A 55,099-nucleotide genomic window follows, 5' to 3' on the forward strand; every position below is an offset into this window, starting at 1 on the left:
CCCGTCGGCGACACCGCCGACACCAACCAGGAGGTGACCACGACCAACGACATCCCGGCGCTCAGCGCCTGACCCAGACCGAAGATCACGCGGTCGCCGTCACACACCACGCCGTCGGGCTTGACCCATGCCCAGGTCGAACGCCGGCCCGTAGTGCGCCTCGTGGATGTCGGCGAACGGCGGCAGCCGGAACGGCAGCGGCGACGGCTCGAGCAGCGGGTTGGCGTCCGGATGGACTCCCGGGGTGGTGGCCGGGTCAGCGGGCACAGGGTCTCCGTCAAGGTCAAGGTCAAGGTCAAGGTCAAGGTCAAGGTCAAGGTCAAGGTCAAGGTCGAGGTCGAGGGTCCGGTCCGGCCCCGACGCGGACGGCGGTCACCGGTCTCGCCGACCGTACGCGGTGGGTCCGACGACCGGCGGGGGAACACCGACGGGCCGGACGTGGTTCGCACCCAGCGAGGCGCCTGACGTCCGTCGGCCCACGAGCGCAGGGGAGCGGCCATGAAGATCCCGGGACCGAGCCACCCGATCACCATCGATCCGACCGTCGGAAGGGTGACGGTGCGCAGCGGCGACGACGTGATCGCCGAGACCGGCCGGGCGCTGACGCTGCAGGAGAGCGACTACCCGCCGGTGCTGTACGTGCCGCTCGAGGACGTGCGACCGGACCGGCTGCGACCCTCGAGCTCGACCTCGCACTGCCCGTACAAGGGTGACGCGTCGTACTACGACCTGGTCACCGTCGACGGGGTGGTGAGCGACGCGGTCTGGAGCTACCGGGAGCCCTACCCGGCCGTGGCCGAGATCGCCGGGCGGGTGGCCTTCTACCCGGAGCACGTCACCATCGCCGTCGGCGACTGAGCGCACGACCGGCGGCGGACCACCGGCGGCGGAGCACGGACGACGACGGCAGGACCCGGAGCGGCCGGATCCTGCCGTCGTCGGACGGAACGGACGTCAGGCGTCGGCCTGGGCCGGCGGCACCTGCATCTCGGTGGGTTCGCTCGGCACGGCGAGCGGGGCACCGGTGGCGGCCACGACCTCGTCGGCGGTGACGCCCGGCGCCACCTCACGCAACACCAGCCCGTCCGGGGTGACGTCGATGACGGCCAGGTCGGTGATGATCCTGCCGACCACGCCTCGCCCCGTGTAGGGCAGCGTGCACTCCTCGAGGATCTTCGGGGAGCCGTCGCGGGTGGTGTGCTCCATGGCCACGATGACCCGCTTGGCCCCGTTGACCAGGTCCATCGCGCCGCCCATGCCCTTGACCATCTTGCCCGGGATCATCCAGTTGGACAGGTCGCCCTTGGCCGAGACCTGCATGGCGCCCAGGATCGCGGCGTCGATGTGGCCGCCGCGGATCATCCCGAAGGACGTGGCCGAGTCGAAGGTCGCGGCGCCGGTCTGCATCGTCACGGACTCCTTGCCGGCGTTGACCAGGTCGGGGTCCTCCTCGCCCTCGTACGGGTAGGGGCCGAGGCCGAGGATGCCGTTCTCGGACTGCAGGGTGACCTGCACCCCCTCGGGCAGGAAGTTCGGCACCAGCACCGGTACGCCGATGCCCAGGTTGACGAACTCGCCGTCCTCGAGTTCCATCGCCGCGCGGGCAGCGACCTGTTCGCGGGTGAGCGCCATCAGCTTCCGACCTCCTGGGGTGTTCCGGTGATCACTCGGTGGTCCCGTCGGCGCCGGCCGCGCTGGTCGGCACCGCGCCGACGTCCACGGCCGGACGCGGCCGGACCATGCGACGTTCGAGGCGCTTGAGCGCGATCTGCTCCGGGGTCAGCGCGACGACGCGCTGCACGAAGATGCCGGCCAGGTGGATCTGGGCCGGCGGGATCGCCCCGACCTCGACGATCTCCTCCGCCTCGACGATGGTGGTCCTCCCGGCCATCGCACACAGCGGATTGAAGTTCTGGGTGGTCAGGTCGAAGACACAGTTGCCGAGGCGGTCGGCCCTGGACGCCCGGACGAGCGCGAAGTCGGCGGTGATCGCCTCCTCCAGCACGTACTGCCGGCCGTTGAACTCACGCACCTCCTTGGGCGGCGAGGCCACCGCGACCGAACCGTCCGGGGCGTAGCGCCACGGCAGGCCGCCGTCCGAGACCTGGGTGCCGACGCCGGTCGGGGTGAAGAACGCGGCCAGGCCCACACCACCGGCCCGGAGCCGCTCGGCCAGCGTGCCCTGCGGTGTCAGCTCGACCTCGAGCTCACCGGAGAGGAACTGGCGCTCGAACTCCTTGTTGTCCCCGACGTACGAGCTGGTCATCCGGGAGATCCGGTGCGCCCCCAGCAGGATGCCGAGCCCGAAGTCGTCCACGCCGCAGTTGTTCGACGCGACGCGCAGGTCGCGGGCCCCGTTGTCCAGCACCGCCTGGATGAGCGCGCTGGGGATGCCGCAGAGTCCGAACCCACCCACCGCGAGGGACGCCCCATCGGTGATGTCCGCGACTGCGTCGTTGACGTCGGGTACCAGCTTGTCCATCGGGGTTCCCTCTCCTGAGATCGGCTGCGGACACTCGACCGGAGCGGGACGTCTCCGGAGCCGAGCGGGTCGGCGGCAGGGCACCGCCATCCGGAACGGCGTCAGGGGGCGGTTGCGACGTCCGATCCGGTGGCGACCACGGTGTCCCTGTCCCGCCCCCGGGGGCGCTTCGGGATGATCCAGGCCACGAACACCGCACCGACCATAGCGACCGTGCAGAAGGTGAAGGAAATGGTGTAGCCGGTCGCGTCCGGGAACCCGCCCGGCGGCGTGTGCACGGCCAGCAGCGCGACGACCGCCTGGCCACCGATGGTGCCGCCCACCGTGCGGGTCACCGTGTTGACGCCGGTGGCCTGGCCGGTGCGGTTCTGCGGCACGCTGGACATGACCAGGTTGGCCATCGCGGCGAAGGCCAGGGCCATGCCGACGCCCGAGAGTCCCGACCAGAGCAGCAGTTCCCAGGGTTTCGCGCGGGCCAGGGTGAGGCCCAGGAACGACACGGTGACGATGGAGCAGCCGACCAGCAGGCTCCGGCGGGCGCCGAGGAGCCGGTCGAAGACGCCGGAGAGTTGACCGAGCGCGACCAGGGCCACGGTCTGCGGTACCAGGTACAGGCCCGCGGTGGCCAGGCTGACGCCGTAGCCGTCCGCGCCGGTGCCGGGCTGCTGCACGAAGCGCGGCAGTAGCAGGAACGAGGCGTACATGCCCAGGCCGAGCATGAACGCCGCGACGTTGGTGGTCCACAACGCCCGCCGGCTCAGCAGCCGGACGTCCACCAGCGGAGCGGACGACCGCAGGTCTGACAGGACCCAGCCGCCCAGCAGCAGCACCGCCGCGACGAGCAGGCCGATGCTGCCCGCGGACAGCGGGCCCCAGCTGTTGACCAGGCTGATCAGCAGCAGCAGTGACACCAGCCCGCCGGCGAGCAGGGCGGCCGACACGAAGTTGACCCGGCCCGGCTGCAGCACGGGGGAGCGCGGGATGATCCAGACCATCGCCGCAGTGACGAGGAACATGACGACCAGCGGGATCCAGAACAGCCACGGCGTGCCCAGACCGTCACTGATCGGGCCGGCCAGCACCAGCCCGGCACCGCCGCCGATGCCGAACAGCGACGACATGAGCCCGACCGCGTGCGGGCGGCGATCCGGCGGGAACTCGTCGCGGATGATGCCGAAGGCGACCGGGAAGATGCCGGCGCCGCAGCCCTGCAGGACCCGGGCGACGATCATCGGCAGGAACGCGGTGGTCGACAGGGCCGCCACCACGGTGCCGATGATGAGCAGGCCCATCACCACGAAGAGCACGCGGTCCTTGCCGAACATGTCGCCGAGCCGGCCGAGGATCGGCGTGGCCACGGCACCGGCGAGCAGGTTGGCCGTCAGCAACCAGCTGGCCGCCTCGGCCGAGACCCCGAGCGAGTCCTGGAAGACCGGGAGCGCCGGGACCACCATCGACTGCAGGAGGGCGAAGCAGGTACCCCCGAGGATGAGGACGGTCAGGATGGCGGCGTGGGGAGCACGCCGACGGGTCCCGCCCGGCTGGTGTGCCGAACGGGACCCGTGTGCGGTGTGGCCCTCCGCGAGGGAGGGCCGGGAACTCTGCATCAGCCGGTGAACTGCCCGCCGGCCGGGTGCAGCATCTGACCGGTCATGAACGACGACGCCTTCTCGTCGGCCAGGAACAGACACGCCTGGGCCTGCTCCTCCGGGGTGCCGTTGCGGCCCATCGGAGTGATGCTCATGGCGACCTGGCCGGCCGGGCTGTCCTCGTCCACGTCCCACATCGGGGTCCGGGTGTAGCCCGGGCCCACCGCGTTGACCCGGATGCCGCGGGTGGCCAGCTCGACCGCCAGCACCTTGCTGAGCATGTGCACGCCGGCCTTGGACACGCAGTACGGCGCCGCGCCGGCCAGCGGGATCTTGCCCGCGGTCGAGGCGATGTTGATGATCGAGCCGCCGGTGCCCTGCTTGAGCATCTGCCGGATGGCGGCCTGGTCGGTGAGCATCACGCCGGTGACGTTGATGTCGATGACCCGGGTGAACTTCTCCACGTCCAGGTTCTCGACCAGGTTCGAGGCCGGGTCCTCGCTGCGGTTCACCGAGGCCACACCCGCGGAGGCGACGACGACGTCCAGGTGACCGAAGGTCTCGACGGCCAGATCGACCGCGGCCTGGTTGTCCTCGGCCTTGGTGGTGTCGGTCTTGATGGCGACGGCCTTGCGGCCCTCTGCCTCGACCAGGGAGATGGTCTTGCTGCCGTCGGACAGATCGGCGACGACGATGTCGGCGCCCTCCTTGGCGAACAGCACGGCGCAGGCCTGGCCGATGCCGCTGGCGCCGCCCGTGATCAGGGCGACCTTGCCGGCGAGGCGGCCGGTCGTGGTCGGGGCAGTCATACGGTGTTCCCTCCGTTGGGTTCGGGTTCGTGCCCTTGCAGGCGACGGGCCGACCGCGCAGTGGGCGGTCGGCCCGTCGACGAGGCGCCGGTCAGACCGGCTCTCGAGTGTTGGAGACGGATTCGTCCTTCTTGGCGACGACGCCCATCTCGCCCTCATCCTCCCGTTTCGGATCCTCGACCAGACCGGCGGGGGCCCGGGTCTTGATGCGACCGGACCAGACCGAGATGCCGACGGCGATGATCAGCGCCACGCCGTTGAACATGCTGGAGACCCACGGCTGGGCACCCAGGAAGGTCAGGCCGGAGACGGTGAATGCGAGGAAGTAGACGGCGATCAGCGTACCCACCACGTTGAAGCGACCCGGTGCGATGGTGGTCGCACCGAGCAGCGCGGCGGCCAGGGCCGGCAGCAGGTAGGACGGACCCACCGACGGGTTCGCCGAACCGGACACCGCCAACAGCAGCACGCCACCGACACCGGCCAGCGCACCACCCATGACGAAGCTCTGGATGGTGAGCCGATCGGCCGGGAGACCGACGATCTCGGCCGCCCTGGGGTTGGCGCCCACGCCCTGCAGGGCGCGACCCCACGGGGTGTGCTGCAGCAGGTACCAGGAGACCAGCGACACGGCGGCGAGGAAGTAGAGCGGGCACGGGATCCCGAACCACTCGCCGGTGCCGAGGTCCGTCAGCGCGGGGCTGATCCGCTCGATGATCGAGTTGCCGCCGGTGTACCAGGTGACCAGCGCCGCGATGATGCTGGTCATACCCAGGGTGGTGACGATCGAGCTGACCTTCAGCTTGGTGGTGGCCAGGCCGTTGATCAGGCCGATGAGGCAGCCGGCGAGCAGCGCGACGATGATGGCCAGCCACAGCGGCAGGCCGAAGTCGGACATCGCGGCGGCACACACGATCGAGGTCATGCCCATCAACGGCCCGAGCGACAGGTCGAACTGTCCGCCGACCAGCGGGAAGATGCTGGCCATCGCGATGATGCCGGTGAGCGACTCGTTGGAGAGCACCGACTTGATGTTGGCCACCGAGGAGAACTGCGGAGTGGCCGGGCTGAGGGTGAAGAACACGAGAACAATGACGAGCAGCAGCGCCAGGCCGTACTTCTCGACCAGCGACATCGTGCTGATCCGCTTCATGCGGCCACCTCCTTCGTTCCGATGGTGACTTCCAGGATTTCGTGGGCCTCGAGCGGCTGCCGCATCTCGGTGACGATGCGGCCCTTGGACAGCACGGCGACGCGGCCGCAGATGCGGGCCAGTTCCTCGAACTCGGAGCTGACCACGACCACGGCGCAGCCCTGGTCGGCAGCCAGCGCGATCAGCTTGTAGATCTCATCGCGGGCACCGACGTCGACACCTTGGGTGGGCTCGTCCAGCAGGAGCAGCTTGGGGTTCTGCCGCAGCCACCGGGCCACGATGACCTTCTGCTGGTTCCCGCCGGACAGGCTCTCGATGTACGCCGAAGTGCTGGCCGTCCGGATGCCGAACCGCTTGACGTCGTCGCGGGCGTCGGCGCGCTCCTTGCGGTCTCGCAGCCAGCCGCCCTTGAAGTACTTGTGCTCGTGGCCGGCCACCATGTTCTCCAGCACGCTGGAGGCGGGGAAGACGGCCTCGGCACCCCGGTCCTCCGGGACGAAGGCCATGCCGGTGCGGGTCGACTCGGCCGGCTTGTGACCGGCGAGCTGCTTGCCCTGGTAGGTGATGGTCCCGCTGGTGGGTGGGAACAGCCCGTAGATCATCTGCAGCAGCTCGGTACGACCGGAGCCGAGGAGGCCGGCGATGCCGACCACCTCGCCTGCCCGCACCGTGAGATCGATGCCCTGCAGTGGGCCGCCGACCAGGTTCTTCACGTCCAGGGTGATCTCGCCGTCCGAGGGACCCTCGGTGACGCTGGCCGCGGACTCGAGTCGGCGACCCAGGATCAGTTCGACGAGCGCACCCTCGGTGAGGTTCTCGCCGCTGATGGTGTTGATGTACTCGCCGTCTCGGAAGGCGGTGACCCGGTCGGCCACCTGCTTCACCTCGTCGAGCCGGTGGGTGACGATCAAGATGGCGTGACCCTGCGCGGCCAGCCGCCGGATGGACTCCAGCAGCAGATGCACCTCGGTGGCCGGCAGCGCCGCGGTCGGCTCGTCCAGGACGAGCACGCCGCCCTCCTGGTCGTCCAGGTCCTGCAGGGCCCGGGCGATGGCCAGCATCGCCCGCTGCGGCACCGACAGGGTGGCCGCCAGCTGCTTGGGGTCACCCTTGATGTCGAAGCGATCCAGCACCTGCTGCGCCTTGCGGTGGTTGGCCTTCCAGTCGATGCGGCCGGCCGAGCGGATGAAACCGGTTCCGAGGAACAGGTTCTCGGTGAGCGACATGGTCGGGAAGATGCCCGGATCCTGGTGTACGAAGCGCAGGCCGGCGGCCCGCGCTCCCTCCGGGGTCTGGGCGGTCAGGTCGATCTCCTGGCCGCGGATGACCGCGGTGCCGGAGTCGGCCTGGTGCACGCCGGCCAGGCACTTGATGAGGGTGGACTTCCCGCATCCGTTGCCGCCGATCAGCGCGTGCACCTCGCCCGCGTCGATCTGCAGCTTCACACCCTTGAGCGCCTTGGTGGCGCCGAAGGTCTTCACCACGCCCTGCGCGTCCAGGGCCGACCGCCGCGTGCTCGCGGCGGTCGGCACCTCGGACGCGCTCAGGAGCGAGTCATCGACGGCCGGAGCCGCCGGGTCGTGCTCGGCCGGGTGACTCACTGACCCGTCCAGGACTTCGTGTACACCTCGCGGAAGTCGTCGCTGCCCTGGTAGAGCTCACCGGACGGCGGCATGTCCTCCGGGTTGGTGTTGTCGATGATCTGCCAGCCCAGGCCCTGGTCCCGCGGCTCCTCGCCCTTGACGTAGGAGTTGATGGAGTCCATGGCGGCCCAGCCGATCCACTCCTGCGGCCACGCCGTGGTCGCCTGCAGGCCCTTGCTCTCCCGGATCAGGTTGAACTCGTCCGGCAGACCCAGCCCGGCGATGACCTGCATCTCCTTGGCCTTGGCGCCCAAGCCCAGGATGGCCTGGTTGTAGCCCGAGGTGACGGTGGAGCCGAACATCGAGGAGTTGATCTCCGGGTTCTTCAGCACCGCGGACTTCATCAGCTGTGCGATGGCGGCCGGGGTGCCGGAGGTGATGACGTCCCATGGCACGTCGATGACGGTGCAGGTCTTGCACTCCGCCATCCGCTCCTCGAAGCCCTTCTGGTAGCTGATGAGCACGGCGATCTGCTCGTTCTTCAGCACCATCGGGTGGGCCTTGCCGCCGGTCGCGGAGATGATCCACGCGGCGGTGTCCGAACCCCACTGCTCCCAGGCGTCGAGCAGGCTCGCGTACCGGTCGCCGAAGGACAGGTCCGCCGAGAACAAACTCTCGGAGCCGGGGTTCGTGTCGTCGCAGTCGAAGGCGTAGACCTCGGTGACCGCGATGTTCTTGGCCTTGGCGTCCTTCAGCTGGTTCGTCACGTACGAGCAGTCGATGGCGACCAGGACGAGGCCGGTGGCTCCGTTGGCGATCGCGTTGCTGATGCCCTTGGTGTAGTTGCCCGGGTCACCCTTGGCGTCGTACAGGGTGACGTCCCAGCCGAGCACCTTGCCGGCCTCCGCGGCCGCGTTGGCCGGGATGGCCACCGACGGGCCGGCGGCCGAGGACTGGATGATCCACACGTTCTGCTTGGGAGCAGCCGGGCTCGGGTCGCTCGGCGGCTCGGTCTGCCGACCCTTCCGGGCCACGACCAGCTGTTCGTCGGCCGCCGCCACGGCGGCCTGAGCGTCGGCATCGGATCCGCCACCACTTCCGGCACTGCCGCTGCTGTCCCCGCCGTTGGCGGGCGGGCTGCACGCTGCGACCAGGATCCCCAGCGCCGCCACTGCGGCGATGATGCCGCTCCGGCGGCGGCCTCGGCCGACCGCCGATCGAACTGACTTCACATCGATCTCCTTTGATCGCGCGAATGAACGGTAGTGAGTGTGAGCCTCGACCCTGCCCAGGTCAATGAACTGAGGCCGCCGATCCATCAGCGCAGCAACGACTCCGCCCGCCCGGGCGGGCGTTGCTAACAGGTATTAGTCTTCCGGGTGGCGGGGACAGCGCATCGACTCGTCGGTCGCGGTCTGCCCGTGTCGCCCACCTGATTCATCGTCGAGGAGGTCTCCAGTGCCGAAGGCAGTCGTCAACGGGGTCGAACTGAACTACGAGGAAGCCGGTGAAGGTCCGCCGCTGCTCCTCATCTCGGGCCTGGGAGCGAACCGCAACGCCTGGGCCACCGTCGTGCCGGTGCTCAGCCAGCAGTACCGGGTCATCACCTTCGACAACCGGGGCACCGGTCAGTCGGAGGTCCCGCCCGGGCCGTACTCGATGAGCGACCTGGCCGCCGACACCGCCGCGCTGATCGACCACCTGGGCATCGGCCCGGTCCCCGTCGTGGGCTGGTCGATGGGTGGCGTCATCCTGCAGGCGCTCATGGTCGAGCATCCCGGCAAGGTGAGCCGGGCCGTGCTGCTGAGTACGTTCCCGTCCTACACCTACGTGCAGCACGCCTGGCTGGACGGGCTGCTGGCGCTGCGTGAGCAGAAGGTGTCACCGCAGGTACTGGCCACCGCCAGCCTGCCGTGGGGCTTCACCGGGTTCGCGCTGTCCAACCACGACGCGGTCAAGGTCATGCTCGACATGGGTGCGCAGGATCCGGAGCCGACCTCGGCCGAGGGCTTCGCCGCCCAGGCCCACGGCATCCGCCGGTTCGACATCGTCGACCAGCTGCCGACCATCAAGAACGTCCCGACCCTGGTGCTGGTCGGGGCCGAGGACATCCTCACCCCGCCGGCCCAGGCGATCCAGATGGCCCAGGGCATCGAAGGTGCCGAGCTGGTCGTCCTGCCCCGCGGCAGCCACGGCATGGTCATCGAGTTCGGCGGTGCGGTCGTCCCGGTCATCCAGGAGTTCCTCGCCCGCTGACGGGCGGACGCGCGACTGACGTGGCGGGTGGGTGGTCCGGAGATCCGGTCCACCCACCACGCTGATCACGACAGCACGACCGGGGTCGCGAACTCCTCGAGCATGTGGCCCAGCTTGGTGCGCTTGGTGGAGAGGTACCGGACGTTGTCCGGGTGCGGGGTGGTCTGCACGGTCAGCCGCTCGGTGACCAGGACGCCCCGATCCTCGAGACCGAGCCGCTTCTCCACGTTGTTCGTCAGCAGCCGGACCTGGGTCATGCCCAGGTCCTTGAGGATCTCGGCGCCGACACCGTAATCGCGCGCATCGACCGGGTGCCCCAGAGCGAGGTTGGCCTCGACCGTGTCCAGGCCCTGCTCCTGCAGCTGGTACGCCCGCAACTTCTCGCCGAGGCCGATGCCGCGGCCCTCGTGGCCGCGCAGGTAGATCAACGCCCCGTACTCCTCGGACGCGATGCGCCGCAGGGATTGGTCGAGCTGCTCGCCACAGTCGCACCGGCGCGAGCCCATGATGTCACCGGTCAGGCATTCGGAGTGGACGCGGACCAGCGGCACGACGCCCGGCCGCGGGGTGCCGTGCACGAGCGCGAGGTGCTCGATGCCGGTGTCGGCGTCCCGGTACGCGGTGGCGCAGAAGGTGCCGACCCCGAGCGGCAGCGATGCGTTCCCGGTCCGGAGGACGCTGGACGGGACCAGCTGCCCCCGGCGGTAGCGGATCAGGTCGGAGATACAGATCAACGGCAATCCGTGCCGCTGCGCGAACTCGCGGAGTGACGGCAGCCGCGCCATCTCACCGTCCTCGTCGGCGATCTCGCAGATCACGCCGGCGGGGGCGAGGCCGGCCAGTTCGGCCAGATCGACCGAGGCCTCGGTGTGACCGGCGCGCTTGAGCACACCGCCGTCCTTCGCCGCCAGTGGGAAGGTGTGCCCGGGCTGGCTGAAGTCGTCGGGCCGGGCGCGCGGGTCCACCAGTGCCTTGATCGTCTCCGACCGGTCGGTGGCCGAGATCCCGGTGGTGGTGCGCGTGCGGTGATCGACGGTCACATGGAACGCCGTCCGCAACGGATCGGTCACCCGGGTGACCATCGGCGGGATCTCCAGGTCGCGGAGACGCGCCTCAGTCAGCGACACGCAGACGAGGCCGCGCCCGTGCGTCGCCATGAAGTTGATGTGGTCCGGATTGACCCGGGCGGCGGCCATGACCAGGTCGCCCTCGTTCTCCCGATCAGGAGAATCCACGACCACGACCATGCCCCCGGCGCGGATGGCCGCGACCGCGTCGTCCACCGACGAGAAACCCGGGGACGGATCGGTGTGGAGCTGTGGACGACTCCCGCGCTGCCTGTCGGAGGAGGCGGTCGGTCGACTCTGACTGTTCATCGCACCTCGATTACTGATCCGGTGGTTCAGTATTGCACCGGTCACAGTCGAGTGCCAAGGCTTGGGACGCTACCAATCGACCAGATGGCCGGCCACCCGAAGTCGAGGACGTGCGTGGCCCGGCGGTGCGGTGCGGCACGGGCGCGTGCGGCCGGTGACGGACGGCCAGCAGGTCGAGACTGGCGACGCCCAGCCGGGGGTCGACCGAAGACCGAGCCGGCGTCAGGCGGACGGACTGAGCAGCGCGAGCAGGTAGGTGAGCAGCGTCTGCCGGAAGTGGCCGCTCACCGAACCGTGCGGCGTCTCCAGGATGGCTTCGGTGTACACCCCGCCGGCCAGCATGCGAGCCAGGACCGAGGCGTCGGCGTCCGGCCGGGCGGTGCCGTTGCCCTGGTGGAACCGGATCAGTCGTTCGGGGATCTCGTGCGCCGTGTCGATGATGTTCGCCTTGTACCAGGACCACATCTCCTGGTCGACGCGGCTGGTCGTGGATGCCTGGTAGTAGGTGGCCAGGCCGGTCTCGGTGGCGAACAGGCCGGCGAAGAAGTCGATCATCGACGCCAGGTCGACCTCGAGCTCACCCGTCGGGAGGGGCGGCTCGTGCCCGTCCTCGCCGGACATGAGTGCGGCCCGCATGAGGTCCTCACGCCTCGGCCACCGCAGGTAGACGGTGTTCTTGGCGACGCCGGCGCGGCGGGCCACGGACACCAGGCTGAAGCCGGTCAGTCCGGCATCGGCGATCTCGTCCAGCGCGCAGCGCATGATCCGGGCGTCCACGGCTGCGGCGCGTGGACGTCCCGGTGAACGCCGGACGTCGTCGTCGCTCCGGACGGGGGCGGCTGCCATGGGTCGACGCTACCTGCTTCCGCAGTCGGGAGGGGATGGTTCGCGCGGGCGACCGGGTCAGGGCCGGAGCCGCCGTACCCGGTGGATGAATCGGGTTTCCAAGTGGCCCGGGGAAGATAGACTTTACCCATGTCGGCGCCACTGCAGGAAGATCCTTCGCCTGGGAACGAGCGGTCCACCCGCACGGGTCCCGGTCGGTTCCAGGACGTGGTGGAAGCGGCGCTGACCCTGTTCGCCGAGCGCGGATATCTCGGGACCAGCATGAAGGACATCGCCGGCCTGCTGGGGTTGCGAGCGCCCAGTCTGTACAACCACGTCGACTCCAAGCAGGAGCTGCTCCGAGAGATCATGGTCCGCACCATGAACGAGCTGCTGAATTCTCACCGCGCGGTCATCGCGACCAGCGCGGACGTGGTGGAGCAGTTGCGCCGGGCGATGGAGACGCACGTGATCTACCACGCGAACAATCCGCGGGACGTCCGGATCGGCAACGCTGAGATCCAGAACCTGGAAGAACCCGTCCACGGGGAGATCCTCCGCATGCGCGATGAATACAGCGCCTCCTGGCAATCGATCATCGAGCGGGGTGTCCGGGAGGGACGATTCGATTCTCCGTCGCCCCGGTTGTCGAGTTTCGCGATGCTGGAAATGGGCATCGGAGTTTCGATGTGGTTCCGTCCGGGCGGCCCGCTCACCGTGGCGCAGCTGGGCTATTACTACGGGGACATGGCGCTGCGATTGGTGAACGCGGCGCCCGCGGCGGTGGGTCGCGCCGGTGCCGCGATGGCCGGTGTGGTGATTCCGGCCCAGGTGGACGTCCATCGCAGTTGATCCGACGATCAGACGGAGCGGGCCCGGTCCGACGTCCCCTCGGGGATGCGGACCGGGCCCGTCGTCGTGGTGGGGCAGCTGATCAGCCGCCTCCACCGGTGGTCATGCTGCCGCCGTCGACCCGGTAGGTCTCACCGGTGATGAAGGCGGATTCGTCGGAGGCCAGGAACAGCACCATGTTGGCGATGTCGTCCGGCACACCCACGCGCGGAGTGGCCACGCCGGCCAGGGCGGCCGCCGGCATGTCCGGCACCGCGGCGAGCAGCTGCTCGGTCTGGATGACGCCCGGGGCGATCGCGTTGCAGCGGACGCCCTCCTTGCCGTGCTGGGCGGCGATGTTGCGGGTCAGCCCGATCACGGCCGCCTTGGTGGTGCCGTAGGCGGTCAACGCGGCGCCACCGATGAGGCCGCCGATGGAGGCCATGTTGATGATCGAGCCGCCGCCCCCGGCCACCATGTGCGGCAGGGCGAACTTGGAGGCCAGGAAGATGCTGCGGACATTGGTGGCGAACGACCGGTCCCACAGCTCGACGCTGGTGGACAGCACGGTGCCGTCCTCGAACCACGCGGTCGGACCGACCAGCGCGGCGTTGTTGTGCAGGATGTCGATGCGGCCGTGCCGCTCCATCGTGGTGTTGATCAGGTTCTCGATGGTGTCGCCCTGCACGGCGTCGAAGTACACCGCGCTGACGTTGTCACCGATGCTCTCGGCCACCTTGACGGCGTTGTCGTACTGCAGGTCGCCGATGACGACCTTGGCGCCCTCGGCCGCCAGCTTCCGCACCGTCGCGGCGCCGATGCCGGAACCACCACCCGTGACGATGGCAACTTTGCCTTCGACCCGTCCCATTGATCATTCCTCTCGGATTGCTTCGAAGTGCCGACACCTGCCGGCGCCGGCTGCACACCATTCCGGGTCGCGTCCACCGGGATCCGGCGGACGCGACCCGGAAGTCCTGCTGGTCGGGCCGCCGGAGCCCGGCGGCCGCGCATCACTTGGCCAGGAAGTTCTTGACCACGGTCAGGAACTGCTCCGGCTGCTCGAACATCGGGTAGTGGCCTGCGCCGTCGATGATCTCCAGCTCGGCGGTCGGCACCAGGCGGGCGATCTCCTCCGCCTGCGCCACCGGCACGACGCCGTCCTTGGCGCCGTTGACCACCAGGGTCGGGGCGTCCACGTAGGGCAGACGACGGGCCAGGCCGCGGTCGGCGATCGGCCACAGGAACTTGGTGGCCGTGCCCAGGTTCTGGGCCTGGAAGAACATCGCGCCGAACGGATCGTTGGGATCCTCGACGAAGATCGTCGGCTCCGGGTCCGGCTTGGCCGACGGATCGGCCCACAGCGCGGCCTGGACGTCCTTCGGGGCGCCGAACGGATCCTGCGGCGCCGGCTGGTCGTCGATCCAGACGCCGAACGAGTCGACCAAGACGAGCTTCTTCACCAGATGCGGGAAGAACGCGGCGATCTCGCCGGCGATCATGCCACCCGAGGAGTGCCCGACCAGAACCACCGGACCACCCAGGGTCTCGATGAACTTCCGGTAGAAGAGCACGAGATCGTAGATGTCGGTGAGGTTCTCGAAGCCCTCAGAGGTGCCGTAACCCGGCTGCTCCGGAGCGACGACGGAGTAGCTCTTCCCCAGCTCGGTCAGGAAGGCGGCTTCGCCCGGGTGCCGCTCGTAGCCGTGCAGGAAGACCAATGGGTCTCCACTGCCGGTGGTGACGACGTTCACGGTGAACGTTCCGACGTTCGGGACGTCGACGGTGCTCATGCTGTTCCTTTCGATCAGTCGATCACCGCTGGTGCGGTGGCCGGGGGAGCGGGCGGACCCGCCAGGGTTCAGGCGGATGTCGGGGACAGATCGGCCCTCGGTGCGTGGGCGGCGACCCGCTGCTGGCTGACCTGCGGCGTCCACCGGTCCTCGTACTCCGACCAGACGTCCCGGAGATGGGGGGCGACCTGGGTGCCGAACAGGTGGTTGTTCTCGGCGGCGACCTCCTCGGGGAGGTTGCCGATGTGCATGCAGGTGATGAGCTGGCCCACCCGCAGTTCGACGGCGAGATCGCGGACCCGCTGCCGCACCTTCTCCGGCGTACCGGCGATGATGAAGCCGAGATCGTCGTAGTCCCAGAAACTCAGCTCGCCCCGGGCGAGCTTGGCACGGACCTCCGGGCTGACACCCTTGGCGCGCCGGAGCTGCTCGCGCTGGGTGGCGATGCTGGTGTACCCCGGCGGTGTGCCGAAGTGCGGCTGGCCCTTCTGCATCGTGAAGAAGTAGTTGACCGCCTCGGCGTACTTGGCCTCGGCCTCCGCGTCGCTGTCCGCCACGCAGATCAGCTGGGTGAAGGCCATCCGGTTCGGATTGGCCTCGGCGCCGAGCTCGTCGACCCGGTCCCAGAAACCCTTGACGATCGGACGGGCGTTGTCGAGCCCCAGGAAGGACAGGTAGCCGTAGCAGTAGTCCTCCTGCAGCACCAGGTCCCAGGTCTCGACGCTGCCGGTGCCCGGCACCCAGATCGGCGGCCGGCCCTGGATCGGACGCGGCACCGCGTTCACGTAGCGGAGCTTGTTGTACTTGCCGTTGAACGCGAACGGCTCCGGCTCCGTCCACGCCCGGGTGATGAGCTGGCGGGCCTCGTGGAACCGGTCGCGGATCTCGGCCGGCGGGATCCCGTAGGCGAATGCGGTGTCCGGCGGCGTCCCGAAGACGAAGCCGGCGATGACCCGGCCCTCGGACACGCAGTCGATGTAGGCCATCTCTTCGGCCACCCGGATCGGTGGGTTGTAGAGGGCCAGCGAGTCGCCGATGATCAGGATCGCGGCGTTCTGCGTGGTGTCCGCCAGCGTGGCCGCCAGCAGGTTCGGTGACGGGGTCATGGCGAACGCCGTCTGGTGGTGCTCGTTGACGGCCAGGCCGTCCCACCCGAGGGCGTCCGCCTGCTGCATGAGCCGGGTGAACATCTTGTAGTGCTGTCCGACCGTGTACGGATCCAGGACGTCCCGGGGGATGTCCACGCTGACCGATGACACATCCTTCGGCAGATCGCCGTAGGTGGCCTCGGCGAACCAGTGGAACTTCATCGTTGAATGCTCCAGTTCTCGCGCGTCGGGACGGTGGACGGGACGATCAGAAGTCGGGGCCGAGGCCACTGATCGGCGGCATGCCGGAGTGGGCGTGCAGACCACCGTCGACGGTGACGTAGGTCCCGGTCATGAAGCCGGCGTCGTCCGAAGCCAGGAAGGCCACGGTCGCGGCGATCTCCTCGGGCTTGCCGTAGCGACCCATGGGGATGGCGTTCTTGATGCTGTCGTAGATCTCCGGCGCGCCGTCCTTGAGGGCGGACTCGATCGGCGGCGTGCCGATCGGGCCGGGGCAGACCGCGTTGACGCGGACCCCCTTGCGGGCGTACTCGATCCCGGCCGCCTTGGTCATGCCCAGGATGCCCGCCTTGAGCATGTTGTAGACACCCAGGCCGTAGTCGCCGGCCAGGCCGGACACCGACGAGGTGCTGACGATGGCGCCCTTGCCCTGCGCGACCATCGGCACGAGGGCCAGTTTGACCGCGTACCAGTACGCGACCAGGCTGATGTCCAGGGACCGCCGCACGCCTTCCAGCGTCACGTCGCCCATCCGGCCGCTCTCGAACCAGACGTGGTTGTTGTGCAGGATGTCGAGCCGGCCGTGCTTGTCCAGCACGTTCTGCACGGCCGCTTCGATCGCCTCGGGGGTGCCGGCGTCGGCCTGCTGGTAGTCGACCTCCGCGCCGGTCTCCTTGATGGACTCGGCGACGCCCTTGACGGCGTCCTCGCGCAGGTCCAGCAGCAGCAGCTTGGCGCCCTCGGCGGCCAGCCGGCGGGCGGAGGCCTCGCCGATGCCGGAGCCGGCGCCGGTGACGATCGCGATGCGGTCCTGGAGGCGGTTCTGAAGGTTCAGCGCCATTGCTTCTCCTCGTGCCAGTGGGTCAGTGAGTGGATCGGGGTGTTGCCGGTGGTGGGACGGGACGAGATCAGGCGGAGACGCCGTGCTCGGCCGGGAGCTCGACCTTGGGAGCGGCGACACCGGCGGTGCTGCCGCCGTCCACGGTGATCACCTGGCCGTTGATGTACTCGCCCTCCTTGGAGGACAGGAACGCGACCACGTTGCCCATGTCCTTGCCAACTCCGCCGCGGATCCATGGAAGGGTGGAGAGCACGCCCTCCTCGACGCCAGGGACGTTGGCCAGGACCTGTTCGGTGAGGACCGCGCCTGGGGCGATGCAGTTGGTGCGGACGTTGTTGCGGCCGTACTGGACGGCCATGTACTTGGTCAGGGCGGCCACGCCGGCCTTGGAGATGCCGTAGGCGATCAGCGTCGGCGACCCGGAGAACGCCGCGATCGAGGCCATGTTCACGATGGACCCACCCCCGCGCCGGATCATGTGCGGCACAGCCAATTTCGACAGCACGAAGGTGCTGCGCAGGTTGACCGCCATGGTGCGGTCGTACCAGTCGATCTCGGTGTCCAGCAGTGTGGTGTCGCGGCTCCAGGCCGCAGCCGTGATGGCGGCGTTGTTGTGCAGGATGTCGAGGCCGCCGTGCTGCTCGACGACGGCGTCGACCAGGCTCGTGATGGAGTCGACGTCCGAGGCGTCGTACGCCACGGCCGAGACGTTCGATCCGAGTCGTTCGGCGGTGGCCTGGGCCGCCTCCGCCTGGATGTCCCCGATGACCACCTTGGCGCCGTACCCGGCGAGCACTTCGGCGGTGGCGGCGCCGATGCCGCCTGCCGCACCCGTGACCAGGGCCACCTTCCCGGACAGATCCGTCATGCAACTCCTCCTTTGGAGTTCGCGGCACCCCGGAGCTCCGGTGGACCCCGATCCTGCTGTCTGGCAGCATTTCTGGGGATTCCATCGGGCGTCGGGTGGTGTACGGTGAGGAGACTAACGAGTAGTCGTTCGGTGGGCAACCGCCGGAGGTCACCCCCGGCGCCTCACCGGTCGTCCTGTCCAATGGTGGAGAAGGAGTGACATGATCAAGCTGACGGTGCTCTACCAGGAGCCGGCCGATCCTGAGGCGTTCCGGGAGCACTACCTGAACGTGCATTCGCCGCTCGTGCGGGCACTGCCGGGTCTCGACAAGTTCGAGGTCGCTTTCGCCGCCCCGGGTCCGGACGGTTCGAAGCCGCCGTTCCACCTGGTGTCGGAGCTGTGGTTCCCGGACGCCGCCACCTTCGGTGCGGCCATGCAGACGCCCGAGGGTGCCGCCCTCGCCGCCGACACCCCGAACGTGGCCAGCACGCCGTCGACCTCGGTGATCACCGAGATCGTCTGATCCGACCCCGTCCGTTCCGGTTCACCCGAGGAGACCATCGGTGCAGATCCACGTCGACCCGTCCGCGTCGGACGACGCCGTCAGACTGGTCGGACCGGACGACTTCAAGTCCTTCGCAGTGATCAGCCCGGGCGGCCTCGACGCCGCCAGGGCTCCGCTGCAGGCGGCGGGCGTCGCCGTCGAGGACGAGCACGCCTGGATCCCGGTCGATCTGCTCCGCCGGCTCGCCGGCCCCGCAGCGGACGCCGACTGGGAGACCGGCCTGGCGGGCATGCTGAAGTACGCCCAGTCCAAGGGCTGGTACCGGGACTCCGACAGCAGCATCCGCGCTCACGTCGAGTCGGCCGGCTGACCGGACGTTCCACCGGCTCGGTCCGCCCCGACCCCGTCTCGCGGCGAGACCGGACCCACCGCTGTTGCACCTGCATCCCCGGCCCACGCGGGCTGGCATCTCGCAGAAAGGCTGGACCGATGAAGTTCCACTGGTTCGCGCAGTACTACTACACCAAGCTCGCCGAGAACTACGGCGACACCGTCCACAGCTCCTGGGTGGACGCCCCGATCTCCGCTGCCGATCCGGAGCAGATCGGTGAGGACTACCGGATGTACCTCCGGCTCATGCAGCGTGCCGACAGGGAGGGCTGGGACTCGTTGCTGCTGAACGAGCACCACCAGACCTCCCTGGCCATGACGCCGTCGCCGAACCTGTTCGCCTCGGTGCTGGCCGCGACCACGGAGAACGCCGCCATCACCCTGTGCGGCAACTCGCTGGCCCTGTACAACCCGCCGGTCCGCGTGGCCGAGGAGATGGCCACCCTGGACACCCTGTCCGGCGGCCGCCTCATCGCCGGCATCGTGTTCGGCACCCCGATGGACACCGCCTTCTGCTACGGCGTGCCGCCGATCGAGGCCCGTGAGCGTTTCCACGAGGCCCGCGAGCTGGTCACCCGGGCGTGGAAGGAGCCGGAGCCGTTCGCCTTCAACGGCACCTACAACAAGCTCCGCTACGTCAACATCTGGCCGCGGCCGATCCAGAAGAACATCCCGATCTGGATCCCGGGCTCCGGCTCGGTCGAGACCTGGGACGTCGTCAACGACAACGACTACTGCTACGGCTACCTGTCCTTCTCGGGCAAGCAGAGCGCCCAGCCGATCGTGAACGGTTTCTGGGAGTACACGGAGTCCACCGGGGCGAACATGAACCCGAACCGGATGGCCTTCACCCAGGTGATCTGCACCGCCGACTCGGACAAGGAGGCGGAGGAGAAGTACTACGACGCCATCCGGTACTTCTACCGTCAGAACCCGGTCGCCCCTGAGTTCGGTGGCCCTCCCGGATACAACTCGCTGCCGTCGATGCGCGCCATGCTCGGTCGTGAGAAGACCATCTCAGCCGAGCAGCGGGCCAAGGCGGCCAAGGGCGAGCTGTCCTTCTGGGAGTACGACGAGCTGGGCTACATCATCGCCGGCACCCCGGAGCGGGTCGAGCAGCGCGTGCGCGAGCTGTCCGAGGAGCTGCGCATCGGCCAGCTGATCACCTGCATGCACATGGGCAACCTGGACGAGGAGACGGCGTCGATGAACGTCGACCTCTTCGGCCGTCACGTGATCCCCAAGCTCCGCGACGTGCACTCGGAGTACGAGGACCACTGGACTCCGCAGGAGAGCCAGCGTCGGGTGGCCGCGGCCGCTGCCGCCAAGCTGTCCGCCGCGACCGTCTGACGGTTCCGGTCCGACTGTTCGACGAGGGCGTTCCCGCCACGGCGGGAGCGCCCTCGTGGCGTTCCGGGGCGTCCGCTCGTCTCCCGGCGGCACTGCGCCGGCGCGACCCCGCGTGCGGCCTGGTGCGGGCTTGCATCCGGCCCGGCACCGGAGTGGTCTGGTGCCGGGCCTGAACTCGGGACAGACCGCCGGTCAGGCGGTCCGGGTGGGCCTGTTCACTGAGCAGCCCAACCTCCGTCGATGGTGATGATCGATCCGATGAGGTATCGCGCGGCGTCCGAGAGCAGGTACTGCACAGCGCCTTCCAGATCTGCCGGGGTGGCGAAGGCGCCGAGCGGGATCTGGTTGAGCAGCCGGTCGCGGGACTTCTCGTGACCGCGCATACCCGCGGTCATCGAGGTCTCGACGTACCCCGGAGCGACGGCGTTCACCCGGACCCCCTGGGGCGCCCACTCGACCGCCAGGGTGCGGGTCAGCATGTCGATGCCGCCCTTCGAGGCGGCGTACGCGGCCAGGCGCGGCGCGGCGACCGCGCCGTGGATGGACGAGACGTTGACGATGCTCCCGCTGCCGGCCTCGAGCATGACGCGACCGGCGGCGGTGGCGGCGATGAACGCGCCGGTCAGGTTGATGTCGATGATGTTGGTCCAGTCGGCGAGGCTCAGTTGTTCGCTGCGGACCAGCACCGGGCTGATGCCGGCGTTGTTGACCAGACCGTCCAGTCGACCGAACCGCGCGACGGCGGCCTGCACGCAGGCCTCGGCGACCTCCGGGTCGGTGACGGAGCCGACGACGATCTCGGCCCGCCCACCCTCGTGCTCGATGTCCTTCTTGATCGTGTGCAGAGCGTCGCCGGAGCGGGCCTGCAGCACGAGGCGGGCGCCGTTGGCGGCCAAGCCGCGGGCGATGCCCTCGCCGATGCCACGACTGGCTCCGGTGATCCAGACGACCTTGTCGGTGACGTCGAACGGTGTGCTCACGAACTCCTCCGGTCCCTGCGGCCGACCACGGGGGTCGGGACCGAGAGGTCCGGGCCCGCATTGGCCGAGGATCTGATGCACAGCGATCGGGACGAGTCGGCGCGTCCCCGAGTGGCACGCATCACGGTGTGACGCGTGCCAAGAGGATAGGCATCCGGGCTCCGGCCGGGCAAGCCGTCCGGCCGGTCGGTTGGGAACGGTGCCGGGCACTGTGAACTGCGTCGACGAGCACTGTCGTCCGGCCCGACCTACCCTGGCGGCGGGATTCGCGTGTGTCCCCGTCAGCGTCGACGGGACCGGACGACAGGACGTGGACCATGGGGTGTCGATCGCATCGGCGCGCACCGGCGAGGACCGGTGCGGCGTGCTGCGGCGCACGGCGGCAGCACGCGAGCCGGGGCGGTGGCCGGTCGTGATGGCCGGATTCCTGGCCGTGGTGGTCGGAGCGGTGATGGTCGCCTGTGCTCCGTACGCGCGACAGGACTCGGCCCGTCGGGTGCCCGGTAGCCGCGCCGCGGACCGCTGGCTGTGGTTGCTGTCGACCGTCGGAGCGGCCTCGGGCCTGGCCGGATCGGCCGTGCTGCACCGCGGGATCGGCTGGTGGGCGCTGGTGCTGTGGATCGGCATCCTGGTCTTCGCCCAGGCCGTGGTGGCGATGTACCGGTGGTCCGAACAGGCGCCGCGGTGACGTCGAGGCCGCGGGTGTCACGGTGACTTGACTGCGCGGCGGCGCTTGAACGAGACGGCACCGGCGAGCAGTCCGGCCACGAACACGACGGTCAGGATCAGCCACAGCGGGGTGGTCAGAGTCATCCAGAACAGGTCGACCGACACCCGGTTGCGGTTCTGGGTGATGAAGACGATGGCCAGCACGATCAACACGATGGTCAGCCATCGGCGCTTGAAGAACCGTCCGGCCGGACTTCCGGTCCGCGGGCTGCTGGGGGGCGTCGACGGTGCGGTCATGGTTCCTCCCGAGATCGAACGGCCGGCGTCGCCCAGTGTGTCCAACGGTCCCCCGGGTGGCCAGTGTTGGTCGCCTGCCCCCGTCAGCTGACGGCGATTTTGGGCGGGCTGTCGAGTGCGCTAGTGTCGGTGACCGCGGCGCGCGGGGGTCGGGATCGGATCCGAGCGCCGTGAGTGTTGTCGAGGGCCTGTAGCTCAGGCGGTTAGAGCGCTTCCCTGATAAGGAAGAGGTCGGAGGTTCAAGTCCTCCCAGGCCCACTGCGGAAGCCCTCCGGCGACGAGCCGTAGTGTGGTCGAACCGGAGCGGAACGGCACACCACGGGAGGCTGACCCATGAAGAAGGCGCTGTTCTTGATCGCGCTCGGCGCGGGCGCAGTGTTGTTCGCCCAGAAGCGCAAGCGCGAGGCGGAAGCAGAGGCCGCCCTGTGGGCCGAGGCCACCGCCGCCACGCCGTCGCCGGCTCCCGGCCCGGTGCCGAGCCCCGGCGACACCAGCGCCAAGCCCGCTCCGGTGACCGTCGCGTCGACGCCCGCGGCCAGTGCTCCGGCGAGCGAGTCGGCCACCACGGCTCCGGCCACGCCGTCTCCCGCCCCGCCGACGGGCCAGGCCGGCGCCGGGACCCCGATCCCCGGCAGCACTTCCTGAGTGTAGCGACGCTCTGTCGCCGGCTCGCCGGCGGCTCCGGGGACGTAGCTCAATTGGCAGAGCACCGCCTTTGCAAGGCGGGGGTTGGGAGTTCGATTCTCCTCGTCTCCACCACGACCTGATCGTTCGCCGGCGTCGGTGGTCCCGTCCAGTTCTGCGATGAGACCGCCTGTTCCGCCGCAGATCTCGCGCCTCCCCGCGCCCCCGTCTTTGACCGGCCAGGAGTGCGAGTCCAGCCTCCACGGCGCGCATCATCGCGCTACCCACCCTGGTCGGCTGCATCGAGTAAGGCCAGGCTATCCTCACTGGTGGAGGTGCGGCATGGTCAACTGGCAGCGCGGTGTCATGCGGGTGATGCGGATCGCCAACCACCCGGTCCGGGTGGTGGCGGTGCACGACTTCACGCCCTGGTACCGGCGGATCACCTTCAGCGCCCCGGCCTTCGTCCGGCAACTCGAGGCGTTCCCGACCGCCTGGTTGCGGTTGTGGGTGCCGCATCCGTCCCGCGGGGACGGCCACCTCAGCCAACGCGGCTACACCCTGGTCGACGTGTGTCCGGACGCCGGGACCTTCGGGCTCGATTTCGTGCTGCACGAGGTCGAGGGACCGGCCGGCGACTGGGCCCGGACGGCGGCGGTGGGTGACGAGCGGGAGGTGTCGATCACCCCGTCCCGGCCCGGGATCCCGGACGGTACCGAGCGGGTCGTGCTGGCCGGCGACGTCACCGCCCTGCCGGCGATCAACAGCTGGGTGCAGGCGCTGCCGGCGGACGTCCAGGTGTCCGTGTCGATCGAGGACGGCCATGCCGACGTCGTGGACCTGCCGCGGGCCGGACGTGATCGTCTGCAATGGCACTGGATCACGCCGGAGGGTGACCGGGGCGGGGCGCTGGCCGCTCACCTGGCGACCGCCGAACGGGCCGGTCCCGGCGTCTACGCCTGGGCGGCGGGGGAGAAGTCGCTGGTCAAGGCGGTCCGGCCGGTGTTGCGGGAGACGCTCGCCCTCGACCGCGCCCACCAGTTCACCCAGTTCTACTGGATCCACGGCCGGGCGACGGGCTGATCACCGGGCGCGGACGGCCACGGGAGGCCGGCGAGGGTGTCCTAGGGTTGGTCCGCGGTCCGCAGGGGTACCGAGGGCCGACTCGATGGGAAGGGCGGACCTGCGATGCCTCTCGAACGCCGGCCGTTGCGGCTCCGGCTGGTGACGCTGGCTGCCGCGGGCGCGCTGGTGGTGCCGTCGGTGGCTGCCTGCAGCAGCGACGAAGCCGACCAGACCGCCTACTGCGTCGATCAGGACAACCAGGTGGTCGACGACTCGAACTGCGACGAGAGTCGTGGCTACGGCGGCGGTCTCTTCTTCCTGATGATGGCGGCCGGCGGATTCGGGCGGGGTTCGGTCATCCCGTCGAGCGCCATGTACTCCAGTCGGATCAACCCGGCCGACAGCGCGGCCCGGGCCGGCGCCGGCCTGCCGGCCACCGGTCGGGCGGCCGGCACCACGATCAAGTCGGGCGGCATCGGCAAGGGCGGCGGCGGCAGTTCGGGCGACACCGGATCCGGCAGCTGATGCGGCGTCACCAGGACGGCGTGCTGCGCCCCGGCTGGCAGGCGCAGATCGTCGCGGAGGGCCTCGTCTACCACGAGAGCGCCGACGGCCGGGACCCCCGCTCCTACTGGACCGAGGCCGAGTACTACTCCTTCACCGCCGCGGAGGTCGAGCGGCTCGCATCGGTCGCCGACACCCTGTTCGACCGGATGCTGGTCGAAGCCGGTGATCATGTCATCGCCAACAAGCTCTACGACCGGCTGTCGATCCCGCAGGTCGCCGTGCCGGCCATCGAACGGTCCTGGCACGAGGACGCGCCGAGCGTCTACGGCCGCTTCGACCTCCGGTACGGAAACGACCCGGATCTGGTCGACCGGGACCCGTCGCTGGCCACGCCGAAGCTGCTGGAGTTCAACGCGGACACCCCGACCAGCCTGCTGGAGTCGGCGGTCATCCAGTGGAACTGGTTGCTGGGCAACGATGCGGTGCAGCACCGCGACCAGTGGAACAACATCTACGACGCGCTGACCGCGGCGTGGACGCGCAACCTCGCGATGCTGCGCAACCGCACTGGCCGGCAGGTTCCGCGGGTGCACTTCACCTGGACCTCGTTGGAACAGTCCGGCGAGGACAAGTTCACCGTGCTGTGCCTGGCCGATGCGGCCCGGGCGGCGGGCGTCGAGACCAAGTTCCTGCACACCGAGGACATCCGCCTGGTCGAGGAGCACGAGCAGGTCCCGCTGAACGGCGTCGCGGTGCACCCGGGTCGGCTGCTCGACCAGGACGGTGAGGACATCGACGTCATCTTCAAGCTGTACCCGTGGGAGGATCTGGCCCGCGACCGCTTCGGCCCCTCGGTGCTGTGGAACACCCTGCAGCCGGGCGGCACCGTGTGGGTGGAGCCGCCGTACAAGATGCTGTGGAGCAACAAGGGCATCCTGGCCGTGCTGTGGGAGCTGTTCGGCGGCGACGCCGAACTGTCCCAGTACCTGCTGCCGACGTACTTCCTCGGCGAGGAACCGGCCGGTCTCACCGATTTCGCGCAGAAGCCGCTGTTCGGCCGGGAGGGCGCCAGCGTCCGGCTGGTGCAGGACGGCCGGGTCCTGGCGGTGAACGGCGGGCCCTACGGCAGTGAGGGCAGCGTCCGCCAGCAGCTGGCCCCGTTGCCCGACTTCCACGGCGTGGACGGGCCGCACCACCCGGTGGTGGGGGTGTGGATGGTCGACGGCGAGGCGGCCGGACTCGGCATTCGCGAGAGCGCCACGCTGATCACCGACAACCGCAGCTCGTTCGTGCCGCACTGCATCATCGACTGACCCAGCCGACTGACCCAGCCGACCCCAAGGACAGGACCTCGTTGACCGACATGATCACCGATCAGCCGTACGTGCTGCCGGACTGGGAGTCGTGGGGCCTCGCCGGACTCAAGATCCTGCTCTTCGTCGGCCTGCTGGCCGCGCTGTGGGAGTTGATCAACGCGTTGACGCACGTCGACGACGAGCAGGAGCTGTTCACCCGGCGGAACGTGCCGTACGCCGTCGTCCGCATCGCGCTGGTAGCGGCGCAGGCCATCGCGATGGTGCCGCTGCTCGGGTACACCACCGGCGCGTTCTGGAGCGAGCTCGGCACGTTGGCCGGGTGGGGTGTCGGCATCCTCGTGGTGCTGCTCGCGCTCGGGGCCGTGGGCAACCGGGTGCTCGGGGTAGGACCTGCGCCGAGCGCGTCGGCCGGGTCGGCCGCGTTGCCGGCGGCGGTCGTGCAGGGCGGCTTCCTGGTCGCGGCCGGACTGGTGTTCCACGCCGCGCTGAGCGGGACGGCGCCGTCCATCGGGACCGCGATCGCCTCGAGCCTGGTGTTCGCCGCGCTCGGCCTGGTCGCGCTGCTGCTCGCGCACGTGGTGATGATGACGATCGGCCCGTTCGGCCGGCACGTGCGGCCGCAGGGCAGCAACCTGGCCACCGCGGTGATGACCGCAGGGGTGTTGATCGGCCTGGGCCTGGTGCTGCGGACCGCCATCTCCGGCGACTTCATGGGGTGGGGCGCCGGCCTGGCCGGCTTCGCCGTCACCGCCGTGGCCGGCCTGATCGGCCTGCTGGTGCTGGTCTGGCTGATCGACCTGCTGATCATCCGCAGCCGGCACATGCGCGACATCGTCGGCCGGGACGAGGTGCTCCCCGCGGTGGTGATGGCGACCATGGTGGTCGCAGTGAGTCTCGGGGTCAGCGCCGTCCAGTTCTGATCGACGGACAGTGCGCGCACCGGCGAAACTCGACGGCGACGACTCACAGTCCCCAGACGGGAGCCACCTCCCGCAGGAAGATCTCCGCGCCCGTCGGGCCGATGCCCTCGAACTCCTGGCCCTTCCAGGACACCTGCCGCCGCGACGCAGTCCCCCGTCGGTGTCCTTGATCCGCCCGATGCTGCCGTCGTACCGCTCGAGGACGTCCCGGCCCAGCTGGATCAGCTCACGGGCGGTCGAGTCGTCGAAGCGGCGGTAGCCGCCCGCGGCGAGCAGCCGCACCACGTGCTGCCAGTTCGCGTCGGCCAGCGTGCGCGGGGCGAGCAACCCGTCGTCGTCGAGCTGCCGCCAGGCGCCGGCCGCGAGGTCCTGGTTGATCCGCGCGCTGAACAGCAGGCAGACGACCAGCCATCGGAACACCGGCCCGTCGGCACCGTCGGCCAGGTCGATGCCGAGGTCGTCGGTCCGGGGCGGTCATTCGTGCCCGTCACGGACGGGTCAGCCCTGCTTGCGCTGCAGCGCCTTGCCCAGCTCGTGCTTGTTCATCGACGAGTAGCCCTTCACGCCGGCCTTCTTGGCCCGCTCGACGAGCTCGTCGCGGGTGTTGCCCTCCACGTCGATGCCGCCGTAGGTCTCGCCCTCGCCCTTGATCTTCTTGTGCTGCGGCTGCTTCGAGCGGGAGTCGGACGGACCCGTCTCGTCCTTGAGCTCCCAGTGGTCGCCGACCTTCTCGGCGATGTTCTTCACCGATCCCCAGGCCACGCGATGGGCCTGTTGTTCGCTGTCGTACTGCTCGTGCGCGGAGTCGAGGGTCTCCTCGTAGGCGTGCTGCACCTTCTTTGGTGACCGCTCGAGCGTTCCCGGTAGCTCTTCCTCGTTCGCAGGCATTCCGACCTCCCCTGATCGACGGCTCGGGTTCCATGCTCGCACCAGCGGTACCCGGGCGCCGAGCCGTCAACCGATCACACTGACCGGCATGCCCCCGACCTCACCGCCGGACGCAGGCCGGCGGGGTGCCGCTGGCCGCTGCCGACGCCGGCATCTTCGCGCTGGACGAGATCGTGCTGCATGGCTGGGAGCTGGCCGTGGCCACCGGTCAGCCGGACACCGCCGACCCGGGCGCCGTCCGGGCCTGCGCGGACTTCCTGGTCGACCAGCCGCGGGCGCCGCAACTGCTCGGGCCGGTGGTCCCGGGTCCCGGCGGACGTTCCGGTGCTCGATCGGCTCAACGGCCTGGGCGGCCGGGATCCGGGCCGGCGACCGCCGCGGAGCTGACCACGCCGGGCCCTTGCTGGCCTGGAGCGGGTGCGGCCTGCGAAGGTGACCGGGTGAGCTCACAGGACCGCCGCATCTACGTCCTCGTCGACGGGGAGAACATCGACGCCACCCTCGGCGTCACCATCCTCGGTCGCCGCCCCCAGTCGGACGAGCGTCCGCGGTGGGAGCGACTGCTGCAGTGGGCCCAACAGCACTGGGGCGGTACGCCCAGCGGTCTGTTCTTCCTGAACGTGCCGAACCGGAGCATCCCGGGCCCGTTCGTGCAGGCGCTGGTCGGCGCCGGCTACACCCCGATCCCGTTGGCCGGACCGAGCACGGTCAAGGTCGTCGACGTCGCCATCCAGCGCACCTTGGACGCGCTCAACGACCGTGACGGCGACATCCTGCTGGTCAGTCACGACAAGGACTTCATCCCCAACCTGCGGCCGCTGGTCGACGGGGTGCGCCGCATCGGCCTGGCCGGGTTCACCGAGCACATGGCCGGGGCGTACTCCGAGCTCACCGAGCAGGGCATGGAGATGATCGACCTGGAGGACGACATCGCGGCGTTCAACCAGCGACTGCCGCGGATCCGGGTGATCGAGCTCGACGCCTTCGATCCGGAGACGTTCCTGCGGTAGCGCACACTGGGACCAGTGACCCGCCTGCCGCTCCCCGTCCTGACCGATCCGGCTCCTGTCGAGCCGGGTGGGGCCGACGACCGCGCGGCGCAGCTGCACGCCGACTGCGGCAACTGCGCCGGCCTGTGCTGCGTGGCCTTGGCGTTCGTCAAGATGGGCGGGTTCGCGTTCGACAAGGACGCCGGTGAGCCGTGCCGCAACCTGCAGGAGGACTTCGGCTGCGGCATCCACGCGCAACTGCGCGAGCGTGGATTCCCGGGCTGCACCGTCTTCGACTGCCAGGGCGCCGGGCAGAAGGTCACCCAGCTGACCTTCGCCGGCCGCGACTGGCGCGACGAGGACGCCGACCGGGAGTTCATGTTCGCCACGTTCCACGTGATGCGGCCGCTGCACGAGCTGCTCTGGTACGTCGTCGACGCGCTGGCCCGGCCGGCGGCGTCCGCGCTGCACACCGAGCTGGACCGGGCGTACGAGCACATCGACGCGCTCACCCGCCGCAGCGCCGAAGAGATCATGCGCAGCGACCTGACCGGAGAACGCGAGCGGGTCCGGGAGGTGCTGATCCGGGCCAGCGCGCTGGTCCGGGCGGGCGTCCGCACCGGGCGCCGGCCGACCCGCGCCGGGCGCAGGGCGCAGCCCGGGGCCGACCTGATGGGCGCCGACCTGTCCGGACAGGACCTGCGGGGGGTGGACCTGCGCGGCGCCCGGCTCATCGCCGCTGATCTGCGCGGCTGCGACCTGCGGGAGGCCGACCTGATCGGCGCCGACCTCCGCAACACCGATCTGTCCGATGCCGATCTGTCGACGGCCCTCTACCTCACCCAGATGCAGGTCAACGCGGCCCGCGGCAGCCGGGCCACCCGGTTGCCGTCGCGGCTGCGGCGGCCGTCGCACTGGTCCTGAACGCGGCGACTCAGCCGGCCGGCTGCCAGCCCAGCGTCGGTCCCAGCCGCGTGGCCAGGTCGGTGAGGATCTGCACGTGGTCGTCATGGTCGAAGCTGAAGGGCAGCGCGACCGTCACCTCGTCGGCGCCCCGGAAGCCGGCGTGGGCCCAGAGCTGGTCGGCCAGCTGCTCGGACGGCCCCAGCAGGTCCCGGGCGAACAGCATCCGGCCAGGCCCCTGCGGGGCCGCCGTCCGCGGGGTCCGCGCGTCCACGTAGGCCCGGTACCGGGCGATCTGGTCCGGTGTCGCCGAGTCGGTCGGGATGATCACCAGGCCGTGCGACACCCGCCCGGTCGGATTCGTGTCCCGGAAGGCGTCGATCTGCCGCCGCTGGATGGTGGCGAAGTCGAACGCGCCGTCGACGTCCGGCTCGCCCTCGGCCCGGACCACGCTGCTGGACAACAGGTTCAGCCCGTGCTCACCGGCCCACCGCGCCGACGTGGTGCTGGCCGCGCCGTACCACATGCGGTCGATCAGACCCGGCGAGTGCGGCTCCACCCGGTCGGAGAAGACCTCGATGCCCTCGGTGCCGCGGAAGCCCGAGACGCGCTCGCCGCGGACGAACCGCAGCAACCGCTCGACCCGCTGGTAGCCGAAGTCCTCGGCGTCGGCGGTGTCCGGGTAGAGCGCCTCGCGGACGTCGTCCCAGCGCATCGGCAGGCCGACGCTGACGCCGGGGTTGATCCGACCACCGGACAGCACGTCCACCGTGGCCAGGTCCTCGGCCAGTCGCAGCGGGTTCTCCCACCCCAGCGGGGTGACCGCGGTGCCGAGTTCGATGCGGGACGTGCGTTGGGACGCGGCCGCCATCATCGCGATCGGCGACGAGATGCCGTACTGGAGGTGCCGGTGGCGCAGCCAGGCGGAGTCGAAGCCCAGCTGCTCACCGAGTTCGATGATCGCCAGGGTGGACTCGTGCCCCGGGCTGGGATCGGCGCTGTCGAACAGCCCGATGGTCAGGAATCCGAGGCGCCGTACTGGCTGCCCGTGTTCCGGCATGGAGGTCCTCCCGCGACCGAGTTGATGAATCAACCATATCGTGGGCGTCCGGCGTTACGGAGTGGCCAGGGCGCGGACCGCCGCTGGGCGGGGGTTGGCCGGGGCGCCGATGAGCCGGGTCCGCAGCGCGTTGGCGGCCAGTGCCGGGTGGAGCAGGTCGAGCGGTGAGCCCATCAGGTGGAAGGTCCGGTTGATCGCCCGGCCGGCCCGGCGGTCGCCGTGCACGGCCAGCCGGGCCACCTCGCCGACCCACCAGCGCAGCGCGGCCTGCACCCCGCTCATCGGTCCGAGCCGCTCCGCGGTCCCGGCCAGCTGGGCGTCGGCCCCGGTGGCCATGGACCAGGGCAGCAGGGTCTCGACGGCGAAGTCCCGGAGCAACCGGGAGGTCCGGCCCGGGCGGGAGTCGCTGCTCAGCGACCGGTGCAGCAGCACGGCCTCCCGGGCCGCGACCGTGATGTCCTGCCCGTAGACCGGGTTGAATGCGCAGAACGAGTCGCCCAGCGGCACCAGGTCGTCGGGCCAGTGAGGCACCAGATGATACGCACGCCGGCGGTTCTCGGTCTGCCGGTGGACGGCCACCGGCCCGGCCGAATCGGCGCCCGCGGCCAGGTCGGCCAGCACCGGATCGCGCATGGCGTGCAGGAAGTCGTCGAACCCGGCCGCGTCCCGGGGTGGCCGGTGCTCGCCGAGCCCGACCGCGCCGATCAGCCAGCCGCCGCCCTCCACCGGCAGGGCCAGCCCACCGCGCGGTGATCCCGGGGTGGCCGCGACCACCACCCCGGCCAGCTCCCGCGGGTCCGGGCCGCCCTGGTACCGACGGCTCGCGTACCCGACGCCGGCGTCCAACTCGGTCACCGTCGCGGGTCGGACGTGCAGCTCCTCGAGCCAGACCGGCAGCCGCGAGGAACGACCGGACGCGTCGACCACGATGCCGGTGTGCCAACGGCTCTCGCCGTCCTGGCCCAGTACGGTGACCGACCAGGCGCCGGCGGTCCGGGCCACCGACCGGACTCTGCTGCGGTCGACGATCCGCACGCCGGGCAGCGCCAGCACCCGTTGCCGAACCACGTGTTCGACCAGAGGACGGGTCGCGGAGACCACCTCGAGGCCGGGCTCGTGCACCGACCAGCCGCGTGGGTCCAGCCAGGCCAGCATGCCCGTGTCCACCGGCACGCCGCCGGCCGCGACCAGGTCGGTCCGGATGCCGGGCAGCAGCTCGCCCATGGCCAGCAGGCCACGGTGCAGCAGCACGTGCGGCTGGCGGCCCTGCGGCACGCCTGGCCGGGGCACGGCCTCGTCCGGCAGGTCGTCCCGCTCGAGCAGGACGACGGACCGTCCGGAGCCGGCTGCGGCCGCCGCGGCGAACAGTCCGGCCAGGCTGGCACCGATCACCACCACGTCCGCGGACGAGGGCACAGCAGTGGTCATCCCGTCTCCTCGGCCGGTGCGTCCTGGTCGCCGAGCCGGTCGGTCGGCGGATCGAGTACCGCCCGCACCACCGCGTCCGGATGCAGCTCGGGCAGCCAGTGGCCGGCGTCGAGCTCGACGAACCGGTACGGCGCCTCGACGTGGTCACCGGTGTGCTCGGCGGCCGCGCGCCCCAGGAAGGGGTCGTCCGAACCCCACACGTACGTGGTCGGCACCCGCGCGGGGCCGACCCGGTCGAACAGGCTGAACAGCCCGCCGCGGTACCAGTTGATCGCGGCCGTGCGGGTCGCGGGATCGGCCATCATCGCGGTGAGCCGGTCCGCCACCTCCGGCGGCAGACCGTCCGGGCCGGCGGTCAGCGTGTCGCGCAGCGTGCGGGACAGGGCGAGCTCGGGCAGCACCGGCAGCTGGAAGAAGCCCATGTACCAGGAGCGCAGCGCCTGGCCGCTGGTGACCAGCGACCGGGCCAGCGCACCGGGGTGCGGGGTGGACAGCACGGTCAGCCCGGAGAGCCGCTCGGGCACCGCCGCCGCGGTCGCCCAGGCGACCCCGCCGCCCCAGTCGTGCCCGACCAGGTGCACCCGGTCGGCGCCGCTGGTGTCGATCAGCGTCACCACGTCGGCGACCAGCTCGCTGATCCGGTACGCCCAGCGCCCGGACGGGCGGGCCGTCTCGGCGTACCCGCGCTGAGTCGGGACCAGCGTCCGCCACCCGGCGGCGACCAGACCGTCGGTGACCCGGTCCCAGCTGGCCGGGTCCTGCGGGAACCCGTGCAGCAGCACCGCGATCGGCGCACCCCGATCACCACCACGATCACCGCTGTCGCGCACGGGGAAGGTCAACCGGCCCCGGCTGAAGGTCTTCACCGCGTCCACGGTAGCTCCGCGCGGACGCCGCCCCCTTGTCTGTTCCATCCCCTTGTCTGTTCCATGCCCTTGTCTGACGGATCGATCACCGACACAGTGGGCGCGGCAGTGATCGGCGGCCCGGAGTCCCTCGTGGGATGCGGGCCGGGGACGAGGAGGCCCGTGTGGCGCTCGGCGACGTGATCAGGATCGACGACCGGACGGTGCTGGTGGTGGGCCAGGAGATGGTCATCGCCCGCAACCAACCCGATGTCGGCAACGCCCTGATCCACCGGGTCGGTGAGCTGCTGGTCATGGTGGACACCGGGGTGACCACCGCGTTCCGCGACGCGCTGCGCCGGGCGGTGACCACCGTCGGTGACTGGACGGACCTGCTGCTGCTGACCAGTCACGGGCACGTCGACCACATCGGCAACAACGACCTGGTCGACGACCTGGTGGCGCAACGGGGCCGCGGCGGCACCGTGACGCACTTCGTCCCGGCGCGGGACGTCGCGCAGATGCAGGATCCGCGCGACTACTGGGAGCGGGTGTTCGACCGGGTGGCGGGGGTGGTGCCCATGCCGGCGCAACCGGCCGTCGTGGCATCGAAGGTGGTCTCGCTCTTCCAGCCGATGACGCCGTTCGGCCGGACCACCCGCACGTTCGAGGAGCTGCCGCTGGAGTCGATCCGCATCGGGTCGCAGCGGTCCACCGGGTGGACCTTCGCCGACGGGGCGGTCCGGGTGCTGCGCAGCCAGGGCCACTGCGCCGGTCACGTCGTGGTGCACCTGCGGGACGCCGGGGTGCTGCACCTGGGTGACGAGCCGAACGGCGCCTGCGGGGTGATGGTCGACGCCGACCAGCTCAAGCTGACCGAGACCTGGGCCGCCGCCGCCACGATGATCGACGACGGCGTCGTCACCACCCTGACCGACGGGCACACCCCGGGCGTCGAGGACGCGCAGCAGGCGGCGGCCCGGCTGGCCACCCTGCTCGAGCAGGCCGCGACCCTGCAGAGCCGGTCGGCGGAGCTGGTCGCGCACCACGCCGAGCTGCCGCCGGCCGACTTCGTCGGCGACTACACCCGCCTGCTGGGCGAACTCGACGTGGGCGGGGCCAACCCCAACCCGATGTTCATCGGGATGATGGCCCTCAACACGCTGCGGGAGCTGGGCTGGTCGCCGGACGGCGCCGTGCACCGGCCCTGGCGGCCACCGACGGCCCGGGTGCCGGAGCGGACGGCGGTGGCCAGGGCGGCCGCCGGGGTCTCGGCCGGAGCCGGGCTGGTGGCCTGGTACGCCCGCGGCCGCAACCGGTAGCCCCGCGGTCCGGACAACCGGACCGACACCGATCATCACCGCCCACATCATCACCGACCGAGCTGAGAGGTCGCCCATGCCTGCCCGCCTGGTCGTCACCGAGAACATCACCGTGGACGGCGTCGTCGAGATGGTCACGGACTGGTCCGCTCCCGACGAGGAGATCGATCCGGAGCACGCTGCCGTCAGCGACCGGCACATGGCGGTGGAGCAGGCGGTGCTGCTCGGCCGGCAGACGTTCGAGGACTTCCGCGGGTACTGGCCGGCCCAGACCGACGACACCACCGGCGTCACCGCGCACCTGAACCGGGTGGACAAGTACGTGGTGACCCGGGCCGGCCTGCCCGACCCGGGCTGGGAGCACACGACGGTGCTGACCGGCTCACTCGTCGACCAGGTGGGCCGACTCAAGGAGACCGGCGACGGCGAGATCGTCGTGACCGGCAGTATCAGCCTGGTGCACGACCTGATCGACGCCGGACTGGTCGACGAGTTCCGGCTGTTCACCTATCCGGTCGTCGTCGGCCGGGGGCGCCGGCTGTTCCGGGACGGGGTGATCCCGCCGCAGCTGCAGCTCCGGGAAGCGCAGCCGTTCGCCAGCGGAGTGCTGCTGGTGACCTACGCCGTCACCGGCTGACCGTCCGGCGTATCAGGACCCCGCACGGATGCTGCTCGGCGCCGTGGCCGGCCTGGTGGTGGCCGGACCGCAGTCCGGCGAGATCGTCCGCGCCGCGCGGCAACTCGTGCGAGTACAGCAGCCTGGCCAGCACGTCGTGGGCGGCGGCCGCGGCGACCAGCACGCCCAGCCCGCACCGGCACGGACGGGCGGTGCGGCATCGGGTCCACCCCGACCTGGAAGCCGCCCCAGCCCACACCCGCTTGGGCACGGTGCCGCGCCGACGCTGCAGGTCGGCGAACAGGAAGCCGGGCGTCCGGGGTGGAGCGGTCGTGGACATGGCGCCAGTGCAGCAGCTGATGGAAGACCGTCTCGTCGATGGACCCGGCCACCCCCACCCGATCAGCGCGCCGGTCAGGACGGAGCGGCCGGTCATGGGTGTCTCGTTCCGCACGGGCCGTCCCGGCGCGGCCGTGATGCCGCTGGTGGTACCCAGCGGATCGGGCGGCGACCCAGCTCGAGGTCAGCCCGGGGTGGCTCCGCACCCGCAGGAGTCGCGGTGCCGGAAGTCGGTGGGCACCAGCTCCTGCCGCGGCGGGGCGTCCGGCTCGGCGATCCGCTGCAGCAGCATCGCGACCGCCCGGTCCGCCATCCCGACCAGGTCCTGCCCCATGGTGGTCAGCCGGGGCGTGAACACGTCGGCCCACTCGAAGTCGTCGAAGCAGGCGAGGGCCACGTCCTGCGGGACCGCGAGCCCGAGATCGGCCAGTCCGCGCATGGTCCCGATGGTCATCACGTTGTTGGTCGGAACCACCGCCGTGGGCCGGTCGGCGGACGCGAACAGGTCTCGGACGACAGTCCGGGTCACCTCGACGTCGGACGCGCCGGCCACCACCAGGCGCGGATCGTCGTCCAGACCGAGTCGGATCACGGCCCGACGGTGCCCGTCGAGCCGGTCGACGGTGGTGGCCAGGCCCGGCAGGCCGCCCACCACGGCGATGCGCCGATGCCCACGGTCGGCCAGGTGCGTGGTCAGCCGATCCACCGCGGTCGCCCCCTCGGACGCGACCTGGTCGCACGGCACGGCCGAGAAGCGGTCCAGCAGGACCAGCGGGGTCCCGGACCGGACGGCCAGCGTGGCGTCCGGGTCACCGCCGCTCACGGACCCGTTCGTCGGCCCGTGCGGGCGGGGGGCCGGCGCGAGCAGGATGCCGTCGGCGCGCAGGTCCAGCAGCTGGGTCATGACCCGGTGCTGGACCGCGGGATCGTCGCGAGTGTTGTGCAGCACCACGGTGTATCCGTGTGCGGTGAGCCGCTGCTCGAGCGTGTCCACCAGGACCGGGAACGTCGAGTTCGCGGTCACCGGGACGCAGACCCCGACCATCATCGTCCGGGAGGTGGCCAGCGCGCGGGCCACCGTGTTGCGTCGGTAGCCCAGCTGCTCGATGGCGATCCGCACCAGCTGTTCGGTCGCCGGGGTCACCGACCGGGTCCCGTTGACGACGTGCGACACCGTCGACAGGGACACGCCGGCGACCCGGGCGACATCGGCCATGGTCCGTCCGCGCTCCATGGGTCACCTCGTCCAGGCGGGCTCGCAACCGGTTGCGCAAGCGCTTTCCTCACCCTACGGTGGCGTTCTCCGTGACGTGCGTCACGTCTGTCGGGCTATCCCGTGGACCATCGGACAAAGGAGTCCCGAAATGTCCCTGCAGCTGTCCGGGCCGTCCTCCGCCGGCCGGAGGCGGTCACTGTTCGCCGGTGTCCTGGTCGTCGCCCTGGTCACCACCATCGCCTGCGGCGGGTCGGACGACGCCGGATCGAGCGTCACGTCCGCCGCCTCGGCCGCCACGTCGGCCGCCGGGTCCGCCGCCAGTTCCGCGGCCGGAGGCGCGACGTCCTCCGCGCCAGACCCGGACGCGGGCGCCGGCGTCACCATCGGGCTGATCACCAAGACCGATTCGAACCCGTTCTTCGTGTCGATGCGGGAGACGGCCCAGGCGCGGGCCGAGGCTCAGGGCGCCGAGCTGGTCGCGTTGGCCGGTGAGTTCGACGGTGACAACGAGGGCCAGGTGTCCGCCATCGAGAACCTGGTCAGCCAGGGCGTCGACGGCATCCTGATCACGCCGAACTCGTCCACCGGCATCCTCAACGCCATCGAGCAGGCGCGGGACCAGGGCATCCTGGTCATCGCGTTGGACACCGCGACCGATCCCGAGGACGCGGTCGACGCGACCTTCGCCACCGACAACACCAAGGCCGGCGAGTTGCAGGGCCAGTGGGTCAAGGCGACGTTGGGGGACACCTCGCCCAAGGTGCTGATGCTGGACGGGACGCCGGGCGGCACGGTCGACACCTTCCGGCACGACGGCTTCCTCGCCGGGATGGGGCTGACCAACGACAGCCCGGAGATCCTGGGCATGGAGAACACCAATGGCGACCAGACCAAGGCGCAGACCGCGATGGAGAACCTGCTGCAGCGCGCTCCGGACGCCAACGCGCTGTACACCATCAACGAACCGGCCGCCGCCGGCGGCTACCAGGCCATCGAGTCGGCCGGCCTGACCGACCAGATCACCATCGGCTCGATCGACGGCAGTTGCACCGGTGTGCAGAACGTGGCCGACGGCATCATCGGGGCGACGGTCATGCAGTTCCCGAGCCGGATGGCCGAACAGGGCGTCGACGCGGTCATCGCGTTCGCGGCCGACGGGACCAAGCCGAGCGGGTTCAACGACACCGGCTCGCAGCTCATCACCGACCAGCCGGTGGACGGCGTGGAGTCCGAGGACACCACCTGGGGTGCGGAGAACTGCTGGGGCTGACCGACTTCCGACCCGTGCGCGGCCGGCCGGCGCCGATCGGCCCCGGCCGGCCGGCTCAACCACCTGCGACCACTCCGGGAGGACGGATCCGTGACCGGAACCCCCACCGCGCAGCGCATGGCCGAGGCACCCCCGGCCCGCCGGGTGACGCTGGCGGGCGTGCTGCGGCAGCCCCTGCTCGGCCCGCTCGCCGCACTGATCATCGCCATCGTCGTCTTCAGCATCATCACCGACTCGTTCCTGCGACCACAGAACCTGTCGCTCATCCTGCAGCAGTCGGTGGTCATCGGGATCCTGGCCGTCGGCCAGACGCTGATCATCCTGACCGGCGGCATCGACCTGTCCATCGGCGCGGTCGCCGTGCTCGGCACCATCGTCATGGCCAGGACCAACGACGCCTCCGGCAGCTTCCTGGCCCTGCTGGTGGTCCTCGTGCTGTGCGCGCTCATCGGGGCGGTGAACGGCGGGCTGGTCACCTCGTTGCGACTGCCACCGTTCATCGTCACCCTGGGCACCTTCACCATCCTGTACGCGACGACCCAGCTGGTGGCCGGTTCGGCCACCTACCAGGTGCCTGACGGTCCACTCACCGTGCTGGGAGAGACGTTCCGGATCGGTGGCTTCGTCACCACCTACGGGGTGGTCGCCATGGTGCTGGTGTATGCGGTCGCCTGGTACGCGCTGTCGCAGACCGCCGGCGGCAAGCACGTCTACGCCGTCGGTGGCAGCCCGGAGGCGGCCCGGCTGTCCGGCATCCGCAGCAACCGGGTGCTGATGAGCGTGTACGTGCTCACCGGTGTCATCGCGGCGATCGCGGCGTGGGCGGCGCTCGGTCGCATCCCCAACGCGGACCCGAACGCCTACCAGAACGCCAATCTCGAGACGATCACCGCGGTGGTCATCGGCGGTACGAGTCTGTTCGGCGGCCGGGGCAGCGTGCTGGGGACCCTGGTCGGGACGCTCATCGTCGGCGTGCTGCGCAACGGACTGACCCAGGCCGGCGTGGACAACCTGTACCAGAACATCGCCACCGGGGTCCTGGTCATCGCCGCCGTCGCGCTGGACCAGTTGGCCCGCAGGAGGAACCGATGACCGAGACGATCAGCGGCACCGGGACGAGTGCGGCCACCCGGCCGGTGGTCCCGGTGCTCGAGGCCCATGGGTTGGTCAAGCGGTACGGCAACGTCACCGCCATCAACGGCGCGGACTTCGAGTTGCACCCGGCCGAGGTGCTGGCGGTCATCGGCGACAACGGGGCCGGCAAGTCGAGTCTCATCAAGGTGCTGGCCGGGGCCGTCGTCCCGGACTCCGGCGAGCTGCGGATGGACGGTCAGCCGGTCAGCTTCCGCACCACCCGGGACGCCCGGGCGCACGGCATCGAGACCGTGTACCAGGACCTGGCCGTCATCCCAGCGCTGGACATCGCCAGCAACGTCTACCTCGGCCGGGAGATCCGCCGGAAGGGCTTCATGGGCTCGGTGCTGCGCCGCCTCGACATGCCGGCCATGCGCAAGGACTCGGCCGACCACCTGGCCGATCTGCGGATCGGGATCAAGTCGGTGAGCCAGGCCGTCGAGACGCTGTCCGGCGGTCAGCGACAGGGGGTGGCCGTGGTCCGGTCGGCCACCTTCGGCCGACGGGTGATCATCATGGACGAGCCGACGGCCGCGCTGGGCGTCCGCGAGTCCGGGCAGGTGGTCGATCTGATCAAGCAGTTGCGTGACCGGGGACTGCCGGTGGTGCTCATCAGTCACGACATGCCGCACGTGTTCGAGGTGGCCGACCGGATCCACGTGCACCGGCTCGGGCAGCGGGCCGCGGTGGTCCGGCCGAGCGAGCGGACGATGTCGGAGGTCGTGGCCCTGATGACCGGCGCCACCGAGCCGACGGAGCGGGAACGCGCCGGTGGCTCGTGACACACCCCGCCCGCTGGGCGTCTTCGTCGGGTTGGCCACACTCGACATCGTCCACCGGGTGACGGCTCCACCCGCCCGCAACGAGAAGATCACCGCCACGCGGCAGGACGTCGCCGCGGGTGGGCCGGCGGCGAACGCGGCGGTGGTGTTCGCCGCCCTGGGTGGCCGTGCCCGACTGGTCACCGCGCTCGGTGTCTCGCCGGTGGCCGACCTGATCCGGGCCGATCTCGTCCGGGCCGGCGTCGAGGTGGTCGACCTGATCCCGGATGATCCTGCCGCGCCGGCCATCTCAGCCGTGACGGTGGTGCAGGGCAGTGGCGATCGGTCGGTGGTCTCGATGGACGCCACCGCCCGGACGGTGCCCGCGCCGGCCGATCCGGTGGCGCTGGTGGTGCCGGCCGATGTGGTGCTCGTCGACGGGCACCACCCCGATCTGGCGGTCGCCGCGGCCACCGCCGCGGCGGCCGCCGGCATCCCGGTGGTGCTGGACGCCGGTCGGTGGAAGCCGGTCTTCGCTCGACTGGTGCCGGTCGCCGACGACGTCGTGTGCTCGGCCGACTTCCGCTGGGAGGGCCGCGGCACGGTCGACGACTCGGCCGCCGCCCTGCGCGCGCAGCCGGGAGCGGAGCGGCTGGTCGCCGTGACCCACGGATCCGATCCGATCATGTGGTGGCGCGGCGAGCGCGGCGGCGAGGTCGCCGTGCCGGCGGTCGAGGCGGTCGACACCCTGGGCGCCGGCGACGCGCTGCACGGTGCCCACGCCTTCTTCCGCGCCCACCCGGAGATGAGCGATGCGGACCGACTGACCCGGGCCGCCCGGATCGCGGCGCGTCGCGTCGCGAGCGTCGGGCCGCGCGACTGGCTGGACGAGCTCCGGCGGGGGAGTCGGTGATCCGGTGACCGAGCCGTCTGAGGTGCCGTCCCCGGTGGCGCTGCCGATCACCGACCTGGTGGAGCGGGCTCGCGCCCTCGCGGTCCCCGGCGGGCGCAGCATCCTCGGGATCACCGGGGCGCCCGGCGCCGGCAAGTCGACGGTGGCCGCGGAGATCGTGGACGCTCTCGGCCCGGACACCGCGGTGCTGGTGGCCATGGACGGCTACCACCTGGCCAACGTCGTCCTCGAGGCCCTGGGCCGCCGGGACCGCAAGGGCGCCCACGACACCTTCGACGCAGCCGGCTACGTCGGGCTGCTCGTCCGGCTGCACCGATCCGCCCGCGGCGGGCCCGGCGCAGCGGAGACCGTCTACGCGCCGGAGTTCCGTCGGGAGATCGAGGAGCCGATCGGCTCGGCCGTCCCGGTCCCGCCGGACGTGCCATTGGTGGTCACCGAGGGCAACTATCTGCTGCTGGACCACGGTGCCTGGCCCCGGGCCCGCGCGCTGCTCGACGCGGTCTGGTACCTGGCACCGGGCGAGGACATCCGGCAGGACCGCCTGGTGCGCCGGCACCAGGCGTTCGGCAAGTCACCGGCGGACGCGTGGGCCTGGGCGTTGGGCACCGACCAGCGCAACGCCGATCTGATCGCGGCCACCGCGCACCGGGCCGACCTGGTGGTGCGGGTGACCTGACCTCAGGACGCCTTCTTGCTCCGCCTGCTCGACGACTTCGCCGTGGTGGACTTCCGACTCGTTCCCGTCGTCGACTGCTTGGCCGTCGACTGCTTGGCCGTCGAGCCGGAGGTCGATCGCTTGGCGCCGGTCCCGGACGTCGACTTCCGCGCCGAAGTGGAGCGGCTCGACGACTTCGAGCTGCCGCCCTTGGACCCCTGCACGCTGCGTCGCAGCGCCTCCAGCAGGTCGACCACCTCGGTCGGCTCGGGCGCCGCCTTGGCCGCCTTGGCCGTCCTGCCCTTGGCCTTGTCCCTGACCAGCTTGGCGACGCGGTCGGTGTAGGTGTCCCGGTAGTCCTCGGGGTCCCAGCGGCCGGTCATCGACTCGATGAGCTGCTGGGCCATCTTCAGTTCCTTGCTGCCCGCCTTGCCGGACTTCGGCAGTTCCGGCAGTTCCTGGCCGGCGTCGCGGATCTCGTCGGCGAAGAACATGGTGTGCAGCAGCAACAGGTCGCCGTCGGCGCGGACCGTGGCCAGGTACTCCTTGCCGCGCATGACGAACGAGCCGATCGCGGCCCGGTCGGTCCTGGCCATGGCGTCCCGCAGCAGGCCGTACACCTTGGCCGACTCGGGCGTGGCCGGGCCCAGGTAGTAGGTCTTCTGGTAGTGGATCGGGTCGATGTCCTCGAGGTCGACGAACGTCTCGATGTCCAGCGAGCGGGAGCGCCCGGGCGCCACCGAGTCCAGCTCGTCCTGGTCCAGCAGCACCAATTCGCCGTCCTCCCCGACCTCGGTGCCGCGCACGATGTCGGCGTAGTCGACCTCCTTGCCGGTCCGCTCGTTGACCCGCTGGTACCGGATGCGGTCGGTGGTGCCCGCTTCGAACTGGTGGAAGCGGATCTCGTGCTCGGAGGTGGCCGAGTACAGCCCGACGGGCACCGAGACCAGCCCGAAGCTCAGCACACCGGTCCAGATCGCGCGGGCCATCAGCGTCTCCTGCTCGTTGATCGGGGTGTTCCTGGGGATGTCAGTTCGCGCACCCGGGCCTGGGTGGCGGCGAGCGCCTGCTCGGCCCGGTCGAGCGCCGACGAGGTGCGGGCCTGCTCCCGTTCCCGCTGCGTCAGGTCCCGTCGGGCGGAGGCCAACGCGTCCTCCAGGCGGTCCACCTCGTCGCGGGCGTCCCGGGCCGCGTCGGTCGCCGCCCGGGCCGTGGCCCTGGCCTCGGAGCGCTGCTCGGTGGCGTCGGCGACCGCTTGCCGCGCCTGCTCGAGTTCCCGCTCGGCGCGGTCCCGCTCGCGGGCCGCGGCGCGGTCGTCCGCGCTGTCATCGGGGGAATCATCGGGGAAGTCATCGGAGGTGCCGGTCCGTCCGGGCCGATCCGATCGGGTCGCAGCTCCGCTCGCGCCACGGTCGCCCAGTCCGCTCAGGCCACCGAACCCGGTGTGCTCGAGGGGCTTGGTGAGCCGGGCGGCGCGCACCGCGTCGGCGGCGTCCTCATCGGCCAACGCCGCCTGCAGGGTCGTCTGCACCGCCCGGGCGGTGTCCTCACTGACCGCCTGCCCGGCGTCCCTGGCCAGCGCCCGCGCCTGCTGCACCAACGCGGCCACCACCCGGTGCTGCTCGCGGGCCAGCGTGCGCAACCGGTCGCCGCTCAGCGCCGCAGTGGCGTCCCGGAGCCCGGCCCCGAGCTGCAGCAGCGGGTCGATCTCGTCGGGGTGCTGCCGGACGAGTTGGTTGGTCAGCCAGGCGGCCACGTTCGGTTTGGTCAGCCGGCGGATCGCGCCGGCCAGCTGCTGGTCACCGTCGCTCTTGGCCTGGCGTTCCCGCTCGGTGCGGGTCGGGGTGAACTCGTCCAGCGGCAGCCCGTACAGCTCGTCGGCCACCTCGTCGAGATCCATCCGGACATCCTGCCGGTGCGTCATCATCTGGGCTGGTCGGGGTGGTGTGGCGGGTGATCACGGCCGGAGATGCCGGGCGGCCCTTCCGTGCCGGACGGCGGGACGCCATGCTCGTCCCGGATCATTCCCGGACCGCCGTACGGGGTTGTCGACCGGATCCGGTGGCAGAGGGTGACGATCTTGCTACAACCTGCAACGATGGTGGGGCCGGACGTCGCGTCAGCCCGGTCGGCGGTCGAGGGGGAGGCAGAACCACCGTGAGTGACACCCAGCAACACCCCGGGGCGATCGGACCCGATCCCGGTGACGGCGGCGGAACCACCGCCGTCCATCCCGGACCGCCGGCGCCCACCGGGGCGACGGCTGCAGCGGCCACGGCCACGGCGACGGCGTCGGCCGCCACCGAGCCCGCCGCAGCCGGAGAGCCGAAGCGCAAGCCGTGGCCACTGCTGCTGGCGACCCGCTTGCCGTTCACCACCGGCTACGTCGTCATCACCATGGTGCTGTCGATCGTCTTCGGCACCCTGTGGGGCGGGATCGAGCAGAAGTCGATCTACCCGCACGTCGCCTACGGCCTGCCGGCGTTCGAGGACGGCCGCTGGCTCACGTTGATCTGGGGCAACTTCTTCGCGCTCTACCCCGTGTACTACCTGTTCGTGGCCGGTGTGTTCGCCGTGCTCACCGGGTTCGCCGAGTGGCGCCTGGGCACGGCCCGGACGGCCCTGCTGTGCACCGTCTACCAGATCGCCGCGGTCCTGATCGTGGCGCTGGTCTTCCTGGTCTTCCGCGATTCCGGCTGGGGCTGGGTGGCCGAGCGGGCCTCCGAGACCGACGTCGGATTCTCCGCCGGCATGCTCGCCGTGCTCAGCGTGGCCACCGCGACCGTTCGGCCGCCGTGGCGACTCCGGCTGCGGCTGGGCATCTGGGTCTACGTCGGCTTCTCCATCCTGTTCATCGGGCAGATGGCCGATGCCGAGCACCTGGTCGCCGTGCTGCTGAGCCTGCCGTTCTCGTCCAAGCTGGCCGGCCCGCACGCCCGCCCCGCGCGGGCCCTGCCCACCCGGCACGAGCTGCGCCTGCTGGCCATGGTCGCCGTCGTGCTGCTGGCGGTCCTGCAGGCGCTCGCCGACTTCCTGCCCGACCGGCTGACCCCGTTCGGCTCCACCAGCGACGAGCCGATCTCGTGGACCTACCTGCTGCCGATGCTGCTGATCTCGGGGCTGATCGCGAACGGGCTGCGCAAGGGGTACCGGTGGGCCTGGTGGTGGGGCGTCGTGCTCTGCGTGTTGCCGCTGCTACTCATGGTTCTGGTGGTGACGTTCCTGATCATCGGGGCGTTCGTGCCCGACGCGGACATCGAGATCGACGGCGCACCCGAACTCTTCGCCACGTCCCTGATCTGGGTCGCGCTGCTGGTCATGCTCATCGCCGGTCGTCAGGCGTTCCGGGTGCCCCGGCGCAGCAAGCGGCGGCGGAATCTGAGCACCGCGGACCCGGAGAAGGCCAAGGACCTGCTGCGCCGCTGGGGCGGCAGCACTCTGTCCTGGATGACGACCTGGCCGGAGAACCGGCAGATGGTCACCGCCGACGGCGAGGGCTTCGTCGCGTTCCGCAAGCACGCGGGCGTCGCGGTGGCGCTCGGCGATCCGGTCGGGCCGCCCGGATCGGCCGCCACGACCATCAACGAGTTCGTCCAGCTGTGCGACAACTCGGGCCTGGTGCCGTACATCTTCTCGTGCACCCGGCTCACCACCGAAGTCACCGACGCGCTGGGCTGGCAGAGCGCCCAGGTCGCCGAGGACAACCTCATCGACCTACCCGGCCTGGAGTTCAAGGGCAAGAAGTGGCAGGACATCCGGACGGCGCTGAACAAGGCGCCCAAGGAGGGCATCCAGTTCACGATGGTCTCCCTGGCCGACGAGCCCTGGAGCATGGTCCGACAGGTCGAGCACCTGTCGCAGGAGTGGCTGGGGGACAAGGAGCTGCCCGAGATGGGCTTCACCCTCGGCGGTGTCACCGAGGCGCTGGATCCCGAGGTGAAGGTCGGGCTGGCCGTCGACGGCGCCGGCAAGGTCCACGGCGTGACCTCGTGGATGCCCGTGTACGGCGAGGGCGGCGTCATCGTCGGCTGGACGCTGGACCTGATGCGTCGGGCCGACGGCGGGTTCCGCGCCACCATCGAGTTCCTGCTGGCCTCCTCGGCCCTGCACTTCAAGGCCGAGGGCGCGCAGTTCATCTCGCTGTCGGGTGCGCCGTTGGCCCGCTCGGCCGACGACGAGTCGGCTGAATCGTCGGTGGAGAAGTTCCTCGACCAGCTGGGTGAGTCGCTCGAGCCGGTCTACGGCTTCCGGTCGCTGCACGCGTTCAAGAGCAAGTTCCAGCCGCGGCTGGAGCCGATGTACATGGCCTTCCGGAACGAGGGCGACCTGCCGCGGATCGGCATCGCGATCACCCGGGCCTACCTCCCCACGGCGGGGGTCAAGGACATGATCGCGGTGATGAAGCACTGAGCGAACGGTGCGGTCAGCCGACCGGCTGCCGCAGGATGGTGCGCAGCTTCTCGGGGGCGACCCGGCGGGGGTCGGACAGGTAGATCTCGTGGTGCCGGCCGGTCATCCGCAGGCCGTTGGCCGGGATGAACTCGTCGTGCAGCCGGGCCAGCACCTCGGCCTCGTCGTCGTAGGAGCCGACATGCAGGGTCTGCACGACGGTGCCCTCGGCCAGCGACCGGAGCCGGACGTCGTCCAGGCGGGCGGGCCGGTCCGTGCGCCCGGCCTTCGCCACGGCCGCGTCGACCACCACCGGCTCGATCCAGTCCGGCGTCATGATCAGCAACGTCCACTGCCACTGTGCCTTGTCCCGGCGGGCGGTGAACGCGTCCATGTCGTCGGCCCACCACAGGCCCTCGAGCGGCGGGACGACATAGTCCCGGCCCAGCTCGCGCTTGCTGGCGAACTTCAGCGCGTAGGCGACCGGGTACAGCGCGGCGATGCTGTCGGCGTACTGGAGTGAGCGGTTGGGGTCACCGGAGCCGTCGATGGCGAGGTACTGCCGGGCGGGCACGTCCAGCGTGCGGAACTCGCCCCGCTTCGCGCGGTAGTCGTCGAGCGTGCGCTTGAAGTCCACGCGGTCGGTGGTGACGGTCATCGATCGGCTCCTCCTGGCCCGGACGCAGGAATGCCCGGGAACCGTCGCACGGTTCCCGGGCATCCGCTGGATGGATCTGGGGTCAGCCGGTGACGCCCACGTAGCGCAGGTCGGCCGAGTAGGCCGGGAGGTAGCCCTCCGGGAACGCGGCCTTGTCGGTCCACGCGCTGGGGGGGTAGTGCGCCAGGATCGGCACGTTCTTCCGGATCTCCTTCTCCGCCTGCACCATCTTGGCGATGCCGGGGAGACGGTCGTCCTGGGTGGCGCCCTCGAGCGCCTCCAGCCACGCGGCCTCGAACTCCGGCGTGGTCAGGTTCCACGGGTTGGAGAACTGGCCGGTCAGATTGGTCTGGTACGCGCTGGTCACGTCGGAGAACGGCGGGGCCATGCCGGGCATGAGGTTGCCCTCCTGCCGGCTGAAGAACGTCACGCCGGCGCTGGAGGCCTCGATGACGCGAGTGGTGGCGCGCAGGCCGACCTCGGCCAGCATGGGCAGCAGCGCCTCGGCGACGGCCCGGTGGTCGTCCAGGCTGGGCACGACCATCTCGAAGTCGATGCCGTCCGGGTAGCCGGCCTCGGTCAGCAGCTGCTTGGCCTTCTCCGGGTCGTAGTTGTACCGGGGGTCGTCCGGCTGGACACCCTCGTCGTAGGCCCAGTAGTCCGGCGGCATGAACTGCGCGACCGGCGCGTCCAGTCCGAAGAACACCCCGTCGACGATGGCCTGCCGGTCGATGGCGTGCTCCAGTGCCTCACGCACCCGGAAGTCGTCGAACGGCGGCTTCCCGGGGTTCGTGTACATCTGCAGGATCGTCAGCGTCTGCGAGGGGGCGGTGTTCAGACCCGCCGCGGCCGACTGCTCGGCCTGTGAGGCGTCCAGGTAGGTGAGCTCCGCCTGGCCGGTCTGCAGCATGTTGAGCCGCGTCGGCGCCGAGGTCTGGATGTAGATCTCGTACTTGGCCGCGCCGGCCGCCTCCGGATCCCAGTAGTCCTCGTTGCGCTCGTACCGGGAGACCTGGCCGGGCACGTACTCCGTGAGCGTCGCGAAGCCGGAGCCGACCGGGTTCTGGTCCAGGTCCGGGTTGTCGAACGCGGCCGGACTGGCCATCGAGCCGAGGTTGGCGGCGAAGATCGCCGGCAGGTTGCCGCCGGGGCCGGACAGGTTGAACCGCACCGTGTACTCGTCGATCACCTGGACGTCGGCCACCCGGGCCAGGGCGCCCTTGTGGACGCTGGTCTCCAGGGTCTTCGCCCGGTCGATGTTGGCCTTGACCACGCTGGCGTCGAAGTGGGTGCCGTCGATGAAGTCGACGTCGTCGCGCAGCTTCATGACCAGGGCGGTGTCGTCGTCGACGAACTCCCACTCGGTGGCCAGCTGCGGCTCCAGCTCGCCTTCGGCGTTCTGCCGGAGCAGCTGGTCGTAGACCAGCCGCAGGAAGATCATGTCGAACGCGTTCGACGACCGGGCCGGGTCGAAGTTGGTCGGGTTCTGCACGAACACGTACCGGAAGGTGCCGTCCGGGTCACGCTGGTCGTAGTTGGCGCCGATGGTGTCGACGCCCTCCGACACGGTGCCGCCGAGCTGCCCGCTGCTCGTCGCGTCGCCGTCCGAGCCGCTGTCCGAGCCGCCGCCGCACGCGGTGACGGTGAGCGCCGTGATGGCCAGTGCACTGATCAACCAGCGGGTGCGCCGACCGCGCAGCGTCGTTGCTGATGCCCTCATGATTCCTTCCGACTGCTGTGTCGTTGGGGGCTGTCCGACCGGTCGGTCGGAAAGTACGCATCGTACCGGGCGACGCCGCAGGCCCGGAGCCTGCGCGTGGCGATCGTCACGGCAACGGAATGATCACGACGGCCGGGCGACGGGCCGGCCGACCGGCTGAGCCCGGGTGCGCCGTCCTGACACGTGATCAGCGGCACACCGTCTCGTGAGCAGCGTTTGACCATGCACCTGCTGCCGATCTCCGAACGTGGCATCGTCGACCACTGCGGGATCCGACGCGGCGTCACCGCATTCGTGTGGGACTCCGAGTCCGGCGGCGACGATCAGCCCGCGAACGTCCGGGCCGGCTGCCCGGTCACCCCAGGACGAGCTCGGAACACCGAACCCGCCAACGGTTCTGCGTCGTCCGGGAGATCCTCGCGCGAGGTGGTGATGAACAGCTCGTCGAGGTGCTCGCCACCGAACGTGCATGCGGTGACCTTGCTGACCGGCAGTTCGATGACGTCGGCCAGGGTGCCGCCCGGCAGGTAGTGGTGGACGGCTCCGCCGCCGTACAGCGCGACCCACACCCCACCCTGCGCATCGACGGTCAGTCCGTCGGGATGGCCGTCGCTCTCGGCGATCTCGGCAAACACCCGTCGGTGGGTGAGACCGCGATCGGCGTCGACGTCGAACACCGCGACCTGCTGGGTGGCGGTGTCGTTGTAGAAGGCGCGGTCGCCGTCCGGGGTCCAGGACAGCCCGTTGGAGACGGTGACGCCGGTCAGCACCGGCGTGACGGTGCGGTCGGGATCGAGTCGGTACAGGGTGGCGCTGGGCGACCGGTCCGCAGCCATCGACCCGCACCAGAACCGGCCGTGCGGATCGCAGTCGCCTTCGTTCATCCGCACGCCCGCGTCGAGGAACACCGGCGGCAGCACCTGCAGGGTGCCGTCCGGATCCTCCAGCGCGAAGCCGCGTTCCACGCCGATCACCGCGCCGCCGCCGGTCCGTGGGCGCACGCACGCGGCGATGGTCCCGACGGTGCGACGGCCGATGCTGCCGTCCGGACGGAGCGAGAGGACGTCCCCGGCCAGCATGTCGACCCACCGCAGGCCACCCCAGCCGGGCCACCAGACCGGGCCCTCCGCGTGGTAGGCGATCGGATCGGTGACCTGTTCGACCTGCATCACTGCGCTCCTGTTGGTCGGGGCGGGATGGATTGCGGGACAGCGGCGTTCAGCGCGGCCACCACCGACGGCCGCGGATGCGCGGCCGACGGCAGCACGCGCTGCACCCGCTGCAGCGCTTCGCCCGGATCGGTGCCGGTGATGAGGGCTCCGTACGCGGCGGCCACCACTGGTGTGCGGGTCTGGGCGTGTACGCAGTGCAGCAGCACGGTGCGGCCCTCGGTCCGCAGGTCCCGGACGACGGCCGCCGCGTCCCACACCGCTCGGGTGAGATCGTTGTTGGCGTCCTCCTTGTCGACCAGCCAGACCTCGACGTGGTCCTCCGGTCGGACGCCGGCCAGTGGTACCTCGTCGGCGCCGAGTCGGCACAGGCTGACCACGGCGTCGGCCACGCCGGGGTGCAGCGCGTCGGCCGCAGCGAGCAGCACACCGGGGTCGTCGGGGTGCGGCACCGGGCGGCCGCCGCCACCGTTGCCCGAGTAGGACATCGCGCCGACGGTCGGCCAGCCGTCCGGGTCGGGACGGCCGCCGCGGGCGGCCAGCGCAGCGAGCGCGACCAGGTCCCGGGCGCGGTAGCCGGGCCAGCCGTGCACGATGCGCCGCTCCGCGGCCGGCACGGTGCTGCCGCCGAACCGGGCGCCGAGCAGCGCACCGGCGATGGCGGCCACGGTGTCGGTGTCGCCGCCGCCGGCGACCGCGCGCTGCAGCCCGTCGGGCAGGCTGTCGGCGCGGACGACCGCCGACCACGCGCCCTGCAGTGCGGCCACCACCCACCCGTTGTGGTCGGCGAAGTGGGCGGGTTCCTGACGCTCGGCCGCATCGAGCCATCCGTTCCAGGCGGGGCTCACCCGGTCGAGACCGACGCGTACGTCGAGTGTTCCGGCCCGGATGGCGTGGTCGATGGCCATGCACCACAGCACGCACGCCTCACCGGCGATCGGATCGGCGTGGGTGAGTGCGCTGTCGGCGCGGGCGGCGCCGTCGATGGCATCCGGGTCGCCCAGGTGCGCGAGCGCCACCGGTGCGGTCCGCATCAGGGAGCCGTTGCCGGCGGTGCGGCCGGTGCGGGCGTGCCGCTCGGTGGACAGTCGGGTGAGCAGCGCGCCGGTGGGCTCGTCCGGACGCCGGGCGCGCTCGACGAGTGCCTCGCCGAGCAGGTCGCGGGTGTGGATGCCGATGTCGGCGGGATCGGTGGCCGCCCATTCCAGGAACAGCTCGGCGATCCGGTCGAGCGACTCGGCGGTCCGCAGGTCGGCGCCGGTGGCCGCCACCCGCAGGATGCACGTGGCCATCTCGGTGTCGTCGCTCCACTGTCCGGGCGCGTAGTTCCCGAGTCCGCCGCCGAGCATGCGGGCAGGCGTCTCCAGCGGTCGTGACCCGTACTCGTACGGCACCCCGAGCGCGTCCCCGGTTGCGCCACCGAGCACCGCACCGACGGCGCGGTCCATCTGGCGGTGGTCGAGGGACGGACGCGGTACGGAGGATGCCACCCGGTCAGTCTGCCGGGTGGTTCGGATGCACACCGATGGCGCCCGATCCCACGACGCCGGCCGGTGACGGTCAGCGAGTTCGATCTCGCGATTCACCGGATCCGGCGTGTTCACCGCTCGATGGAGCGGGGAAAAGCACTCCGGTGTGTGACGGTGGCGGCCGGTCGTCTGGTCGGCCATTCGCCGGAAACGAGGTCCGCACCAGCGCTCGATCGCCGAGGATGATCGACAGTTGAGCGAAACACGGTGCTGTGAGGGGCCTTCGGGCCGAACGTGTGACCGAAAATGGTTGAGCATTCATTCGATCGACCGGTCGGGCGTTCCATTCCCCGGCCCGGCATCCGTGGAACGGAATGTTGATCAACGCCCCGGTCGCAAGTGAGTGACGGTTCGGCCAACATCGCGACCGATGGTCGTTCCGGGTCGTCGACGGCCGTACGGTCGCACGGCCCGGATGATCCCCAACCACGGTGGACTCCGAGCGGTCCGGGTCGGCCTGGCCGGCTCGGACGCCATGCGCTTGCTCATCGACGAGAGGATCTCCGATGCGCTGTCGCAACACCCTGCTGGTGTCGCTCCTGTCCACCCTGCTGCTGCTCACGGTGCCCATGACGGCCCAGGCGTCGACCAAGCAGAACCGGCCGCTCACGCTCACCAGCCACATCACCACGGTCACCCTGTCCCCGCCGCAGATCGCGCCGATCTGCGACCAGGGGTCCTTCCTGAACTGCGGCACCGTCACCGTGCAGGCGACGTTCTCGGGACTGGCCGGCCGCGCCCTGCCGCCGCGTCAGGGGCCGATGCCGGAGGGCAACCTGACCGGCACCGCCACCCTCGCGCGGGCCTACGGTTGCGAACGGGACGGCAAGCGACTCCGGGCGTACAACCGCACGGTGGTTGAGCCTCTGCCGCTGAACACGCGTCGGGGCTTCGGGTTCACGGTGCCCAGGACGGGCGACCAGCTGAGCGTGTCGACCTACGGCTTCCCGGCGAACGCTGAGCCCCGCAACTGCCCGGCGGGCGCGACACCCACCGTCTATGCCATGAAGGTCAGCAACGTCCGGCTGCAGCTGTCCTTCACCACCGGCTTCCCGATCGCGGCGAGTTCGCACTCGCTGAAGGGCAGCAGCCGATGGGACGGCGCGGTGCCGACCCCGTCCGCCATCTCGAGTTGATCGCGCGGGTGGGGTGGCCGCTGCGGCGCCCGCCCCACCCGGTTCACTCAGTGACCGGTTCCAGGACGAACACCGGGATGACCCGATCGGTCTTGCGCTCGTAGTCGGCGTAGTCCGGGTACGCCTCGACGGCCCGGTCCCACCATTCCTGTCGCTCGTCGTCGTACACCTCGCGCGCCTTCATCGCGAAGGTCTCGGTGCCGTCGCGCAGCTCCAGCTCCGGGTTCGCCTGCAGGTTGTAGTACCAGACCGGGTGCTTCGGCGCCCCGCCCCGGGACGCCACCGCGGCGTACCGGCCGTCGTGCTCCACGCGCATCAGCGGCACCTTGCGCAGCTTGCCGCTCTTGGCGCCGCGCATGGTCAGGATCACCACCGGCATGCCGCGGAGGTCGGTGCCATGGGTTCCGCCGGAGCCCTCGTACTCCTCGACCTGCTTGCGGACCCATTCGGTGGGGCTGGGGGCGTACTCGCCGTTGGTCGTCATGGCTCCAGGGTAGGTGCGCCTGGGGACTGCCGCGCATCGCGCCCCATCGCCCGAGCCGAACCACGAGAGCTGCAGGCGCGCAGCCTACTTCGCAAACTTCGGACTTGTCACTCTCGGGGTGCGAGTGCTAGAACAGACGGCAGGCACAGACGACACGGCGCCCGCCACCGGGGCGGGTGAGCCAGAGGAGAGGTCCACAGGAGGTGGTTGCTGTGCTTGGTTTCGATCCCTTCCGCGACGTCGAGGCGTTTCGCCGGTTGGCCATGGGGACCGTGGAGAACGGCCGGACCCCCCGCTTCATGCCGATGGACGTGGTCAAGGTCGACGACCACTTCGTGGTGCTCGCCGACCTGCCGGGTGTCGACCCCGGGTCGGTCGACCTGGATGTCGACCACAACACCCTGACCATCCGGGCCCACCGGACGGCGGCCGAGCATCAGGGCGGCCAGTGGCTGACCAACGAGCGGTTCGCCGGGTCGTACCTGCGGCAGCTGAGCCTGGGCGACGGCGTCGACACCGAGCGGATCAGTGCCAACTACGCCAACGGCGTCCTGACGGTGATCATTCCGATCGCGGAACGCGCCAAGCAGCGCAGGATCCCGATCGATCTGGCCGAGACGCCGACGTCGCTGCGCGCCTCGACGGTCGAGAGCAGGTCGGCTGACGGGCCGTCGGACCGCCAGGTGGAGGCCGGATCGTCCAGCTGACCCGACCGGTGGTCCGGGCCGGTGGCGTGGCGGCGCGCCACCGGTCCATCCGGTCGGTCAGTGTGTCGACCGCTCAATCCCGTCGCGGCTGCAGCACCCCGGCCAGCAGGATGACCACGATGCCGGCGATCGGCACGACCAGCAGACCGATGCGCAGGCTGGTCGCATCCGCGATCGCCCCGACCACCGGCGGCGAGGCCAGGAAGCCGATCCGCATCAGCCACGACACCAGGGTCAGACCGGTGCCCGGCTTGAGGCCGGGCAACTCGTCGGCCTCGTGCATCGCCGCCGGGACCAGCGTGGCCACCCCGAACCCGGCCGCGGCGAAGCCGAGGATCGCACCGGGGACGGACGGGAGGGCCAGAGCGGCACCCATCCCGACCGCGACGATGAGCCCGCCGGTCCGGGCCACCGCCCGCTGGCCGAAGCGGTCGACGAGCCGGTCGCCGAGCAGGCGGCCGACGAACTGCGCCCCGACCAGCGCGACGAACCCCGATGTGGCCACCGCGGCCGGCGCCGACAGCGAGCCCAGGTACAAAGTGGCCCACGAGTTGCCGGCGTCCTCGACGGTGGTGCCGGCGATGGCGATGAGGACGAACGCCACGATCATCAGCCACAACCGGATCGGAACCCGACGTCCGGCGGTCGCCGCCTCGGTGGGGTCCGCGGTGCCGTCGGCCGGGTCGGTGTCCCGCCCGGGCAGGCAGAACCGCAGCGCGATCAGCGCCACAGCGGCGAACAGCACGGTCGAGATGCTCAGGTGCACGCCCAGCGGCAGGCCCAACGCGATGGCCCCGGCGGCCATCGATCCGCCGGTCACCGCACCGATCGACCACACCGCGTGGAACGAGTTGATGATCGACCGGCCGTACCGCCGCTGCACGCGCAGTCCGTGGGCGTTCTGGCCGACGTCGGTGAGCGCGTCCATGGCTCCGGCGACGAACAGGGCGGCGGCGAAGAGCACCGGGGCCGGTGAGATCCCGGCGACCAGCGCGCCGAGGCCGGTCAGGATGGTTCCGAATGCCGCCACCCGGGCCGAGCCCATCCGGCGGACCAGCACCCCCGCGGCCAGCCCGGCCACGATGGCACCGGCCGGGAACGCGGCCACCGACAGTCCGTAGGCCGAGTTGTCCAGCTGCAGCGCGGTTTTGATCTCCGGGTAGCGGGGCAGCAGGTTCGCGAACAGCGCGCCGTTGGTGAAGAACAGAGCCGCGACGGCGACACGGGCCCGCTGGTCGGCGCGGGAGGGTGCAAGGGTCGGGCCGGCCATGTGTACGAGCGTACACATGATGTGGACGATCGTACATTCCGCGGCAACGTGCGCTCAGACCGCTGCGGTGATGCGCTGCACCGCCGCGGCGACGGTGGCGTCGTCGATCGGCTCGGTACTCAACGCCCGGTGCACGGTGAGGCCCTCGATGAGGGCGTCGAGGGCCCGGGTCACCGAGGACGGGAAGTGCTGTTCCAGTGCCGCGCGGCTGCGGGCCATCCAGGCGGTGGTGATGTCCCGGTAGTCCGGTTCCCGGGCAGCCAGCGCGGAGAGCTCCAGGGTGATGGCCAGGTCACGGCGGTCGGCCAGCACGTCGGCGGTGATGAGGGTGACGACCGCCCGCCGGGCGGCGTCCAGATCGGTCGCTTCGGCCATCCGTGCCGCGAAGCGTTCGCTCACCGTCGCGGCGAAGCGGCTGAACGCCTCGTGCAGCAGCTCGTCCATGCCGAAGAAGTGGTAGGTCATCGAGCCCAGCGGGACGTCGGCGGCCGCGGCCACCCTGCGGTGCGACGTCCCGGCCACCCCGACCTCGGCGATGACGTCCAGGCAGGCGTCGATGATCCGGTCCCGGCGCATCGGGTCGGTCCGCCGCGGCGTGCGCGAGGTGGTCACGCGTCCTCGCCGTCGGTCCAGGGATCACCCGTGCAGGAGGTCGCCATGTGTACGACCGTACATTCCCCGGCACCGTCCTGTTCCAGATGGGGCGGCCCACCGCTCGGCGTGCGTGCTGAGATGATCACCTGGGCGTGTTGCGGCGGTTCGGACGGCAGGCGCAACTCGGCGGCGATGGTCAGGCCGGCGGCCGTGAGCAGGGTCGTCAGTTCTTCCGGCTGGTACAGATGCGTCGTCCAGTGCACGGGGACGTCGCCGTAGGCCGTCGTCCGCTCGAGGTCGCCCTCGCCGACGTGAGTGCCGATGAGCAGGTGCCCGCCTGGTCGCAGTGCTCCGGTCATCCGAGCGATCACCTGGGGCAGCACAGCCCGCGGCAGGTTGAACCACGACCACCAACCCAGGACCCCGCCGAGCGACTCTGCGGCCGGGGCGATCTCCGTCACCGAGGCGACGTCGAACGTCAGCTGTGGATGCAGCCGCCGGGCGTGCCCGACCATGCGCGGTGACAGGTCGATGCCGGTCACCTGGACGCCCCGTTCGTGCAGGTATCCGGACGCGTCGCCCGGGCCGCACCCCGCGTCGAGTACCGGACCGAGGCCCCGGACCTGCTCGGCGAAGGCATCCAACGCTGCCCGCAACCACGGCGCCGAGTCGAGGCGCCCGGCGCCCATCGCCACGTACGAGTCGGCCACCGCGTCGTACGACCGGCGGACCGCGTCGAGATCGTCGGGGACGTCGATGTCGGCG

Annotated in this window: 57 protein-coding genes and 2 tRNA genes (1 of these 59 cut by a window edge); 26 read left to right on the plus strand and 33 right to left on the minus strand. The window is 70.7% G+C overall.

The window, feature by feature from the left end:
• Positions 1-99: 99 nt before the first annotated feature.
• On the minus strand, positions 100-267 hold the full coding sequence (locus tag JL106_RS13670) for a hypothetical protein (RefSeq protein WP_205261290.1): 168 nt from the start codon (positions 265-267) through the stop codon (positions 100-102).
• Between the two features lie 231 nt (positions 268-498).
• Between JL106_RS13670 and JL106_RS13675 the strand changes: the two genes are divergently transcribed.
• Positions 499-858 carry a DUF427 domain-containing protein gene (locus JL106_RS13675; RefSeq protein ID WP_205261291.1) on the plus strand — a complete coding sequence of 120 codons (360 nt, stop codon included), beginning with the start codon at positions 499-501 and terminating at the stop codon, positions 856-858.
• A 96-nt stretch (positions 859-954) separates the two neighbouring features.
• Here JL106_RS13675 and JL106_RS13680 read toward each other — a convergent pair whose 3' ends face one another.
• From JL106_RS13680 to JL106_RS13710, 7 genes are all read right to left on the minus strand, one after another.
• The gene (locus JL106_RS13680) at positions 955-1,632 is read right to left on the minus strand and encodes a CoA transferase subunit B (protein WP_205261292.1); all 678 of its coding nucleotides are present in this window, start codon (positions 1,630-1,632) and stop codon (positions 955-957) included.
• A 31-nt stretch (positions 1,633-1,663) separates the two neighbouring features.
• The gene (locus tag JL106_RS13685; protein ID WP_205261293.1) at positions 1,664-2,482 is read right to left on the minus strand and encodes a CoA transferase subunit A; all 819 of its coding nucleotides are present in this window, start codon (positions 2,480-2,482) and stop codon (positions 1,664-1,666) included.
• Between the two features lie 101 nt (positions 2,483-2,583).
• Positions 2,584-4,089 (minus strand): MFS transporter, encoded by a 1,506-nt coding sequence (locus JL106_RS13690; RefSeq protein WP_268928199.1) that lies wholly within the window; start codon positions 4,087-4,089, stop codon positions 2,584-2,586.
• On the minus strand, positions 4,089-4,880 hold the full coding sequence (locus JL106_RS13695; protein ID WP_205261295.1) for an SDR family NAD(P)-dependent oxidoreductase: 792 nt from the start codon (positions 4,878-4,880) through the stop codon (positions 4,089-4,091). The genes JL106_RS13690 and JL106_RS13695 overlap by 1 nt, the downstream gene beginning before the upstream one ends.
• Positions 4,881-4,971: 91 nt before the next feature.
• Positions 4,972-6,033 carry an ABC transporter permease gene (locus JL106_RS13700; RefSeq protein WP_205261296.1) on the minus strand — a complete coding sequence of 354 codons (1,062 nt, stop codon included), beginning with the start codon at positions 6,031-6,033 and terminating at the stop codon, positions 4,972-4,974.
• Positions 6,030-7,634, minus strand: coding sequence for a sugar ABC transporter ATP-binding protein (locus JL106_RS13705; RefSeq protein WP_205261297.1), 1,605 nt, complete (start codon positions 7,632-7,634; stop codon positions 6,030-6,032). The genes JL106_RS13700 and JL106_RS13705 overlap by 4 nt, the downstream gene beginning before the upstream one ends.
• Entirely contained in the window at positions 7,631-8,848 is a 1,218-nt protein-coding gene (locus JL106_RS13710) for a sugar ABC transporter substrate-binding protein (protein WP_205261298.1), read from the minus strand. Before JL106_RS13710 ends, JL106_RS13705 begins: the two co-directional genes overlap by 4 nt.
• Before the next feature lie 226 nt (positions 8,849-9,074).
• Here JL106_RS13710 and JL106_RS13715 point away from each other — a divergent pair, with 226 nt between their 5' ends.
• Positions 9,075-9,872 carry an alpha/beta fold hydrolase gene (locus tag JL106_RS13715; protein WP_205261299.1) on the plus strand — a complete coding sequence of 266 codons (798 nt, stop codon included), beginning with the start codon at positions 9,075-9,077 and terminating at the stop codon, positions 9,870-9,872.
• Between the two features lie 65 nt (positions 9,873-9,937).
• On the opposite strand, the gene ribB is transcribed toward JL106_RS13715, so the two are convergent.
• Both ribB and JL106_RS13725 read right to left on the minus strand, forming a co-directional pair.
• On the minus strand, positions 9,938-11,155 hold the full coding sequence (gene ribB, locus JL106_RS13720; protein WP_328842367.1) for a 3,4-dihydroxy-2-butanone-4-phosphate synthase: 1,218 nt from the start codon (positions 11,153-11,155) through the stop codon (positions 9,938-9,940).
• Positions 11,156-11,470: 315 nt separating this feature from the next.
• Positions 11,471-12,094: a TetR/AcrR family transcriptional regulator gene (locus tag JL106_RS13725; protein WP_205261301.1), complete on the minus strand. Its 624-nt coding sequence runs from the start codon at positions 12,092-12,094 to the stop codon at positions 11,471-11,473.
• 129 nt (positions 12,095-12,223) lie between these two features.
• Between JL106_RS13725 and JL106_RS13730 the strand changes: the two genes are divergently transcribed.
• Positions 12,224-12,925, plus strand: a complete 702-nt coding sequence (locus JL106_RS13730) for a TetR/AcrR family transcriptional regulator (protein ID WP_205261302.1) — start codon at positions 12,224-12,226, stop codon at positions 12,923-12,925.
• A gap of 82 nt (positions 12,926-13,007) precedes the next feature.
• Here JL106_RS13730 and JL106_RS13735 read toward each other — a convergent pair whose 3' ends face one another.
• The 5 genes from JL106_RS13735 to JL106_RS13755 form a co-directional block, all read right to left on the minus strand.
• Complete coding sequence (locus tag JL106_RS13735; protein ID WP_205261303.1) at positions 13,008-13,775, minus strand: SDR family NAD(P)-dependent oxidoreductase; 768 nt, start codon at positions 13,773-13,775, stop codon at positions 13,008-13,010.
• 142 nt (positions 13,776-13,917) lie between these two features.
• Positions 13,918-14,697, minus strand: a complete 780-nt coding sequence (locus tag JL106_RS13740; RefSeq protein ID WP_205261304.1) for an alpha/beta fold hydrolase — start codon at positions 14,695-14,697, stop codon at positions 13,918-13,920.
• Between the two features lie 68 nt (positions 14,698-14,765).
• The gene (locus JL106_RS13745; RefSeq protein WP_205261305.1) at positions 14,766-16,007 is read right to left on the minus strand and encodes an LLM class flavin-dependent oxidoreductase; all 1,242 of its coding nucleotides are present in this window, start codon (positions 16,005-16,007) and stop codon (positions 14,766-14,768) included.
• Positions 16,008-16,053: 46 nt separating this feature from the next.
• Complete coding sequence (locus tag JL106_RS13750; protein WP_205261306.1) at positions 16,054-16,866, minus strand: SDR family NAD(P)-dependent oxidoreductase; 813 nt, start codon at positions 16,864-16,866, stop codon at positions 16,054-16,056.
• 67 nt (positions 16,867-16,933) lie between these two features.
• Entirely contained in the window at positions 16,934-17,734 is an 801-nt protein-coding gene (locus tag JL106_RS13755; protein ID WP_205261307.1) for an SDR family NAD(P)-dependent oxidoreductase, read from the minus strand.
• 202 nt (positions 17,735-17,936) lie between these two features.
• Between JL106_RS13755 and JL106_RS13760 the strand changes: the two genes are divergently transcribed.
• The 3 genes from JL106_RS13760 (at position 17,937) to JL106_RS13770 (ending at position 19,961) form a co-directional block, all read left to right on the plus strand.
• Positions 17,937-18,239 (plus strand): EthD family reductase, encoded by a 303-nt coding sequence (locus JL106_RS13760; protein WP_205261308.1) that lies wholly within the window; start codon positions 17,937-17,939, stop codon positions 18,237-18,239.
• Positions 18,240-18,279: 40 nt separating this feature from the next.
• Positions 18,280-18,591: a hypothetical protein gene (locus JL106_RS13765; protein WP_205261309.1), complete on the plus strand. Its 312-nt coding sequence runs from the start codon at positions 18,280-18,282 to the stop codon at positions 18,589-18,591.
• A gap of 119 nt (positions 18,592-18,710) precedes the next feature.
• On the plus strand, positions 18,711-19,961 hold the full coding sequence (locus tag JL106_RS13770; protein WP_205261310.1) for an LLM class flavin-dependent oxidoreductase: 1,251 nt from the start codon (positions 18,711-18,713) through the stop codon (positions 19,959-19,961).
• 215 nt (positions 19,962-20,176) lie between these two features.
• Here the strand turns inward: JL106_RS13770 and JL106_RS22120 are convergent, their stop codons facing one another.
• Positions 20,177-20,941, minus strand: a complete 765-nt coding sequence (locus JL106_RS22120) for an SDR family NAD(P)-dependent oxidoreductase (protein ID WP_205261311.1) — start codon at positions 20,939-20,941, stop codon at positions 20,177-20,179.
• Positions 20,942-21,263: 322 nt separating this feature from the next.
• Here JL106_RS22120 and JL106_RS22125 point away from each other — a divergent pair, with 322 nt between their 5' ends.
• Positions 21,264-21,629, plus strand: coding sequence for a hypothetical protein (locus JL106_RS22125; protein ID WP_205261312.1), 366 nt, complete (start codon positions 21,264-21,266; stop codon positions 21,627-21,629).
• Positions 21,630-21,646: 17 nt separating this feature from the next.
• Here JL106_RS22125 and JL106_RS13785 read toward each other — a convergent pair whose 3' ends face one another.
• Complete coding sequence (locus JL106_RS13785; RefSeq protein WP_205261313.1) at positions 21,647-21,907, minus strand: LapA family protein; 261 nt, start codon at positions 21,905-21,907, stop codon at positions 21,647-21,649.
• A 184-nt stretch (positions 21,908-22,091) separates the two neighbouring features.
• Here JL106_RS13785 and JL106_RS13790 point away from each other — a divergent pair.
• The 7 genes from JL106_RS13790 (at position 22,092) to JL106_RS13820 (ending at position 26,339) form a co-directional block, all read left to right on the plus strand.
• Positions 22,092-22,165, plus strand: a tRNA-Ile gene (locus tag JL106_RS13790).
• Positions 22,166-22,240: 75 nt separating this feature from the next.
• Positions 22,241-22,552, plus strand: coding sequence for a DLW-39 family protein (locus JL106_RS13795; RefSeq protein WP_205261314.1), 312 nt, complete (start codon positions 22,241-22,243; stop codon positions 22,550-22,552).
• A gap of 38 nt (positions 22,553-22,590) precedes the next feature.
• A tRNA-Ala gene (locus tag JL106_RS13800) sits at positions 22,591-22,666 on the plus strand.
• A 207-nt stretch (positions 22,667-22,873) separates the two neighbouring features.
• Positions 22,874-23,614: a siderophore-interacting protein gene (locus tag JL106_RS13805; RefSeq protein ID WP_205261315.1), complete on the plus strand. Its 741-nt coding sequence runs from the start codon at positions 22,874-22,876 to the stop codon at positions 23,612-23,614.
• A gap of 105 nt (positions 23,615-23,719) precedes the next feature.
• Positions 23,720-24,121 carry a hypothetical protein gene (locus tag JL106_RS13810; protein ID WP_205261316.1) on the plus strand — a complete coding sequence of 134 codons (402 nt, stop codon included), beginning with the start codon at positions 23,720-23,722 and terminating at the stop codon, positions 24,119-24,121.
• The gene (locus JL106_RS13815; RefSeq protein ID WP_205261317.1) at positions 24,121-25,416 is read left to right on the plus strand and encodes a glutathionylspermidine synthase family protein; all 1,296 of its coding nucleotides are present in this window, start codon (positions 24,121-24,123) and stop codon (positions 25,414-25,416) included. Before JL106_RS13810 ends, JL106_RS13815 begins: the two co-directional genes overlap by 1 nt.
• Positions 25,417-25,466: 50 nt before the next feature.
• Positions 25,467-26,339 (plus strand): DUF350 domain-containing protein, encoded by an 873-nt coding sequence (locus JL106_RS13820; protein ID WP_456238373.1) that lies wholly within the window; start codon positions 25,467-25,469, stop codon positions 26,337-26,339.
• 498 nt (positions 26,340-26,837) lie between these two features.
• On the opposite strand, the gene JL106_RS13825 is transcribed toward JL106_RS13820, so the two are convergent.
• Positions 26,838-27,227, minus strand: coding sequence for a ChaB family protein (locus JL106_RS13825; protein ID WP_205261319.1), 390 nt, complete (start codon positions 27,225-27,227; stop codon positions 26,838-26,840).
• A gap of 125 nt (positions 27,228-27,352) precedes the next feature.
• Here JL106_RS13825 and JL106_RS13830 point away from each other — a divergent pair, with 125 nt between their 5' ends.
• On the plus strand, positions 27,353-28,237 hold the full coding sequence (locus JL106_RS13830) for a hypothetical protein (RefSeq protein ID WP_205261320.1): 885 nt from the start codon (positions 27,353-27,355) through the stop codon (positions 28,235-28,237).
• A 15-nt stretch (positions 28,238-28,252) separates the two neighbouring features.
• Positions 28,253-29,140: a pentapeptide repeat-containing protein gene (locus JL106_RS13835; RefSeq protein ID WP_328842374.1), complete on the plus strand. Its 888-nt coding sequence runs from the start codon at positions 28,253-28,255 to the stop codon at positions 29,138-29,140.
• 10 nt (positions 29,141-29,150) lie between these two features.
• Here the strand turns inward: JL106_RS13835 and JL106_RS13840 are convergent, their stop codons facing one another.
• The 3 genes from JL106_RS13840 to JL106_RS13850 are packed head-to-tail and all read right to left on the minus strand — an operon-like array spanning position 29,151 to position 32,473.
• Positions 29,151-30,179 (minus strand): LLM class flavin-dependent oxidoreductase, encoded by a 1,029-nt coding sequence (locus tag JL106_RS13840; protein WP_205261321.1) that lies wholly within the window; start codon positions 30,177-30,179, stop codon positions 29,151-29,153.
• Between the two features lie 54 nt (positions 30,180-30,233).
• Positions 30,234-31,607, minus strand: a complete 1,374-nt coding sequence (locus tag JL106_RS21670; RefSeq protein WP_205261322.1) for an NAD(P)/FAD-dependent oxidoreductase — start codon at positions 31,605-31,607, stop codon at positions 30,234-30,236.
• Positions 31,604-32,473: an alpha/beta fold hydrolase gene (locus JL106_RS13850; RefSeq protein WP_205261323.1), complete on the minus strand. Its 870-nt coding sequence runs from the start codon at positions 32,471-32,473 to the stop codon at positions 31,604-31,606. Before JL106_RS13850 ends, JL106_RS21670 begins: the two co-directional genes overlap by 4 nt.
• 164 nt (positions 32,474-32,637) lie before the next feature.
• Here JL106_RS13850 and JL106_RS13855 point away from each other — a divergent pair, with 164 nt between their 5' ends.
• Positions 32,638-33,774 (plus strand): MBL fold metallo-hydrolase, encoded by a 1,137-nt coding sequence (locus tag JL106_RS13855; RefSeq protein WP_205261324.1) that lies wholly within the window; start codon positions 32,638-32,640, stop codon positions 33,772-33,774.
• Positions 33,775-33,850: 76 nt separating this feature from the next.
• Positions 33,851-34,411 (plus strand): dihydrofolate reductase family protein, encoded by a 561-nt coding sequence (locus tag JL106_RS13860; RefSeq protein ID WP_205261325.1) that lies wholly within the window; start codon positions 33,851-33,853, stop codon positions 34,409-34,411.
• On the opposite strand, the gene JL106_RS13865 is transcribed toward JL106_RS13860, so the two are convergent.
• Positions 34,401-34,730, minus strand: coding sequence for a hypothetical protein (locus JL106_RS13865; RefSeq protein ID WP_205261326.1), 330 nt, complete (start codon positions 34,728-34,730; stop codon positions 34,401-34,403). The two genes, JL106_RS13860 and JL106_RS13865, sit on opposite strands and share 11 nt — an antisense overlap.
• Positions 34,731-34,913: 183 nt before the next feature.
• Positions 34,914-35,963, minus strand: coding sequence for a LacI family DNA-binding transcriptional regulator (locus tag JL106_RS13870; RefSeq protein WP_205261327.1), 1,050 nt, complete (start codon positions 35,961-35,963; stop codon positions 34,914-34,916).
• 130 nt (positions 35,964-36,093) lie between these two features.
• On the opposite strand from JL106_RS13870, the gene JL106_RS13875 reads away from it, so the two are divergent.
• The 5 genes from JL106_RS13875 to JL106_RS13895 all read left to right on the plus strand — a co-directional run bounded on the left by JL106_RS13875 (position 36,094) and on the right by JL106_RS13895 (position 40,699).
• The gene (locus JL106_RS13875) at positions 36,094-37,215 is read left to right on the plus strand and encodes a substrate-binding domain-containing protein (RefSeq protein WP_205261328.1); all 1,122 of its coding nucleotides are present in this window, start codon (positions 36,094-36,096) and stop codon (positions 37,213-37,215) included.
• A 117-nt stretch (positions 37,216-37,332) separates the two neighbouring features.
• Positions 37,333-38,307, plus strand: coding sequence for an ABC transporter permease (locus JL106_RS13880; RefSeq protein WP_205261365.1), 975 nt, complete (start codon positions 37,333-37,335; stop codon positions 38,305-38,307).
• Positions 38,304-39,131 (plus strand): ATP-binding cassette domain-containing protein, encoded by an 828-nt coding sequence (locus JL106_RS13885; protein ID WP_205261329.1) that lies wholly within the window; start codon positions 38,304-38,306, stop codon positions 39,129-39,131. The genes JL106_RS13880 and JL106_RS13885 overlap by 4 nt, the downstream gene beginning before the upstream one ends.
• Complete coding sequence (locus JL106_RS13890; RefSeq protein ID WP_205261330.1) at positions 39,121-40,023, plus strand: PfkB family carbohydrate kinase; 903 nt, start codon at positions 39,121-39,123, stop codon at positions 40,021-40,023. The genes JL106_RS13885 and JL106_RS13890 overlap by 11 nt, the downstream gene beginning before the upstream one ends.
• A 4-nt stretch (positions 40,024-40,027) precedes the next feature.
• Entirely contained in the window at positions 40,028-40,699 is a 672-nt protein-coding gene (locus JL106_RS13895) for a nucleoside/nucleotide kinase family protein (protein WP_328842380.1), read from the plus strand.
• A gap of 2 nt (positions 40,700-40,701) precedes the next feature.
• On the opposite strand, the gene ku is transcribed toward JL106_RS13895, so the two are convergent.
• Together ku and JL106_RS13905 are read right to left on the minus strand one after the other, a co-directional pair.
• Positions 40,702-41,667: a non-homologous end joining protein Ku gene (ku, locus tag JL106_RS13900; RefSeq protein WP_205261331.1), complete on the minus strand. Its 966-nt coding sequence runs from the start codon at positions 41,665-41,667 to the stop codon at positions 40,702-40,704.
• Complete coding sequence (locus JL106_RS13905; RefSeq protein ID WP_205261332.1) at positions 41,667-42,578, minus strand: hypothetical protein; 912 nt, start codon at positions 42,576-42,578, stop codon at positions 41,667-41,669. Before JL106_RS13905 ends, ku begins: the two co-directional genes overlap by 1 nt.
• Before the next feature lie 257 nt (positions 42,579-42,835).
• Between JL106_RS13905 and JL106_RS22130 the strand changes: the two genes are divergently transcribed.
• Complete coding sequence (locus tag JL106_RS22130) at positions 42,836-45,088, plus strand: bifunctional lysylphosphatidylglycerol flippase/synthetase MprF (protein WP_205261333.1); 2,253 nt, start codon at positions 42,836-42,838, stop codon at positions 45,086-45,088.
• Positions 45,089-45,101: 13 nt separating this feature from the next.
• Here JL106_RS22130 and JL106_RS13915 read toward each other — a convergent pair whose 3' ends face one another.
• The 4 genes from JL106_RS13915 to JL106_RS13930 form a co-directional block, all read right to left on the minus strand.
• Entirely contained in the window at positions 45,102-45,725 is a 624-nt protein-coding gene (locus JL106_RS13915) for a GyrI-like domain-containing protein (RefSeq protein ID WP_205261334.1), read from the minus strand.
• 82 nt (positions 45,726-45,807) lie between these two features.
• Positions 45,808-47,445 carry an ABC transporter substrate-binding protein gene (locus JL106_RS13920; protein WP_205261335.1) on the minus strand — a complete coding sequence of 546 codons (1,638 nt, stop codon included), beginning with the start codon at positions 47,443-47,445 and terminating at the stop codon, positions 45,808-45,810.
• A 323-nt stretch (positions 47,446-47,768) separates the two neighbouring features.
• A complete protein-coding gene (locus tag JL106_RS13925; protein ID WP_205261336.1) occupies positions 47,769-48,614 on the minus strand; it encodes an SMP-30/gluconolactonase/LRE family protein in 846 nt (281 codons plus the stop codon).
• Positions 48,614-50,062, minus strand: a complete 1,449-nt coding sequence (locus JL106_RS13930) for an ADP-ribosylglycohydrolase family protein (protein ID WP_205261337.1) — start codon at positions 50,060-50,062, stop codon at positions 48,614-48,616. The genes JL106_RS13925 and JL106_RS13930 overlap by 1 nt, the downstream gene beginning before the upstream one ends.
• A 587-nt stretch (positions 50,063-50,649) precedes the next feature.
• Between JL106_RS13930 and JL106_RS13935 the strand changes: the two genes are divergently transcribed.
• A complete protein-coding gene (locus tag JL106_RS13935; protein ID WP_205261338.1) occupies positions 50,650-51,279 on the plus strand; it encodes a hypothetical protein in 630 nt (209 codons plus the stop codon).
• Between the two features lie 43 nt (positions 51,280-51,322).
• On the opposite strand, the gene JL106_RS13940 is transcribed toward JL106_RS13935, so the two are convergent.
• Entirely contained in the window at positions 51,323-51,763 is a 441-nt protein-coding gene (locus JL106_RS13940; RefSeq protein ID WP_205261339.1) for a nitroreductase family deazaflavin-dependent oxidoreductase, read from the minus strand.
• A gap of 212 nt (positions 51,764-51,975) precedes the next feature.
• Between JL106_RS13940 and JL106_RS13945 the strand changes: the two genes are divergently transcribed.
• A complete protein-coding gene (locus JL106_RS13945; RefSeq protein ID WP_205261340.1) occupies positions 51,976-52,470 on the plus strand; it encodes an Hsp20/alpha crystallin family protein in 495 nt (164 codons plus the stop codon).
• A 73-nt stretch (positions 52,471-52,543) separates the two neighbouring features.
• Here the strand turns inward: JL106_RS13945 and JL106_RS13950 are convergent, their stop codons facing one another.
• The 3 genes in view from JL106_RS13950 to JL106_RS13960 are tightly spaced (at most 54 nt apart) and all read right to left on the minus strand, a layout consistent with a single transcriptional unit that may run on beyond the window.
• Complete coding sequence (locus tag JL106_RS13950) at positions 52,544-53,740, minus strand: MFS transporter (RefSeq protein WP_205261341.1); 1,197 nt, start codon at positions 53,738-53,740, stop codon at positions 52,544-52,546.
• 54 nt (positions 53,741-53,794) lie between these two features.
• The gene (locus JL106_RS13955) at positions 53,795-54,316 is read right to left on the minus strand and encodes a TetR/AcrR family transcriptional regulator (RefSeq protein ID WP_205261367.1); all 522 of its coding nucleotides are present in this window, start codon (positions 54,314-54,316) and stop codon (positions 53,795-53,797) included.
• A gap of 32 nt (positions 54,317-54,348) precedes the next feature.
• A protein-coding gene (locus tag JL106_RS13960) for a class I SAM-dependent methyltransferase (RefSeq protein WP_236007664.1) crosses the window boundary here: on the minus strand, positions 54,349-55,099 show its 3' portion. 5 nt of this gene lie beyond the right edge of the window; the window shows 751 of its 756 coding nt (coding positions 6-756); its start codon lies off the right edge, out of view; the stop codon is at positions 54,349-54,351.

The organism is Nakamurella leprariae (assembly GCF_016918035.1).
Lineage (GTDB): Bacteria > Actinomycetota > Actinomycetes > Mycobacteriales > Nakamurellaceae > Nakamurella > Nakamurella leprariae.

Excerpts from the sequence above, each read along its gene's own strand:
- JL106_RS13675 (WP_205261291.1), top strand. The coding sequence starts at position 499 with ATGAAGATCCCGGGACCGAGCCACCCGATCACCATCGATCCGACCGTC.
- JL106_RS13680 (WP_205261292.1), bottom strand. The coding sequence starts at position 1,632 with ATGGCGCTCACCCGCGAACAGGTCGCTGCCCGCGCGGCGATGGAACTC.
- JL106_RS13685 (WP_205261293.1), bottom strand. The coding sequence starts at position 2,482 with ATGGACAAGCTGGTACCCGACGTCAACGACGCAGTCGCGGACATCACC.
- JL106_RS13690 (WP_268928199.1), bottom strand. The coding sequence starts at position 4,089 with ATGCAGAGTTCCCGGCCCTCCCTCGCGGAGGGCCACACCGCACACGGG.
- JL106_RS13695 (WP_205261295.1), bottom strand. The coding sequence starts at position 4,880 with ATGACTGCCCCGACCACGACCGGCCGCCTCGCCGGCAAGGTCGCCCTG.
- JL106_RS13700 (WP_205261296.1), bottom strand. The coding sequence starts at position 6,033 with ATGAAGCGGATCAGCACGATGTCGCTGGTCGAGAAGTACGGCCTGGCG.
- JL106_RS13725 (WP_205261301.1), bottom strand. The coding sequence starts at position 12,094 with ATGGCAGCCGCCCCCGTCCGGAGCGACGACGACGTCCGGCGTTCACCG.
- JL106_RS13730 (WP_205261302.1), top strand. The coding sequence starts at position 12,224 with ATGTCGGCGCCACTGCAGGAAGATCCTTCGCCTGGGAACGAGCGGTCC.
- JL106_RS13735 (WP_205261303.1), bottom strand. The coding sequence starts at position 13,775 with ATGGGACGGGTCGAAGGCAAAGTTGCCATCGTCACGGGTGGTGGTTCC.
- JL106_RS13740 (WP_205261304.1), bottom strand. The coding sequence starts at position 14,697 with ATGAGCACCGTCGACGTCCCGAACGTCGGAACGTTCACCGTGAACGTC.
- JL106_RS13745 (WP_205261305.1), bottom strand. The coding sequence starts at position 16,007 with ATGAAGTTCCACTGGTTCGCCGAGGCCACCTACGGCGATCTGCCGAAG.
- JL106_RS13750 (WP_205261306.1), bottom strand. The coding sequence starts at position 16,866 with ATGGCGCTGAACCTTCAGAACCGCCTCCAGGACCGCATCGCGATCGTC.
- JL106_RS13755 (WP_205261307.1), bottom strand. The coding sequence starts at position 17,734 with ATGACGGATCTGTCCGGGAAGGTGGCCCTGGTCACGGGTGCGGCAGGC.
- JL106_RS13760 (WP_205261308.1), top strand. The coding sequence starts at position 17,937 with ATGATCAAGCTGACGGTGCTCTACCAGGAGCCGGCCGATCCTGAGGCG.
- JL106_RS13770 (WP_205261310.1), top strand. The coding sequence starts at position 18,711 with ATGAAGTTCCACTGGTTCGCGCAGTACTACTACACCAAGCTCGCCGAG.
- JL106_RS13785 (WP_205261313.1), bottom strand. The coding sequence starts at position 21,907 with ATGACCGCACCGTCGACGCCCCCCAGCAGCCCGCGGACCGGAAGTCCG.
- JL106_RS13795 (WP_205261314.1), top strand. The coding sequence starts at position 22,241 with ATGAAGAAGGCGCTGTTCTTGATCGCGCTCGGCGCGGGCGCAGTGTTG.
- JL106_RS13805 (WP_205261315.1), top strand. The coding sequence starts at position 22,874 with ATGGTCAACTGGCAGCGCGGTGTCATGCGGGTGATGCGGATCGCCAAC.
- JL106_RS13810 (WP_205261316.1), top strand. The coding sequence starts at position 23,720 with ATGCCTCTCGAACGCCGGCCGTTGCGGCTCCGGCTGGTGACGCTGGCT.
- JL106_RS13815 (WP_205261317.1), top strand. The coding sequence starts at position 24,121 with ATGCGGCGTCACCAGGACGGCGTGCTGCGCCCCGGCTGGCAGGCGCAG.
- JL106_RS13820 (WP_456238373.1), top strand. The coding sequence starts at position 25,467 with ATGATCACCGATCAGCCGTACGTGCTGCCGGACTGGGAGTCGTGGGGC.
- JL106_RS13825 (WP_205261319.1), bottom strand. The coding sequence starts at position 27,227 with ATGCCTGCGAACGAGGAAGAGCTACCGGGAACGCTCGAGCGGTCACCA.
- JL106_RS13840 (WP_205261321.1), bottom strand. The coding sequence starts at position 30,179 with ATGCCGGAACACGGGCAGCCAGTACGGCGCCTCGGATTCCTGACCATC.
- JL106_RS21670 (WP_205261322.1), bottom strand. The coding sequence starts at position 31,607 with ATGACCACTGCTGTGCCCTCGTCCGCGGACGTGGTGGTGATCGGTGCC.
- JL106_RS13860 (WP_205261325.1), top strand. The coding sequence starts at position 33,851 with ATGCCTGCCCGCCTGGTCGTCACCGAGAACATCACCGTGGACGGCGTC.
- JL106_RS13865 (WP_205261326.1), bottom strand. The coding sequence starts at position 34,730 with ATGTCCACGACCGCTCCACCCCGGACGCCCGGCTTCCTGTTCGCCGAC.
- JL106_RS13870 (WP_205261327.1), bottom strand. The coding sequence starts at position 35,963 with ATGGAGCGCGGACGGACCATGGCCGATGTCGCCCGGGTCGCCGGCGTG.
- JL106_RS13875 (WP_205261328.1), top strand. The coding sequence starts at position 36,094 with ATGTCCCTGCAGCTGTCCGGGCCGTCCTCCGCCGGCCGGAGGCGGTCA.
- JL106_RS13880 (WP_205261365.1), top strand. The coding sequence starts at position 37,333 with ATGGCCGAGGCACCCCCGGCCCGCCGGGTGACGCTGGCGGGCGTGCTG.
- JL106_RS13885 (WP_205261329.1), top strand. The coding sequence starts at position 38,304 with ATGACCGAGACGATCAGCGGCACCGGGACGAGTGCGGCCACCCGGCCG.
- ku (WP_205261331.1), bottom strand. The coding sequence starts at position 41,667 with ATGGCCCGCGCGATCTGGACCGGTGTGCTGAGCTTCGGGCTGGTCTCG.
- JL106_RS13905 (WP_205261332.1), bottom strand. The coding sequence starts at position 42,578 with ATGGATCTCGACGAGGTGGCCGACGAGCTGTACGGGCTGCCGCTGGAC.
- JL106_RS13915 (WP_205261334.1), bottom strand. The coding sequence starts at position 45,725 with ATGACCGTCACCACCGACCGCGTGGACTTCAAGCGCACGCTCGACGAC.
- JL106_RS13920 (WP_205261335.1), bottom strand. The coding sequence starts at position 47,445 with ATGAGGGCATCAGCAACGACGCTGCGCGGTCGGCGCACCCGCTGGTTG.
- JL106_RS13925 (WP_205261336.1), bottom strand. The coding sequence starts at position 48,614 with ATGCAGGTCGAACAGGTCACCGATCCGATCGCCTACCACGCGGAGGGC.
- JL106_RS13930 (WP_205261337.1), bottom strand. The coding sequence starts at position 50,062 with ATGGACCGCGCCGTCGGTGCGGTGCTCGGTGGCGCAACCGGGGACGCG.
- JL106_RS13935 (WP_205261338.1), top strand. The coding sequence starts at position 50,650 with ATGCGCTGTCGCAACACCCTGCTGGTGTCGCTCCTGTCCACCCTGCTG.
- JL106_RS13940 (WP_205261339.1), bottom strand. The coding sequence starts at position 51,763 with ATGACGACCAACGGCGAGTACGCCCCCAGCCCCACCGAATGGGTCCGC.
- JL106_RS13950 (WP_205261341.1), bottom strand. The coding sequence starts at position 53,740 with ATGGCCGGCCCGACCCTTGCACCCTCCCGCGCCGACCAGCGGGCCCGT.
- JL106_RS13955 (WP_205261367.1), bottom strand. The coding sequence starts at position 54,316 with ATGCGCCGGGACCGGATCATCGACGCCTGCCTGGACGTCATCGCCGAG.